The 57,671-nt window shown below is 70.1% G+C and carries 39 protein-coding genes, 1 tRNA gene and 4 pseudogenes (1 of these 44 running past the window's edge); 30 read left to right on the top strand and 14 right to left on the bottom strand.

The genetic code is table 11. The features are described from left to right. Both ACH4EB_RS35320 and ACH4EB_RS35315 read right to left on the bottom strand, forming a co-directional pair. Positions 1-114, bottom strand: partial view of a class I SAM-dependent methyltransferase gene (locus ACH4EB_RS35320; RefSeq protein WP_398352442.1) — the 5' portion only. 558 nt of this gene lie to the left of the window's left edge; 114 of the gene's 672 nt are visible here — the first part of the coding sequence; the start codon lies at positions 112-114; the stop codon falls past the left edge of the window. After that, positions 111-7,751 carry an SDR family NAD(P)-dependent oxidoreductase gene (locus ACH4EB_RS35315; RefSeq protein WP_398352441.1) on the bottom strand — a complete coding sequence of 2,547 codons (7,641 nt, stop codon included), beginning with the start codon at positions 7,749-7,751 and terminating at the stop codon, positions 111-113. Before ACH4EB_RS35315 ends, ACH4EB_RS35320 begins: the two co-directional genes overlap by 4 nt. Before the next feature lie 592 nt (positions 7,752-8,343). Here ACH4EB_RS35315 and ACH4EB_RS35310 point away from each other — a divergent pair. From ACH4EB_RS35310 to ACH4EB_RS35300, 3 genes and pseudogenes are all read left to right on the top strand, one after another. Continuing rightward, positions 8,344-9,714: a cytochrome P450 gene (locus ACH4EB_RS35310; protein WP_398352440.1), complete on the top strand. Its 1,371-nt coding sequence runs from the start codon at positions 8,344-8,346 to the stop codon at positions 9,712-9,714. A 60-nt stretch (positions 9,715-9,774) separates the two neighbouring features. Beyond that, positions 9,775-10,092: an AraC family ligand binding domain-containing protein gene (locus ACH4EB_RS35305; RefSeq protein WP_398352439.1), complete on the top strand. Its 318-nt coding sequence runs from the start codon at positions 9,775-9,777 to the stop codon at positions 10,090-10,092. A gap of 118 nt (positions 10,093-10,210) precedes the next feature. Continuing rightward, positions 10,211-11,071: pseudogene (locus tag ACH4EB_RS35300) on the top strand (FAD-dependent monooxygenase); the annotation flags it as partial. Positions 11,072-11,201: 130 nt separating this feature from the next. Here the strand turns inward: ACH4EB_RS35300 and ACH4EB_RS35295 are convergent. Beyond that, complete coding sequence (locus tag ACH4EB_RS35295; protein ID WP_398352437.1) at positions 11,202-12,251, bottom strand: Ig-like domain-containing protein; 1,050 nt, start codon at positions 12,249-12,251, stop codon at positions 11,202-11,204. Between ACH4EB_RS35295 and ACH4EB_RS35290 the strand changes: the two genes are divergently transcribed. Continuing rightward, positions 12,241-12,366: a hypothetical protein gene (locus ACH4EB_RS35290; RefSeq protein ID WP_398352436.1), complete on the top strand. Its 126-nt coding sequence runs from the start codon at positions 12,241-12,243 to the stop codon at positions 12,364-12,366. The genes ACH4EB_RS35295 and ACH4EB_RS35290 overlap by 11 nt on opposite strands. A gap of 558 nt (positions 12,367-12,924) precedes the next feature. Here the strand turns inward: ACH4EB_RS35290 and ACH4EB_RS35285 are convergent. Beyond that, complete coding sequence (locus ACH4EB_RS35285; protein ID WP_398352435.1) at positions 12,925-14,199, bottom strand: acyltransferase family protein; 1,275 nt, start codon at positions 14,197-14,199, stop codon at positions 12,925-12,927. 138 nt (positions 14,200-14,337) lie between these two features. Here ACH4EB_RS35285 and ACH4EB_RS35280 point away from each other — a divergent pair, with 138 nt between their 5' ends. Both ACH4EB_RS35280 and ACH4EB_RS35275 read left to right on the top strand, forming a co-directional pair. Next, positions 14,338-15,024 (top strand): response regulator transcription factor, encoded by a 687-nt coding sequence (locus tag ACH4EB_RS35280; protein ID WP_398352434.1) that lies wholly within the window; start codon positions 14,338-14,340, stop codon positions 15,022-15,024. Beyond that, positions 15,017-16,492, top strand: coding sequence for a sensor histidine kinase (locus tag ACH4EB_RS35275; RefSeq protein WP_398352432.1), 1,476 nt, complete (start codon positions 15,017-15,019; stop codon positions 16,490-16,492). The genes ACH4EB_RS35280 and ACH4EB_RS35275 overlap by 8 nt, the downstream gene beginning before the upstream one ends. A gap of 157 nt (positions 16,493-16,649) precedes the next feature. On the opposite strand, the pseudogene ACH4EB_RS35270 reads toward ACH4EB_RS35275, so the two are convergent. Next, positions 16,650-17,501, bottom strand: a pseudogene (locus ACH4EB_RS35270) (helix-turn-helix transcriptional regulator); the annotation flags it as partial. Positions 17,502-17,710: 209 nt separating this feature from the next. On the opposite strand from ACH4EB_RS35270, the pseudogene ACH4EB_RS35265 reads away from it, so the two are divergent. From ACH4EB_RS35265 to ACH4EB_RS35255, 3 genes and pseudogenes are all read left to right on the top strand, one after another. After that, a pseudogene (locus ACH4EB_RS35265) lies at positions 17,711-18,067 on the top strand (type 1 glutamine amidotransferase domain-containing protein); the annotation flags it as partial. A gap of 46 nt (positions 18,068-18,113) precedes the next feature. Further along, the gene (locus ACH4EB_RS35260) at positions 18,114-18,419 is read left to right on the top strand and encodes a hypothetical protein (protein ID WP_398352444.1); all 306 of its coding nucleotides are present in this window, start codon (positions 18,114-18,116) and stop codon (positions 18,417-18,419) included. Between the two features lie 270 nt (positions 18,420-18,689). Further along, the gene (locus tag ACH4EB_RS35255) at positions 18,690-21,266 is read left to right on the top strand and encodes a BTAD domain-containing putative transcriptional regulator (RefSeq protein WP_398352430.1); all 2,577 of its coding nucleotides are present in this window, start codon (positions 18,690-18,692) and stop codon (positions 21,264-21,266) included. Between the two features lie 168 nt (positions 21,267-21,434). Here ACH4EB_RS35255 and ACH4EB_RS35250 read toward each other — a convergent pair whose 3' ends face one another. Further along, complete coding sequence (locus ACH4EB_RS35250) at positions 21,435-22,772, bottom strand: MFS transporter (protein ID WP_398352429.1); 1,338 nt, start codon at positions 22,770-22,772, stop codon at positions 21,435-21,437. A 260-nt stretch (positions 22,773-23,032) separates the two neighbouring features. Here ACH4EB_RS35250 and ACH4EB_RS35245 point away from each other — a divergent pair, with 260 nt between their 5' ends. From ACH4EB_RS35245 to ACH4EB_RS35235, 3 genes are all read left to right on the top strand, one after another. Then, positions 23,033-23,455 carry a DUF6027 family protein gene (locus tag ACH4EB_RS35245; protein WP_398352428.1) on the top strand — a complete coding sequence of 141 codons (423 nt, stop codon included), beginning with the start codon at positions 23,033-23,035 and terminating at the stop codon, positions 23,453-23,455. A gap of 158 nt (positions 23,456-23,613) precedes the next feature. Beyond that, positions 23,614-24,630, top strand: a complete 1,017-nt coding sequence (locus ACH4EB_RS35240) for a dimethylarginine dimethylaminohydrolase family protein (RefSeq protein WP_398352427.1) — start codon at positions 23,614-23,616, stop codon at positions 24,628-24,630. After that, positions 24,627-26,051, top strand: coding sequence for an FAD/NAD(P)-binding protein (locus ACH4EB_RS35235; protein WP_398352425.1), 1,425 nt, complete (start codon positions 24,627-24,629; stop codon positions 26,049-26,051). The genes ACH4EB_RS35240 and ACH4EB_RS35235 overlap by 4 nt, the downstream gene beginning before the upstream one ends. On the opposite strand, the gene ACH4EB_RS35230 is transcribed toward ACH4EB_RS35235, so the two are convergent. Continuing rightward, entirely contained in the window at positions 26,021-27,193 is a 1,173-nt protein-coding gene (locus ACH4EB_RS35230) for a sulfatase (RefSeq protein WP_398352424.1), read from the bottom strand. The genes ACH4EB_RS35235 and ACH4EB_RS35230 overlap by 31 nt on opposite strands. A 291-nt stretch (positions 27,194-27,484) precedes the next feature. Between ACH4EB_RS35230 and ACH4EB_RS35225 the strand changes: the two genes are divergently transcribed. The 13 genes from ACH4EB_RS35225 (at position 27,485) to ACH4EB_RS35165 (ending at position 42,394) form a co-directional block, all read left to right on the top strand. Next, positions 27,485-28,339, top strand: a complete 855-nt coding sequence (locus tag ACH4EB_RS35225; protein ID WP_398352422.1) for a streptomycin biosynthesis protein — start codon at positions 27,485-27,487, stop codon at positions 28,337-28,339. Between the two features lie 31 nt (positions 28,340-28,370). Then, positions 28,371-30,047 carry a B12-binding domain-containing radical SAM protein gene (locus ACH4EB_RS35220; protein ID WP_398352420.1) on the top strand — a complete coding sequence of 559 codons (1,677 nt, stop codon included), beginning with the start codon at positions 28,371-28,373 and terminating at the stop codon, positions 30,045-30,047. Further along, entirely contained in the window at positions 30,044-31,123 is a 1,080-nt protein-coding gene (locus tag ACH4EB_RS35215; protein WP_398352418.1) for a sulfotransferase family protein, read from the top strand. Before ACH4EB_RS35220 ends, ACH4EB_RS35215 begins: the two co-directional genes overlap by 4 nt. Positions 31,124-31,203: 80 nt before the next feature. Then, a complete protein-coding gene (locus ACH4EB_RS35210; RefSeq protein WP_398352417.1) occupies positions 31,204-31,998 on the top strand; it encodes a class I SAM-dependent methyltransferase in 795 nt (264 codons plus the stop codon). Beyond that, positions 31,982-32,455 carry a ferritin family protein gene (locus ACH4EB_RS35205; RefSeq protein WP_398352416.1) on the top strand — a complete coding sequence of 158 codons (474 nt, stop codon included), beginning with the start codon at positions 31,982-31,984 and terminating at the stop codon, positions 32,453-32,455. The genes ACH4EB_RS35210 and ACH4EB_RS35205 overlap by 17 nt, the downstream gene beginning before the upstream one ends. Beyond that, positions 32,445-34,415: a methyltransferase domain-containing protein gene (locus tag ACH4EB_RS35200; RefSeq protein ID WP_398352415.1), complete on the top strand. Its 1,971-nt coding sequence runs from the start codon at positions 32,445-32,447 to the stop codon at positions 34,413-34,415. The genes ACH4EB_RS35205 and ACH4EB_RS35200 overlap by 11 nt, the downstream gene beginning before the upstream one ends. A gap of 7 nt (positions 34,416-34,422) precedes the next feature. After that, entirely contained in the window at positions 34,423-35,769 is a 1,347-nt protein-coding gene (locus tag ACH4EB_RS35195; RefSeq protein WP_398352414.1) for a sulfotransferase, read from the top strand. Next, positions 35,760-36,422 carry an adenine phosphoribosyltransferase gene (locus ACH4EB_RS35190; protein WP_398352413.1) on the top strand — a complete coding sequence of 221 codons (663 nt, stop codon included), beginning with the start codon at positions 35,760-35,762 and terminating at the stop codon, positions 36,420-36,422. Before ACH4EB_RS35195 ends, ACH4EB_RS35190 begins: the two co-directional genes overlap by 10 nt. A 12-nt stretch (positions 36,423-36,434) precedes the next feature. After that, positions 36,435-37,403, top strand: coding sequence for a sulfate adenylyltransferase subunit CysD (gene cysD / locus ACH4EB_RS35185; protein WP_398352412.1), 969 nt, complete (start codon positions 36,435-36,437; stop codon positions 37,401-37,403). Positions 37,404-37,578: 175 nt separating this feature from the next. Next, positions 37,579-38,451, top strand: coding sequence for an aminoglycoside phosphotransferase family protein (locus tag ACH4EB_RS35180; RefSeq protein ID WP_398352410.1), 873 nt, complete (start codon positions 37,579-37,581; stop codon positions 38,449-38,451). Positions 38,452-38,826: 375 nt separating this feature from the next. Next, on the top strand, positions 38,827-40,119 hold the full coding sequence (locus tag ACH4EB_RS35175) for a B12-binding domain-containing radical SAM protein (protein ID WP_398352409.1): 1,293 nt from the start codon (positions 38,827-38,829) through the stop codon (positions 40,117-40,119). After that, positions 40,116-40,805 (top strand): HAD family hydrolase, encoded by a 690-nt coding sequence (locus tag ACH4EB_RS35170; RefSeq protein ID WP_398352407.1) that lies wholly within the window; start codon positions 40,116-40,118, stop codon positions 40,803-40,805. Before ACH4EB_RS35175 ends, ACH4EB_RS35170 begins: the two co-directional genes overlap by 4 nt. 164 nt (positions 40,806-40,969) lie before the next feature. Then, positions 40,970-42,394 (top strand): sulfatase-like hydrolase/transferase, encoded by a 1,425-nt coding sequence (locus ACH4EB_RS35165; RefSeq protein WP_398352406.1) that lies wholly within the window; start codon positions 40,970-40,972, stop codon positions 42,392-42,394. A 317-nt stretch (positions 42,395-42,711) separates the two neighbouring features. Here the strand turns inward: ACH4EB_RS35165 and ACH4EB_RS35160 are convergent, their stop codons facing one another. The 3 genes from ACH4EB_RS35160 to ACH4EB_RS35150 all read right to left on the bottom strand — a co-directional run bounded on the left by ACH4EB_RS35160 (position 42,712) and on the right by ACH4EB_RS35150 (position 47,321). After that, on the bottom strand, positions 42,712-43,953 hold the full coding sequence (locus ACH4EB_RS35160) for a cation:proton antiporter (RefSeq protein ID WP_398352405.1): 1,242 nt from the start codon (positions 43,951-43,953) through the stop codon (positions 42,712-42,714). 456 nt (positions 43,954-44,409) lie between these two features. Then, positions 44,410-46,323, bottom strand: a complete 1,914-nt coding sequence (locus ACH4EB_RS35155; protein ID WP_398352403.1) for a hypothetical protein — start codon at positions 46,321-46,323, stop codon at positions 44,410-44,412. A 275-nt stretch (positions 46,324-46,598) separates the two neighbouring features. Then, on the bottom strand, positions 46,599-47,321 hold the full coding sequence (locus ACH4EB_RS35150; protein WP_398352402.1) for a TetR/AcrR family transcriptional regulator: 723 nt from the start codon (positions 47,319-47,321) through the stop codon (positions 46,599-46,601). 132 nt (positions 47,322-47,453) lie between these two features. Here ACH4EB_RS35150 and ACH4EB_RS35145 point away from each other — a divergent pair, with 132 nt between their 5' ends. Next, positions 47,454-48,575 (top strand): FAD-dependent oxidoreductase, encoded by a 1,122-nt coding sequence (locus tag ACH4EB_RS35145; RefSeq protein WP_398352401.1) that lies wholly within the window; start codon positions 47,454-47,456, stop codon positions 48,573-48,575. 229 nt (positions 48,576-48,804) lie between these two features. On the opposite strand, the gene ACH4EB_RS35140 is transcribed toward ACH4EB_RS35145, so the two are convergent. Next, a complete protein-coding gene (locus tag ACH4EB_RS35140; RefSeq protein WP_398352400.1) occupies positions 48,805-49,683 on the bottom strand; it encodes a DUF4231 domain-containing protein in 879 nt (292 codons plus the stop codon). 129 nt (positions 49,684-49,812) lie between these two features. Here ACH4EB_RS35140 and ACH4EB_RS35135 point away from each other — a divergent pair, with 129 nt between their 5' ends. From ACH4EB_RS35135 to ACH4EB_RS35125, 3 genes are all read left to right on the top strand, one after another. After that, on the top strand, positions 49,813-51,195 hold the full coding sequence (locus ACH4EB_RS35135) for a hypothetical protein (protein ID WP_398352398.1): 1,383 nt from the start codon (positions 49,813-49,815) through the stop codon (positions 51,193-51,195). A gap of 517 nt (positions 51,196-51,712) precedes the next feature. Continuing rightward, positions 51,713-51,786: transfer RNA gene (locus tag ACH4EB_RS35130), tRNA-Met, on the top strand. 501 nt (positions 51,787-52,287) lie between these two features. After that, positions 52,288-53,712, top strand: coding sequence for an FAD-dependent oxidoreductase (locus ACH4EB_RS35125; protein WP_398352397.1), 1,425 nt, complete (start codon positions 52,288-52,290; stop codon positions 53,710-53,712). Here the strand turns inward: ACH4EB_RS35125 and ACH4EB_RS35120 are convergent. Then, positions 53,670-54,374 (bottom strand): hypothetical protein, encoded by a 705-nt coding sequence (locus ACH4EB_RS35120; protein ID WP_398352396.1) that lies wholly within the window; start codon positions 54,372-54,374, stop codon positions 53,670-53,672. The two genes, ACH4EB_RS35125 and ACH4EB_RS35120, sit on opposite strands and share 43 nt — an antisense overlap. Positions 54,375-54,754: 380 nt before the next feature. On the opposite strand from ACH4EB_RS35120, the gene ACH4EB_RS35115 reads away from it, so the two are divergent. Beyond that, positions 54,755-56,170 (top strand): DEAD/DEAH box helicase, encoded by a 1,416-nt coding sequence (locus ACH4EB_RS35115; protein WP_398352395.1) that lies wholly within the window; start codon positions 54,755-54,757, stop codon positions 56,168-56,170. Positions 56,171-56,182: 12 nt separating this feature from the next. Here ACH4EB_RS35115 and ACH4EB_RS35110 read toward each other — a convergent pair whose 3' ends face one another. Together ACH4EB_RS35110 and ACH4EB_RS35105 are read right to left on the bottom strand one after the other, a co-directional pair. Continuing rightward, on the bottom strand, positions 56,183-56,374 hold the full coding sequence (locus tag ACH4EB_RS35110; RefSeq protein ID WP_398352393.1) for a hypothetical protein: 192 nt from the start codon (positions 56,372-56,374) through the stop codon (positions 56,183-56,185). A gap of 535 nt (positions 56,375-56,909) precedes the next feature. After that, positions 56,910-57,671, bottom strand: a pseudogene (locus tag ACH4EB_RS35105) (IS5 family transposase); the annotation flags it as partial.

Raw genomic sequence — 57,671 nt, 5'->3', positions numbered from 1 at the left:
GAAGCGGTAGTTGATGCCGAACACCAGCGGGTCGTAACCACGCAGGGTCAGCGGGGAGTAGGGCGCCTGGCCCGCGTGGACGGCGCGTGCGTCGGGTGTGCCGGGGCCGGTCACGGGGTTCGCCCGGAGAGGCCGGAGGCGCCGGGCGGGGTGGCCGTCGGAGGCGCTTCCGGCGCGCTGCCGTTCCCGGCCGGGTGACCGATCCTGGCCAGTGCCCGGTGTGCCAGGGTGGCGATGTCACCGGCGTTGGTGATCTCCAGGGTGGAGAAGTCGCAGCCGATACGGTGCCGGATGGCCTGGGCCACTTCGGTGGCCATCAGCGAGTCGACGCCGAGCTGATCCAGCGGCCGGTCCGCGGCCAGGTGCTGTGGTGCGTGATGGAGAACCTTGGCCAGCACCTCGGACAGGGTTTCGACGGCCAGTGCGTGCGCCGGTCCGGCCTCGGCGTCCAACAGGCGCTGCCGCAGTTCGTCCGCCGAGCCGGTCGGCTCGCTGTCGGCTGCGGGCAGTACCGCCGCGAAGCGGGGCGTGTCCACCGCCGGCAGGAGCTGCCGTACCCGTCCCCAGTCGGAGCGGTCGACGAACACCACGTCGGTGCCCCGGCACAGGTGCTCGTTCAGGGCGCCGAGCGCCTCCTCCACGGTGATCGGGAGCCAGCCGCGAGCCTTCATCGCACCCGTCAGGTCCTCCCGGGCGACGTACCCCGCGTCGCTGACCGGCCCGTAGGCCAAGGCGAGGGAGGGCTCCCCGGCGCGGCGCCGGGCGCGGGTCAGGGCTTCCAGGAAGAGGTTCGCGGCCGCGTAGTTGGCTTGCTGGAGGTTGCCGACGGTACCGGCGCCGGAGGAGTAGACGGCGAAGAAGTCCAGCCCGTGGCCGCGGGTGGCCGCGTCCAGGAGCATGGCTCCCAGCATCTTGGGGGCCAGAACCCGCTGTATTTGCTCGTCCGAGAGGCTTTCCAGGGGGTTGTCGTCCAACACCATGGCGGCGTGCACGACGCCGCGCAGCGGATGCCCGCTCGCTTCGATCGAGGCCAGCAGGCGACGGACGGTCGACGGGTCGGTGATGTCGGCGGGGGAGTCGTGCACTTGTGCCCCCAGCGCTTCCAGCGTGGCTCGCAGGTCCGGGGCCCCGGGGGTCCGCGCGCCGCGGCGCCCCGCGAGCACCAGGTGGCGGGCGCCTCGCCGGGCCAGTTCCACGGCGGTGGCTGCGCCGAGGCCGCCCAGCCCACCGGTGATCAGGTAGGTGCCGTGGGTATCGAGCCGTGGCGTCCGCACGGGCCGGTCGAGGGGCGGCGGGGCGTGGAAGGAGACCACGGCTTTGCCCAGGTGCTTGGAGCGGCGCATCGTCTCGAAGGCTTCCTGGACCCGGTCGGCCGGCCAGACCTGGTGGGGCAAGGGCCGGTAGGTGCCGTCGGTGACACGCGAGGCCATCCGCGTGAAGGCGGCCCGTACCGAGGGCAACTGTTCGGTCAGGAGCTGGTGGACGTCCACTCCGAAGTACGCCAGGTTGTTGCGGAACGGGCGAAGCAGCAGCGGTGTGTTCCCGTAGATGTCACGTTTGCCCAGTTCCACGAACCGCCCGCCGGGACGCAGTTGCTCCAGGCTGCGGGAGATCGCCTCGCCCGCAATGGAGTTGAGCACCACGTCGACGCCGCGCCCACCGGTCAGTTCCGCGATCCGGTCGGCGAAACGCAGACTCCTGGAATCCAGGACGTGCTGCGCGCCCAGCAGCCGCAGCAGGTCCCGCTTGGCGGGCGTCCCCGCGGTCGCGATGACGGTGGCGCCCTGGTGGTGTGCGTATTGCAGGGCGGCCAGGCCGACACCGCCCGCGGCCCCGTGGATCAGCACGGTCTCCTGTGGGGCGAGCCGTGCCAGGTGCTCCAGACTGTGCTGCACGGTGAGGAAGACCACCGGAAGGGTGGCGGCCTCGGTGAAGCTCATGTGGTCGGGGATCGGGCCGGTCTGGTCCGCGCGGGCCACCACGTGCGTGGCCAGGCAGTGTGAAGCGATGGCGTACACCCGGTCGCCCGGTGCGAAACCGGTGTCCGGCGAACCGACGGCGGTCACCTCGCCGGCGCACTCCAGGCCCAGGGCGATGCCGTCCGGCGTGACGGCCTCGCCTCCGGGCGGGTAGATGCCGATCGTCATCATCACGTCGCGGTAGTTCAGTGCCGCGGCCCGCACGGCGATGGACACCTCTCCGGGGCCGGGCCGAGGCGCCGGGCCGGGCTCCCACGAGAGCCGGTGATGCCGGTGGGGGACGTCCACGCGCAGGACGCGCGGAGCGGTGGCGGGATCGGCGCCGGGCGACGCCGGGGCGGGGGCGACGAGACGTGCGGCGAACCGGCCGCCGGGGGTGAGCAGCAGTTCGTCCTCGTCGTCGGGGGACAGCAGCTCCCGTACGAGGCGCGCGGCGTCCGGTTCCGTCGCGTCGCCGTACTGCAGGGCTATCCGCCGGACGGTCAGGCGCGGCTGTTCGTTGGCCAGTGTGCGGGACGCTCCCCAGGCTATGGCGTCTCCGGGGGCTTGGGGCGTTTCCGGCGTCGCGAGCGCCCCGCTGGGCCTGGTGATCACGAAAAGGGTGGGGTCGGCGTGGGCGGGCAGTGCCGCGCAGGCCCGGGCCAGCTCACGCAGGACGCGTATGCGGTGTTCGGCCTGGTCCATGACGGCGCGGTGGTCGCCGGGTCCGGGCGGGGGCTGGTTCAGGAGCAGTACGAGGCCGGGCCGGTGGGCGTGGGGCGGCACGAGCGCGGGCCACCGCGAGGCCGCCTCCCCGGGCTCGGCCGTGTCGACCGGGCTGTCGGTGGCCCCGGTGAGGACCTGTACCAGGTGCCGGGCCGGCTCGGCCTGCGGGCACTCGGCGACGACCAGCCAGTGGTCGTTGTGACCGGTTTCGAATGGCTGTGTCAGGGGGGCGGTACGGCACGGGCGCCGGGCCAGCAGCAGGGAGTGGTTGCCGGCTGCCGAGGGATCGTCCTCGTCGGCGTCGTCGTTGAGACGTGTGACGTCGAGGAAGCCGCTCTCCCGCAGCAGCGGCGGCCATGCCCGGGCAGGCAGGAGCGGGGAGGCGGTGCGGCGGTGGGTGTCGGTGAACGTCCAGAAGCTGTCCAGGAGTCCGAAGCACAGGGCCAGCGACTCGGCATCGTGGATCTCGATGGCCATCAACTGCCCGTCGTCGGCCAGGAGCCGGTGCAGCCGTGCCAGGGTCGTGTGCAGGTCGGCGGTGGCGTGCAGCACGTTCGTGGCGATCACCAGATCGAAGCTGCCGTCGTCGAAGCCCTGCTCGGCGGGGTCCTGATTGAGGTCCAGGGTCTGGTAGTGGATGAAGTCGTACTCCGAGAAGCGGGCCTGGGCTCGCGCGAAGAAGGCGGGAGAGATGTCGGTGAAGACGTACCGGGTGCGCTCGGCGGGCAGCAGGGGCATGAGCCGTGCGGCCGTGGCGCCCGTTCCCGCCCCCACCTCCAGCACCCGCAGGGCCCGGTCGGCCGGCCAGGCGGCGGCCAGGGCCGCCACCACCGCGGCAGCACGCCGGTGATCGGTGTGCAGGGCGGGGTAGTGGCTGTAGAAGTGCTCGACGAGGTGCTGGTCGGCTTCGCCGAAGAGCAGGTCGATCGCGTCGTGCGCACCGGTCAGCACCTGGGGCAGGTGCAGGCCACAGCGAGCGAAGAGCGTCGCTGACATCGCCTGGCCGGGGAAGCGGTCGAGGGTGCGGCGCAGCAATTCCGCAGGGCGTGGTGCGCCGGTCAGCCGCCAGGTGGTCCGGCCGCTGTCGCCCGCCGCCCGTTCGGCCAGGTGCCACCGTTCGGCCAGGCTGAGCAGCAGCTCGCTCAGCGCGGTGTATGTGGCCGACATGCCGGCGTTCACCAGGTCCGCCGAGGTGAACGAGGTCCCCGTCGGCACGAGCCGGGCGAGGGCCTGGGCGGCGAAGTGCGCGCTGAACTCCTCGAAAGCGGCGGTGAAACCGTCCGCGGTTCGTTCCGCCCGCCCGTCGCCGCTCCCGGTCCCGTATGCGGGCAGTCCGGCGGAGGCTGTCACCCTTCGCAGGTCCTCGGGGGCGGGCAGGGGGCTCGGGCCGTGGACGGGGCCGGGCCGTGGCCGGGCCCGCAGCGCCGGTACGAGGTGCCGGGGCGGCCGGGCGGCGGCACCGGCGTAGCGGCGCAGCCGGCATCCGGTCAGTTCCAGTGACACGACTCCGTCAAGGCCGGTCACGGTGATGTCCCAGCTCGCTTCGTGGCGGCCCCGCTCCCGGCTGCGGACGTGGACCAGTCCTTGGGTGGCGGGCCGGCGCCACATCCGCACCCGGTCGATTCCGACCGGGAGAAAGGCGGCGCCGCCCTCCTCCAGGGCCGCCAGGAGGGGTGCTCCGGCCTGCAAGGCGCCGTCCAGTACGGCGGGATGGGCCTGGTACTCGTCGGAGGGCAGGTCGCAACGGTAAGCGGCCAGTACCTCGTCGGTGCCGAGGTGGAGTTCGGACAAGACCTGGAACGCGGGCCCGTAGGGCAGTCCGGAGCGGGCGGCCCGTGCGTAGTGCTCGGCGGACGTCCACTGGCCGCATGCCCGTTCGCGTACCGCGTCGACCGGGGCGGAGGGCGGCGCGGGGACCAGCAGCGGGCGGACGCGCCCCCGGGCGTGCGTCAGCCAGGGCGCCCGTACGTCCGCCTGGCCGGTGACGCGCACCACCTGGTCGTCCTCGGAGAACGAGGTCAGCACCCGGACACCGGGGCCCGCCCCGTCCCGGTCGAGGACCAGGGCGCGGGCGATGTCCAGACAGTCGATCTCCACCGGCGCGGCGAAGAGACGCTGTCCGACCGCCAGCATCACTTCCACGTACGCGGCGGCCGGCAGCACGGCCTCCGCACCGATGCGATGGTCCTCCAGCCAGGGCAGCCGAGAAGCGTCCAGGCTGCCTTTCCACACCGGTTCCGGTTCGGTCAGCCGTACGCCCAGCAAGGGGTGGGTGTCGTCCTGGGACGTGCCGGTGTCCGCGCCGGTCCGGCTCCACCAGCGGCTCTCCCCCCGCCAGCGCTCTTCGTGCTGCCATGCGTAGGCGGGCAGGTCCGTCACCGCTCCGGGGCGCGGGAAGAAGGCGTCCCACTGTGCGCGGGCGCCCGCTGCCAAGGCATGGGCCGCCGCGGTGCGCAGCGCTTCGGGCCCGTCGCCGTCCCTGGTGCACGTGGCCGCGACGGCTGCCACGGAGCCGGAACCGGCCGTCAGCCGCCGCAGGTACCCGGTGAGGACAGGATGCGGCCCCACTTCCAGGAAGATGTCGCAGCCCTCGGCGCGCAGGGCCGTGACAGCGTCGGCGAACAGCACCGGCCTGCGGACATTGCGCCACCAGTACGCCGCGTCCAGTTCCCCGTCCGCCACCAGCGCGCCGGTGACGGTCGAGGCCATGGGAACGGCAGGCAGGGCAGGGCGCAGAAAGGCCAGCGCCGCCCGCATGGGCTGTTCGACCGCGTCCATGCCCTTGCTGTGAAACGCGTGGTCGATGTCCAGCAGCCGGAAGAACCCGCCGCGTCCGCCGACGGCCTCACCCAAGTCCCGGAGGGCTTCGGGACTGCCTGTCACGGTCACGTCCCGGTCGCTGTTGATACCGGCGATCTCCAGAGCCCCGCCGTATCCGGCCAGCTCCGTGTGGGCCGTTTCGGCGGACATGCCGACCGCCGCCATCCGGCCCTTGCCGGCGGTGGGTGCCTGCGCCTGGCTGCGGACCAGGACCACTTCCGCTGCCTCCCGCAGGGTCAGCGCGCCGGCCGTGCAGGCGGCGGCCGTCTCTCCCACGCTGTGCCCGACCACCGCGGCGGGCCGTATGCCGTAGGTCTCCAGTACCGCCACGAGCCCCAACTGGAGCGCGAACAGCAAGGGTTGCGCCACATCGGTCGACGACAGCCGCCAGGTGTCGGGCGCGGCAGACATCGCGGCCCGCACCGACCAGCCCAGCCGGGGCGCGAGGACGGCGTCCACCTCGTTCACCACCCGCGCGAAGGCGGGTTCGGTGGTGAGCAGGTCCGCTCCCATGCCGGCCCACTGCGAACCGTTCCCGGAGAAGACGAAGGCGACCTGCCCGTTCGGCGTGCGCTGCTCCACGGCACCGCCGGGCAGGGGTTCTTCACTCCGGGCGACGGCGCGCAAGGTGGCCGCGGCCCGGCCGGCCGTGGGCGCGAGGACGGCGGCACAGTACGGATGGTGGCCTCTGCGCAGGCACGTCGTATGGGCGACGTCGTAGAAGGCGGCGGCCGCGTCGGTACGGTCGGCGATGCCGTCCGGAGTGTCCGCGGTGCCCGGCTGCTCCGTGGCGCCGGTCTCCTCGATGCGGGTCGCGAGCCGCTCTGCCATGGCGCGCAACGCGGCCGGGCTACGACCGGAGACCAGCACCGGCAGCGCCGGCGGGAGCCCGTCCGGTGGGGCGGCGGCCCGGCCGTCGGCCGGCCGTGACTGTGGCGCCGGCGGTGCGGCAAGGACCACGTGGGCGTTGGCGCCTCCGAAGCCGAAGGAGTTGACTCCCACGACCGAGCGCTCGGTCACGTTCAACGGCGTCAGCCGGAGCGCGGGCTGCAACTTCAGGTGCCCGAAGTCGATGTCGGGGCTGAGCGGCTCGGCGTGCAGGGTCGGCGGAACGGACCGTTCGCGCAGGACCAGGAGGGACTTGAGCAGACCCGCCATACCGGATGCGGCTTCCAGGTGCCCCATGTTGGTCTTGACCGAGCCGATGGGCAAGGCATCGCCGGTACGCCGCCGAGCACTGAGTGCCCGGCCGATGGCCCGGCACTCGGCCGGGTCACCCACCGGGGTGCCGGTGCCGTGCGCCTCCAGGTAGACCAGGTCGTCCGGGGTGATGCCCGCCGCCGCGTAGACCTGGTGCAGCAGTGCCTCCTGCGCGCCGGAGTTGGGCACCGCGAGCCCCGGTGTCGTGCCGTCGTTGTTGGTCCCGCTGCTCCGGATGACGGCGTGTACCCGGTCGTGGTCGGCCAGTGCGTCGCTCAGGCGCTTCAGTACGACCAGGCCACCGCCTTCCGCCCGGACGTACCCGTCGGCGTTCGCGGAGAAGGTCCGGCACCGGTCCGTGGGCGAGAGCATCGAGGCGGCCGCGAAGCCGGCGTACACGTACGGGCTGATCAGGATGTTGATGCCGCCCGCCAGGGCCACCCGGCTGCGCCCGTGGCGTACCTGCTCGCACGCTTCGTGCACGGAGGTGAGCGCGGAGGAGCACGCCGTGTCGATGGCCTGGCTCGGTCCGCGCAGGTCGAACAGATGCGAGATGCGGTTGGCGGTGTTCGCCGCCGCGCTGCCGGCGATGGCGTACGGGCTGTTGTCCTCGGGCTGGCAGGTCTGCAAGTCGATGTAGTCATGACTGGAAACCCCGACGTGGACGGAGGTGTCGGAGCCGGCCAGCGCGGCGGGCGCGATGCCCGCGTCGTCGAGCGCCTCGACGGCCATTTCGAGCAGGAGGCGCTGTTGGGGGTCCAGCCACTCGGCTTCGCGCGGTGAGATGTGCGTGAAGAACGACGTGTCGAACCCACGGATACGGTCGAGGAAGCCCCCGGCCGCCGTGTAGCTCTTCCCGGGATGCCGCCCGTCGGCCACGAACCACCGGGTGTCGAAGCGGTCGTCGGGGACATCGGTGATCAGGTCCCGCCCCGCGGCGAGGGCGTCCCACAGCCCGTTCAGGGTGGCGATGCCGCCGGGGAAACGGCAGGCGACTCCGACGATGGCTACGGGCTCGCTGTCATGACCATGACTATCAACTGACACTGGCTGTCCCTTCGGGAAGCGAGCGGCGTGTGCGGCGGGTGGCGGTTCTCGGCCGGCCACCGCCTTCGGTGCGCGGGGCGCGGAGCCCGACGTCGTACGACGATCGCGCTCATCCGGTCGGCAAGCTGTGAATCGGCAAGCTGTGGAAGTGTCCCCAAGGACGTCGTGAGCGGCGGGCACCCGATGAGAACTCGCGTGCCGTGAGAAATCCATGGCCTAGACCTGGATAGCATGGCCGAGATTGAGAGCAGCCGCGTAAATCGGCCAACCCCGTCAGCAGCGCCGCGCGCTGCGGAACCTGTCCGGCTCGATCACCGTCCGGCCGTACGGCCTCGCAAGACGCCCTCCCACGGAACTGATCCATTCATCCGGGGCTCCTCGACGGAGTTTCGGCGGAAACAGCAACGTGCCTGGCCGGGAGCGGGGCGTTCGGTATCGGAAAAGGGCTCGATCCTTGCCGTTGACAGGCCACTTCAGCCGCTGCACAGTGGCGGAACCTCATCGGCCCCGGCTTCCATCAGGGCCCGACGGCCGGACGACAGCACCGGTACAGGCACCTTGAGACGCGGTGAACCCTTGAGAAGGTGACCTCATGCGAACCGCCGCCCACCGGCACGGGATTCTCACCGCCGGCGGCGCCCTGCCGCTGGTCGGACACTCGGGACGGCTGCTGAGGGACCCCCTCGGCTTTCTCGCGGAGTGCCGCAGGACCGGAGACCTCGTGAGAATTCACGTCGGGCCGAAACGAGCCGTCCTGGTATGCCGTACCGATCTCGCCCGCGCCGTGCTCGTCGAGCAAGCGCAGCACTTCGAAAAGGGCGGCATCATATTCGAGCACCTGCGGCCGATCTCCGGTAACGGCCTGTTCACGGTGGACCGGGCGAACCACCTGCACGACCGCCGCCTCATACAACCGGTATTCACCCGGCCGGCGATCGCCCGCTACGTTCCGGTGATGAGCGAGGAGGCACACCGGCTGAGCGCGGCCTTCCGCCATCGCGCCACCGTCGACGTCAAAGCCGAGACCCGGATGGCCACCATCCGCATTCTCATCCGATCCATCTTCCCCACCGCGCGGCCGGAGCAGGTCAAACGCTTCCTGACGCTCCTCGACATCGTGTTCGCAGGGGTCTACGCGCGGATCGCGGTGCCGATAGCCGCCGCACACCGGCTTCCGCTCCCGCACAACCGCCGGTTCCAGCAGGCGCTCGCCCTGGCCTGGGCCACCGCCGGGGACATCGTCGCTGAGGCCCGGGCCGGCAGCGGCCGGTCGGCGGACGCCACCGGCTTCCTGCCGGCCTTCATGCGCGCACGCCCCGGCGGCAGCGGGCCAGGCTTCACCGACGCCCAACTGCGTGACCAGGTCATGTCCTTGCTCCTGGCCGGAGCGGAGAACGCCGCCACCGTTGTCGCACTGGCCTGTCACCACCTCGCGCACGCTCCTCGTCATGAACGCCTGTTGCACGCCGAGGTGGACGAGGTGCTCACCGGCGAGGCCATCGGCGCCGAGGACGTGGGCCGACTGCCTCGTACGACACGGATCGTCACCGAGATCCTGCGGATGTACCCACCCGTGTGGGCCCTCGACCGCAGGGCCCAGCAAGCCGTCTCCCTCGGCGCATACCGTCTGCCGGCCGGCACCGATGTGGTGATCAGCCCCTACCTCTTCCACCACGACCCGGCGCTCTTCCCCGACCCGGAACGCTTCGATCCGGACCGCTGGGACCGCGAAGACATGCCCGAAACGGCTCGGGACGCGTTCCTCCCCTTCGGCGCCGGCAGCCGCAAATGCCTGGGCGACAACTTCGGCATGGCCGAGGCGACGGTATTGCTGGCCACCCTCGCCCGCTCGTGGCGTCTGCGCCCGGCACCGGCATCCCGAGTACGGGTCTTGGCGCACGCGCCCCTGACCGTGAAGAGCCTGCAGATGACCGCGGACCCACGCGTGGGGCAGGAGCCCTGACTTGTGGCGCTGACCCGCCGGGGCCTCGCAGCCCGCGGTCCCTCGGCAGACTGACGATCGATGCCGGAAACCCGCCGGCCTTCTCCACCGCCTTCAACTACCCAGGCGATGACGTCTGATGGAGCGGGCTGGCGTCCGCACGGACATCACGTCGCCTTTCACTCCCACCCCCAGGGCCAGTTGGTGTACGCGGCCGCCGGCGCTCTGGCCGCCACGACCGAACGCGGGACCTGGGTCGCCCCGGCCAACCGGGTCACGTGGACGCCACCCGGCTTCGCCCACTCGCACCGCTTCTACGGCAGGACCAACGTCCGCCGATCGCCGTCCCGATCGGCCCGTGCGACGAACTCGTGGCGCACCCGAGCGTGTTCGCGGTAAGTCCCTTGCTGCGCGAGGCCCTCCTGGCTCTGACTGAACGACGGGATTTCCGCCCCGGCGCCTACGAGCGGCTGCTCGCGGTGATGATCGACGAACTCACCGGGGCCCCGAACAGTCCCTGCGCCTGCCCGAGCCGCGCGACGGCCGGCTGCGCACCGTCACCGATCTTCTGCACGCGGCACCTGGCCGGAGCGCGACCCTGGTCCTGGAAAAGCGCAGCCGGGAATACGTCGAGCAGCGGCAACGGGCCGGAGCCATCGACAGCCGTGGAGTGCGCATGTTCCGCGAGTGGGGGCTCGAAGAGGTGCTGGAGGGCGACCCCGTCCGAGAGGCCGGGAACGGCTTCTGGCTCGACGGAAAAGAGCTTCCGATGGAATTCGACGAGGACGACCTCCGGGGCAGCAGCATTTTCTGCCCTCAGCAGGTTCTCGTCCGGAATCTCACGGACGTCTTCCTGCGCGACGGCGGCGACCTTCGCTTCGAGGCCGGCAACGTCTCCCTGGAGAACATCGGCGGCGAGCGCCCCCGCGTGCGGTATCGGGACACCGCCGGCTCGACGCGGGTCGTCAACTGCGACTTCCTCGCCGGCTGCGACGGCTACCGTGGCGTCAGCAGGACGTCCGTCCCCGCGGACGCGCTCACGCGCTACTCCCATGAGTACGGATATTCCTGGCTCAGTATCCTGGCCGAGGCGCCGGCGAAGCCCCTGGGCATGGCGATTCCCCCCCCGCGGCTCTGCCGGAATGGTCCCTCGCGGTCCGAACGCCAGCCGCCTCTACCTCCAGTGCCCGGTCGACGACCCCCTTCGCAGTGGCCGGACGAGCGCATCTGGAGGGAGATGGAAGCCCGTTTCTGCACCCCCGTGCCGACCGGCCGGATCATCGACAAGCGGATCGTGCCTCTCCGGTGCGTGGTGTACAGCCCCATGAGACACGGCCGCCTGTATCTGCTCGGCGACGCGGCACACATCGTCCCTCCGATGAGCGCGAAGGGCCCCGATCTCGCCCTCTATGACGCCGAGGTCTTGGTGCGTGCGATCATCGGTTACGGTGCTTCACTCTTCGAGGCCGAACCGCTCACCGGGTCCCGGCGTCGGCGGTGCGCTGTGCCTATCCGGCTCGGTGGAGGGCGGATTTGGCCTGCCATTGCTCGAAAGGCAGGTTCCATTCGCCGAATCCATTACCGGCGGCAACGGTCTCTTTGCCACCGCTCACCTCGAAGAGGTCGCCGACCTGGACCTGGTCGTAGAACCATGTGGCGTCCTTGGCCGTCAGTCCGATGCAGCCGTGGCTCTTGTTGGCCTTGCCGATGTAGCTTTCGGCCCAGTCCGCCTGGTGGGCATAGGTTCCAGACGTCGTCAGCCGCATGGCACGGGGCACGATGAGGTCGTAGGCCGCGCCCAGGCCGACGGTCCGGGAATTCATGCGTATGGTTCCCTCCTTGGCCATGAGCGTCATCTTCCCGTTCCAGGTGGCGTGTTCCGGGGAGCCGCCGCTGATCGGGACGGTTTTCGTCGGCTTGCCGTCCCGGACCAGAGTGAGCCGGTGATTGTCCAGGTCGACCTTGGCTATCCGGCTGTGGCCGATGGTGAAGGAGGTGGTGTACGAGCGGGTGAGGTAACGGCCGCCGCCGGTGTCGACGCCGTTGAGGTCGGCGGTCAAGGTGACCTTGGTCCCGGGCTTCCAGTAGTCCTTGGGGCGCCAGTCGACCCGCTGTTGTCCGGTGGTGGTATCGGTGACCCACCCCCAGGAGCCCACGGTGTGGTTGTCGGTGGTGACGTTCAGCCGGCGCTCGACGGCGGCCTTGTCCTTGACCGGGTGGTCGAAGGCGAGCGAAAGGGGCTGGCCCACCCCGACCGTCCTGCCGTCCAGCGGCAGCACGGTGACCTTGCTCGTCTTTTCCGGGGCGAGTGTTCGGAAGCTGGTGCGCTGCTCGGTGGGCCTGCCGTCCCGGCCCTTGACCTTGACCGTGAGGCCGTAGGTGGTGCTGACGGCCAGAGGGTGCTCGGGTGTGAACCGGTCCTGGCGTACGGTGCCGGCCACCGGCTTGCCGTCCGGACCGGTCACCTCCACCGTGTCCAGGGTCCCGCCCTCGACGCGGATCACGACCGGATCCGCGGGCTTGACGTTCCGGGCGTGGTCCGCCGGAGTGACGGACACCTTCGGCACCGATGACGCGGCGGTGCCGGACCGCTGCTCGTCCTCCCCGCCGCACGCGGTGAGCAGCAGCGCGGCCGTACTGATCAGGACCAGCGCGGCGGTCTGGCTCCGGTGACGCCGACGATCGCTACGAGTCGCGCCAGGGGTGGTCTGCTGCCGGGCAGGGGGATCCGTGCGGCATCGTGGACCGGACCTTGGGTCACGGATGGACTCTGCGAGGAGTGCGGCGGGCAGAGGACGTTTCATGGGGCTCTCCGCGAAGTGGAACGAGAATGTGATGGCGGGGCGTTGGGGAGGCGGGGACGGCAAGCTCGCCCCGAGGGGTCGGCGGCGGATGCCTGACCGCATGGCGTGACAGACCGGCTGGGCCTTTCGGCAGATGCCTGGGCCCGGGCGGGCCGACAGCCCTTCACCGAACGTGGGCTTCTCCTGCCGCTGCATCACGCACTTCCTGAACCGGATGCCCGGCACCAGGCGGCCGGCGGACCGCGCACAGCATGCACAAAACAGCCTGAAGGGTGCCTGAAGACGCTAAAGGCTTCTTAAGGTTCCAATCCGCCGGACCTGCCGCTGTGGATGGCAGGGGCGTTTTGGCGGTGGCGGAGGGGCGCCCAGAACGACCGTCGCCACCCTCGCTTTCGCTTGCCACGAGAGGGGTCGGCGAAAAACTCCGTCATGATTCTCCACCCGCGCTTGCTGCTTTCGCTGCGGACGCGCAGGGGAGCTGAGGGTGCTTTCCGTGCGCCTTCTGCCGGCTCAGGGGAGGGTTTGCGCGCCGACTCTGTGGCAGATGGCTGGCCCACCAGCGCTGAGCGGGTTCCTCCACCCAGGTATACAGGGCCCCAGCGATCGCGAGCGCGAGGACAGCGGTGCCGAGAAGGAAGATCGCGGCTTCGTCGCTGTCATGCATGCGATGAGGCCAGTGCAGCCGGATGTACTGATTGACCGCTTGGTGTACGAGGTAGAAGGCGTACGACCAGGCGCCCAGCACGACCAGGGGTTTCCGGGTGAGGACACGACACCGTCCGGCCTGCTCACCCTGGACGCAGGCCGCGATCAGCAGCATCGACAGGATGGCCACGGTGGGGCGGAGCGAGTAGTCCATCTGAGGACGCAACGCGGTGGGTATCCACTCTCCGCCGCGGGTGTACGCGACGGTGTAGACGCACAGGAGCAGCACAGCCACGACCGGGCGAATCGGTATCCGATGCCCGCGCTGGAGAGCCAGAGCACACGTCATTCCGAGGAAGAACTGGGGCAGGTGGACCAGGGGGTGGCGCATGACCCAGGATGCGCAGCCGGCCGACAACCACTGGTCGGAGCCCCATTGCACAGCGCACATGCCCACCAGGCCGAGAGCGCTGAGCAGCACCAGAGACCGGGTCCGCAGCCCCCGGACCCGCCGAATGGCCAAAGGGAACAGGGCGTAGAAAAGGACTTCCACGCTGAGTGTCCAGGTGACTGGATTGCCCGGCAGCACCGGGGTGACGTGAGGGAACCAGGTCTGGACGAGGAAGAGTGACGTCAGCGTGCTGAACCAATCGGTCTGCTCGGTGCCGACGCGGTAGAAGACCCAGATCACCAGGGCGCCGGCGACAAGGTGTGCCGGCCAGATACGGCCTATCCGTCGCCAATAGTGTTCCCTGAGACTTCTCCCGCTCCGGTGGCTCCAGGTGAGGAGAAATCCGGAGAGGACGAAGAAAAACGTGACGCCATTTCCTCCCATCGTGGAATACGGGAAGAGTGCTGGAATGTGCCACACGCCCCCGCCGGCGCTCAGGCCATTGAAATGATGGGTGAAGACGGCGAACGCCGCGAAAAAGCGCAGGCTGGTGAGCGAGTCGATACGCTGGAACGCATCACCCGCAAGGTTTGCTGCCGCACTGCTCGTCCCTTTGCTGTCACGGACCGGCGTGGCCTGGCCCGTGGGCTTCTCTTGCCGCTGCATCGCGCACTTCCTGAACCGGGTGTCCGGCACCGAGCGGCCGGCGGACCGCGCAGCATGCACAAAACAGTCTTAATGAGCACCAAAGACGCCAAAGATTTCTTAAGGTTCCAACCCGTCGAACCTGTCATCCTGGACGGCATGGACATCTTGGTGGTGGAGGACGATCCCCTGGTCAGCGCGGCGCTGCGGCGTGGCCTGGAAACAGAGGGCTACCGCGTCGAGCACGCCGACGACGGGCTCACCGGGCTGCGGCTCGCCCTCCGCCACCCCTACCAGGCCATCGTCCTCGACCTCATGCTCCCGGGTGTGGACGGCTACCGCCTCTGCGCCGAACTGCGCAAAGCCGGTGTGACCACCCCGGTCCTCATGCTCACCGCCAAGGACGGAGAGTACGACCAGGCCGACGGCCTCGACACCGGCGCCGACGACTACCTGACCAAGCCCTTCTCCTACGTCATCCTCCTGGCCCGGCTCCGCGCCCTCATCCGCCGCGGCGCCACCGGCCCGGACCCCGTGGTGCGCTGCGGCGACCTGTGGCTGGACACCGCCACACGCCGCTGCGGCCGCGGCGACGAGGAGGTGGCCCTGACGGCGAGAGAGTTCGCGATCCTCGCTTGCCTGGCCCGCGCCGACGGTGACGTGGTCTCCAAGCTCGCCATCCTCGACGAAGTCTGGGACATGAGCTACGAAGGCGGCACCGCGGTCGTCGAGGTCCATGTCAGCGCGCTGCGCCGGAAGATCGACACACCGTTCGCCAGACACAGCATCGAGACGGTACGCGGAGCCGGCTACCGGCTCATCGACGACGAGCAGCGCCGTGCTTAGCCGTCTGCCCACCCACGTACGCACCGCGGTCCTGGCCGGATTCGTGGCCCTGCTGCTCGCAGCCACCGGCGCCTGGTGGCTGCGCCAGCACCTGTACGACGCCCAGTACGAGAGCACCCTGGACAAGGCCCGCCTCCAGGCCCGCACCGTCGCCCGCAACCTCGCCCTGCCCGGCAACGCCCCGGGAATCGTCCCCGGCCAACTGGACTGGCCCTACGTCGTCCTCACACCCCGCGGCGGCATCGGCACCGGTGGCGGCGGTGCCGTCGATCTCGCCGGCCTGGAAGAACAGCTTCCGCCCGCGCCCGCCGACGCGCCCGAGGACTGGTCCACCACCCGTAGCGTCCACACCAGCGGCCTGGACACCGACCACGCCCCGGGCCGGCGTGACCCGGCCGCCCGCCACCTGACCCACCGCACCCTCACCGCGGTCGCCGCGGCCATCGACATCTCGCCCGGCGTTCCCACCATGTTCGGCACAGCCGGCGGCCGCTACACCGTCTACGTCCTGGCCCTGCCCGACACGGCGCAGACAGCCGTCGACGACCTGACCCCGCCCCTGCTGGCCGGCATCCCACTGGCCGCGCTGCTGGTCTCGGTCACCGCGTCCGTCGCCACCCGCCGAGCCCTGCGCCCCGTGGAAGCCATCCGCACCCAACTCGCAGACATCAGCGAGCAGAACCTGGACCGCCGAGTCCCCATCCCCCGCGCCAAGGACGAGATCTCCCGCCTGGCGAACACCACCAACGCCACCCTCGACCGCCTACAGCACGCCGTCGAGCAGCAACGACGCCTGGTCGCCGACGCCTCCCACGAACTGCGCAGCCCCCTCACCGCCCTGCGCTCACAACTGGAGATCTCCCTCGCCCGCCCCGACCGCACCAACTGGCCCCGGGCGACCAGCGACGCACTCACCGCCACCCACCGCCTGCAAGCCCTCACCGAAGACCTGCTCTTCCTCACCCGCCCCCGCACCGAGCCACCGGCGCCCGCCCTGGTCGACCTGACCGCCCTGATCCGGGAACTGACCGACGAAGCCCGCCGTACCCGGCCCGACGGCCCCGCCACCACCGCCCACATGCCCCCTTCCGCGCCCGTCCGCGGCAACGCCCTCCACCTCCAGCGGCTCCTGCGCAACCTCCTCGACAACGCCCTGCGTCACGCCCGTACCGCCGTCACCATCACGGTCTCGCGCGATGACGTCACCACCACCGTCGCCGTGCACAACGACGGGTCGCCCATCGCCCCGGACGACCGGGAGCGCATCTTCGACCGTTTCACCCGCCTCGACGAAGCCCGCAGCCGCGACGTCGGCGGCACCGGCCTGGGCCTGGCCATCGCCCGGGACATCGCCCAACGCCACCACGGCACCCTTCACGCCACCACCCCACCCACTCCCGGAGCCACCTTCCTCCTCCAGCTCCCGACACCGCCGGCCCCACCACCAGCCTCCGCCCCACAGTCCTGACCGCCGGCACAGCCCAGCACCTGTCCCTGGCTGCCCGAGTGGAGACGGAGCAGCACCGTGCGGCCGGCGGTCGGTGGCCCACCGCCGGTTTGCGACCCGATCCAGAGCCGGGGGAGCGGCCAGGCCGGCTGCGGGGCTCGTGCTCAGGGGCGCGGTGGGGTTCTCGGGGCGTGAGTGTCCAGGAGGCGAGGAGGTCGAGGGCCTGCCGGGACGCCGATGCGGGTTCGGTGGTGTAGAGGAACAGCGTGGTCTCGGTGTCGCCCGGCGGCGTGAGGGTTTCGTACGCCACGGTGAGTTCGCCGACGAGAGGGTGCGGCAGCCTCTTGGAGCCGTGCGTACGCTGGTGGACGCGGTGCTGCCGCCACCAGCGCTCGAACTCCTCGCTGCGCTCCCTCAGTTCGGCGACGAGTTTCTGAGTGGCCTGGTCGCCGGGCGCGCGGCCGACGTCCAGGCGGAGGTTCTCCACCGCCGCACGGGCCTGGACCTCCCAGTCGACGAACAGCGCGCGTGCGTCCGGGGCGAGGAGGAGCCAGCGGGCGTAGTTGCGCTCGGCCGGGGGCAGGGCGTCGAAATCGGTGAACAGCGCCTTGGCCGTACGGGTCGAGCCCAGGACGTCGGTACGGCGGCCCAGCACCAGGGCGGGTGTGCCCTCCAGCGAATCCAGCAGTTGAGGGAGGCCGGAGCGCAGACGCTGCACGGCGGGCGGGCGGCGCCGCGTGGGAGCGGCGGCGGTGCCGATGAGGTCTTGGAGATGGGCCAGTCCCGCGGCGTCGAGTTCCAGGGCCTGGCCGAGTGCCTCGACGACCGCGGGCGAGGGGATGATGCGGCGGCCCTGTTCGCGGCGGGCGTAGTAGTCGGCGGAGACACCGGCCAGCCGTGCCACCTCCTCACGCCGCAGCCCCGGCACCCGGCGTACGCGGCCGTCGGGCGGCAGCCCCGCTCGTACCGGGTCGCACTGGGCGCGGGCCTGTCTGAGGAGGTCGGCCAGTTCGCGGTTGTGGGAGGTCATGGAAACCAGTGTGGCCGGCGCGCCGTACACGGGACCGCCGTAGCTGGGACTGGCAGTCCTGGGGCGCCCGGACCGAGACCGGAGAGGGCTGCTGATGGCGGCTCTCGGCCGATGGGGGCGGGCCACGGTGGAGTGAGCGCCGGCTCCGTCCGATCCGGTGGTCCCGGTCCTGAAGCGATCGGCCGACAGCGAGAAGCGAGGAAGAACTCATGGGCCGGATTCTGATCGTCATGTCCGCAGCCGATGTCTGGGAGCGCACCGACGGATCCCGGTACCCGACGGGTTACTGGGCCGAGGACCTGGCCGCCCCGCACGAGGCGTTCGTCCGCGCCGGACACACCGTCGACTTCGCTTCCCCCGGCGGCGTGCTCCAGCCGCTGGACCAGCACAGCGCCGACCCCGAGAGCGCCGGTGCGGACTGCGCCCGCCATGTGGCCCACGCCCAGAAGGCACTCAGCGACTTCGGGCGGCTGCTGAAGCTGAACGAGGTCTGCGTCGATGCCTACGACGCTGTCGTGCTGCCCGGAGGCCATGGCCCCGTCGTCGACCTCTTCCAGGACGGCGACCTCGTTCGGCTCCTGGTCGACGCCGACCGGACGGGGAAGATCATCGGTGCCGTCTGCCGCCGGGGAACTCGGCCCGGCCGCTCTGCTGAGCGCCGTCGACGAACAGGGTACGTGGGTCTTCGCCGGCCGCAGGATGGCCGCTTTCACCGACGAGGAGGAGGTGATGTTCGGCACCGGCGACAACGCTCCGTGGCTCCTGGCCGGCCGGCTGCGCGAGAAGGGCGCCCGGCACGAGCAGGGTGCCCCCTACCAGGCATTCACCGTTCAGGACGCCAACCTCTTCACCGGCCAGAACCCAGCCTCCAGCGCCCCCGTGGCCGACGCCATCAACGCCACTCCGGCAGCAGACTGACAACGGTCCCGGTCGCCGCCCCCGCAGGCGGCGGCCGGACGAGCACCCCACCTCCACTCACGGTACCGGGCCGTGCACGGGTCTCCTTCCCGGTCTCGGCCGTGCGTGTTCCGGTGGGAGAGGGCGAGCCGCGCCCGGCGGATGCGGGCGCGGCTGGATCCGGTCGGTTTGGATCTCCTGTTCTGGTCGGGCAAACACTTGCGCATTACCTTTAACTTTTCTTGGTGACGATGTGCTCCCCCCTCCGGTACCGACACCACAGGACGGGTCATGGCGGATGACTTGCGGTTCCATGTTCTCGGGCCCCTCCGTGCCTACCGGGGCGGTGTGGGGGTGCCGGTGGGGCCGCCCCAGCAACAAGCGGTTCTGGTGGGGCTCCTGCTGAGTGGTGGGAAGGCCGTGCCGATGAGTCGGCTGGTCGAAGCGGTGTGGGGTTTTCAGCCACCGAAACGGGCCGTGACGACGATCCGTACCTATGTCTGGCGGCTGCGGAAGCTTCTGGAGCCGCAGGGGGCGGTGAAGCCGTGTGTGCTGCAGTCGGCCGGGGACGGCTACCGGCTGGCCATGGCCTCTGCCGCGCTGGACGCCGGAAGTGCCCAGTCCCTGATGAAGCGGGCTGTCGAACAGCGCAGGGCGGGCCGCATACAGGAGGCCGGGCGGCTGCTGTCGGCGTCCCTGGACCTGTGGCGAGGGGAGCCGCTGAGCGGTGTACCGGGCCCGTACGCCGCGCGGCAGCGGGCGCGGCTGGACGAGTTGCGGATCGCCACGCTGGAAGAGCACTACGACGTGGCGCTGGAATCCGGGCGCGACCGGCTCGTCGTACCGGAGCTGACCGATCTGGTGGGTGCCTATCCGTTGAACGAGCGGTTTCGATGTCTGCTCATGCGGGCGTTGTACGGTGTGGGGCGCCAGACCGAGGCCCTGGACATCTACCAGGACATGAGAAGACTCCTGTTGGAAGAGCAGGGGATCGATCCCGGCCCCGAGCTGACCGCGCTGCACCAGCGCATCCTCAGCGGTGTTCCCCCCACGGAGCTGCTGCACGGTGCCCCGGAGGAAAGGCAGGGCCGCCGGGCAGACCTCATGGTCCCTGTCGGGGCGAAGGAAATCCGTGTGCCGCCGCCCGATCAACTCCCCCTCCCGGACACGGGGTTCGTCGGCCGGAAGGCCGAGGTGTCCCGCCTGTGTGCGGCGCTGACGGACCCGGCGCGGGCCGCGCCGGCCGTCGTGGGGATCTCGGGGGTGGCGGGCGTGGGCAAGACCGCACTGGCCTTGCAGGTGGCCCATCAGGTGAAGTACGCCTTTCCGGACGGCCAGTTGTTCGCCGATCTCCGGGGTGCCGCCGAGGTGCCCGCCGACCCGTCCGGTGTCCTGGCGGGCTTCCTGCGGGCCATGGGGGTGCCACAACAGCACGTACCCGAGCGCCGGCACGAACGCTGCGACCTCTTCCGTTCGCTGCTGGACGAACGGCGGGTCCTGCTGGTGCTGGACAACGCGTGCGACGCGGACCAGCTCCGGGACCTGATGCCCGGGAGCGCCCGGTGTGGCGTCATCATCAGCGCGCGGCCGAGCCTGCTGCCCGGCCTTCCCTTGTCGGCCCGGGTGTGCCTGGACAGGCTCAGCCCTGACGAGGCCGTCGCTCTGCTGGAGAAGAGGCTGGGGCCCGGCCGGACAGCCACGGAACTGGTGGCCGCGCGGCGGCTGGCCGAGGCGTGCGACCGGCTCCCCCTTCCCCTGCGCGTCGCGGCCGGGCGGCTCGCCGCCCACCCCGAGTGGAGCATCAAGGTACTGGTGGCTTCGCTGACCCGGGACCGTGGCCGCACGGCCGGCACCTCCGCGCTCGCCGCGCCGGTCGGTCACGGCCACCGGCACCCGATGCCCGATCAGGTCGCGGCGCTGGGCCGGCTGACGGCCACGGGCGTCCCGGACTTCACCGTGCGCAGCGCCGCGGCCGTGCTGACGGTGGACGAACCAACGGCGGAGCGCGTCCTGGAGGCTCTCAGGGAAGGCTCGCTCCTGGGATCGTCCGGGCCCGGACGGTATCGGGTACGGTACGTGGCCCGCTCCGTCGCCCACGCGCGGTTCGGTCAGCACGACCGCGCCGAGACGGACCACGCCCTGCGGGGGTTGCTGGAACACCTGCTGGCCACCGCGTGCAACGCGTTCGCACGGGCAGTGCCCGGCGACCCCGTGCAGGACGCCTTTCCGGTGGGCGCCACCGCGGGTCTGTCCTTTCCCGACTTTCGTCAGGCGCGGGAGTGGGTCCGTAGTGAGGTGCCGACGATATCCGGTGCGGCTCTGCAGGCGGCGCGCCGCCCTGCGGGGGCGGAGGAGGATCTGTTGCCGCGTGCGGTGGATCTGCTCATCGCCGTGAATCCGTTCGCCGGGGCGGTCGGTGACGAGCGTTTGAAGGCCGCGGTGCCGCCATTGGTGCGCGCGGCCGCGAAACGGAACGAGCCGCGCACGCTGGGGCGGGCCCAGTTCCTGTATGCGGTCACCGCGTTCCAGACGGGGTGGCTGGGTGAGGCGCAGAAGTACGCGGGTTTGGCGGTCAGCTCCGCTCGGCAGGGGCAGGATCTGTTCATCGCGCGGCAGGCGCTGCACGGACTCGGCATGGTCGCACGCGCCCAGCGGCGTTTTGACGAGGCCGTGACGCATTACGAGAAAGCCGCGGCCATGGCCAAGAGGCTGGGGCACCTTTCGGGGGAGGCGACGTCCGCCATCAACGCGGCGCTGTGCCGGGCCTTGGCCGGGTGGGAAGACGATGTACCGCCTGCCGGAGGCCGGGCTCCGGAGCGATGGCAAGCCGTGGACAATTTTCCCGGGCACGCCTGCGGGTTGTGCTGATGGGCGAGGCGTAACAGGAGGGGGCGTACGTCCCGTCCGGTCGGGCGGCCGGTGCCGTCAAGGCTGCCCTTTCGCCGGAAGCGCGGGTGAGCCGGGAGAACGGAAAGGGTCCGTGGACGGGCCGTCGTTTCCGGGACGCCGCCGCACAACGCGGGCTGGATTCTGCCGTCATGTCGAGGGCCTTCGGCCCCGTATCCCGGGTCCGGTCCCCGGCCGAGAACCGGCAACCGCGATGGATGCGAGAGCCAAACAGCCGAGCATGATGAGTATGCCGGGAAAGGTGACCTGCTCCGATCCGGCGAGGGCCGTGGCCACGAGCGGGCTGAAGCTGGCGATCGTCGCGCCGGCCTGGTAGGTCACTGCCATTGCCGAATAGCGTTGCTGGACGGGAAACATCTCGACCAGGAAGGCGGCGAAAGCGCCGTACACCGCGGCATGGCCGGCGCCCATGGCCAGGACGAAGGTCATGATGACCAGCCACGGCTCTCCCGAAGCCAGCCAGTGGGGCGCCGGAACCGCCAGGAGGGCGCAGACGGCGTATCCGGACAGAATGACCGGGCGACGGCCCCACCGGTCGGACAGGGCCCCGCACAACGGCAGCATCAGAGCCTCGGCCAGCGCGCCGGCCGCGAGGCCCAGCAGCAAGACCGAGCGGGTGGTGTGCTGCTGCCCGGCGGAGGCCGCGGTGAAGAGCTGGACCGTGAAGGTGCTGACGATCACGGCGAGGCCGAGTGCGGCCGAGGCGCCGCGCAACACCTTGCCGGGAGTGTGCCGCAGCACCTCGCGGACCGGCAGGGCCGACACGGCCGCCGTCCGCTTCGCCCGCACGTACTCCGGGGACTCCGCCACCTTCCGCCGTACGACCACGCCCAGTACCACCAGGACGATCGAGGCGAGGAAGGGCAGACGCCAGCCCCAGGCATGGAGCTGACGCTCCGGCATCGCGAGGACCAGCTCGATCACGGCGGTGCTGCCCAGCAGCCCCAGCGGGAACCCGGCCGCGGGGAAGGCGGTCCACAGGCCTCTGCGCCCCGGCGGGGCGTACTCCGCGCTCATGAGTACGGCTCCTCCCCACTCGCCGCCGATGCCGATGCCTTGCAGGATTCGCAGGGTGACCAGCATCGCGGGTGCGAGGATTCCGGCCTGCTCGTAGGTCGGCAGCACACCGACCAGGAAGGTGGCGAGGCCCATGACGAGGAGAGTCAGCGCGAGCATGTTCTTGCGGCCGACCCGGTCTCCGAAGTGCCCGATGATCACGCCGCCCAGTGGCCGGGCCACGAATCCGGCGGCATAGGTCGCGAACGTGGCCAGCATGGTCGCCGTCGTGGAACTGCCGGGGAAGAACAAGGGCCCGATGATCAGCACGGAGGCCGTTGAGTACAGATAGAAGTCGTACCATTCGATGGCGCTTCCGATGGTGCTCGCCAGGAGAACCTGCCTGGTCGTGGAGCCGCTTCTTCTGGCGACTACGGACTTCGGCGCTGCGGTGGCCGGCGAAGCATTCAAGGGGACTCCTTCCGGGAATGCGATGGCGTGGGTGCGATCGATGGCCGGAAAGCCAGGGCGGGGAGAAACCCGGGGCAGAGAGGATCCCGGGGTCGGCTGGTGAGCCTGCCCGCTCATTCGGACCGTGGGGCTGGCGCGGCGTGTGTCACCGGTTTTACTCCGGTTTCCTGCCGACTGTCCAGAGAGCCCGGGGCGCCCTTGCCGACGGTCGGCCGGGCGTGGCTTAATCCTGGAAATGCCCACGAACTCCGGAGAGTTGCGTGAACGCTGATCCAGAAACGCCTGACGTCTGGACCCTGGACGACGGTTCGGAAGCCATATGTCTGCGCCGCTGGAAAGGCGCCTGGGACCCGGACGACCGGCATGCGAACTTCAAGTCGGACGTGGTCGCCTACGGGTTGCTCGACCCTTTGGTGACCGTGCGCGGCATGTCCCGCAACCTGGACATTCCCGTCGGTGCCATAGCGAGGTACGTACTGGCCAAATGGGCCACGGGAGGAAGCGGCGGCCTACTGGAGATCGGGCCGGTGATGGTGCCCCGACTGTGGGAGCCGATCGCGGCGGCGGAAGAGAAGGACGACGATGCCGCGCGACTCCGGGCGTACCATCAACTCCGCCAGATGATTTCGTGGTTGAAGGTCCCGCTGGACGATCCCACGGTTTATCCGCCGCAACGCGACTGAGGCAGCGGCTCCGGATCAATTCGGGCTGCCGCGCCGTTCGGCGGTACGGAACCGGCAGTACGGAACCGGCAGTACGGAATCGAAAGCTGTAGGTCCGGAGGAGCCCGGGCGCCGGGACCCCTCGCGTTTTCCGGGCCGCCGAAGGTGGGAGGGGCCGAGTGGAACGGACCGGTCGATACGGTGGCACGCTCGCGCCGTGCCACGCCGCGCCGAGCGACCTGGGCGGTGACGGCTGGGTGCCGCGCACCGCCGCGCATCACGAGGAAGTGGCGGCGGGAACGGTGTGGCGCCGGTGCGGTTACCGCTCGGAGGTGGCCCCGCTGCGGGAGGTGGTGCTCGCCCGTCCGCCGGACAGCCTGGAGGGGGCCGGTGACGCCCCCCGCGGCCACCTGATGTCCGCCAGGGTCGACCTGGGCCGGATACGGGAGCAGGCGGACGCGGTGGCCGAGGCGTACCTCCGGCACGGAGTGACCGTCCACATCGTCCGGCCCCCGGCGGACGCGGGACCCAACGTGATCTTCATGAGGGACCTCTTTCTCGCGACGCCCCAGGGCGTGGTGCTCGGCCGCCCCGCGTCCGCGCAGCGGGCGGGCGAGGAGCGGTTCGCGGCCGCCGCCCTGGCCGCCCTCGGCGTCCCCCTGCTCAGAGCCCCGGCCGGCACGGCCACCTTCGAGGGCGCGGACGCCCTGTGGCTGGGGGCTGACACGGTCGTGGTGGGCTGCGGCTTCCGCACCAACCCGGAGGGCGCGGCGGTCGTCGGCGAGGAACTGCGCCGCCAAGGAGTCGAGACCGCTGTCGTACCGCTCGGGCCCGGGGTGCAGCACCTCCTCGGGTCCCTGGTCTTCGTGGACCGCCTGCGGGTGCTGCTGCGCACGGCCGCGGCCACCGCGGAGTTGCGCGCCCTGCTGCACGAGCACGGATACGAGGTGATCGAACTGCCCGCGGAGGACGAGGTGGTGAGGAGGCGGGCCATGAACCTGGTCACGCTCGCGCCGGGGGTCGTGCTGATGCCCGCCGGCTGTCCGGACACCCGGCGGCGCCTGGAGGCGGCCGGCCTGCACGTGGACACCGTGGAGGTCGGGGAGTACGTGAAGGCCGCGGGGGCGCTCGGCTGTCTCACCGGCGTGCTGCTGCGGGACGACGCCGGCGCGCCGGCCGCCGGGAGGAAGCCGTGAACCACGACGCGGTCACGGTGGCCGTCATCGGGGGAGGGGCCAGCGGCATCCTGGCCTGCGTCCACCTGCTGGAGGCGAGCGCGGCGTCGCGCCGTCCGGTGCGGATCTCGCTGATCGAGCCGTCCGAAGAACTGGGCCGGGGCACGGCCTACGCGTCCAGTGACCCCCGGCACCTGATGAACACGCCGGTGGAGCGTTCCGCCGCCCGGGCCCACGATCCCGGACACCTCGTCGCCTGGCTGCGGCGCCGGGACCCGGACGCGTCCCCCGGCCACTACCTGCCGCGTGGTACGTACGGCGCCTACCTGGCCGACACGCTGCGCGAGACCCGGGAGCGCACGGCGGCGACCGGGCAGCTCTGCCATGTGCGACGCCGGGCGCGCAGGGTGCTCGCCGGCCTCCCGCGACCGGTGGTGGCGCTGTCCGACGGCCGGTGCACGGCGGCGGACCGGGTCGTGTTCGCCATGGGGAACACGGCGACCTGGTGCGATCCGTTCGCCTCGGCGCAGGTGGGGCCGCGGTATGTGCGCTCGCCTTGGCACAGCGGCGTTCCGGCGGTGGCGGACCACTCCTCGGTGTTGCTGCTGGGCAACGGACTGACCGCGGTGGACATCGGGCTCAGCCTGCTCGGCGGCTCGGTGGGCGTACGGGTCGACGCCGTGTCCCGGCACGGACTGCTGCCCAGGCCCCACGGCGCCGGATGCTCACACGGCGGACACCCGAACGTCGTGGGCGCGCTGCTGGCGGACGACCGGCTCACCCTGGCGCGGCTCGTGGGCACGGTCCGCTCCGAGATGCGCAGCAGCCCGGAATGCTGGCGCGAGATCATCGACGCGCTGCGCCCCTGCGCCGGCGAGTTGTGGGGCCGGCTCGACGCCGACGACCAGCGGGACTTCCTGGGCCGCTTCGGTACGTACTGGGATGTCCACCGCCATCGGCTGCCGCCCGACACCGCCCGGCGACTCGGACGCGCGCTGGGCTCAGGCCGCCTGAAAACCCGCAAAGGACGAGCGGCCTATTTGCGCGCCTGCCCGCGCGGGGTCATCGCCGGGCTCGACATCGGTGCCGGGGCAGTGCCCGCGCGCTACGACTGGGTGATCAACTGCACCGGCTTCGGACGGGACATCACCGGCTCGACCGACCCGCTGCTGACCTGGTTGCTGCGGGACGGGCTGGCCGTCCCCGACTCCCTGCGGCTGGGCCTGGCCACGGACCGCCACGGGCGGCTGCTCGACCGCGCGGGACGGCCCCACCCGGCCCTGCTGACCATCGGCCCGCTGCGGCGGGGCTCGCAATGGGAGACCACCGCCATCGCGGAGATCCGCGCCCAGGCCGCTCAGCTCGCGGACGACATCCTGCGCGTACCCTCACCCGACCCGGCGGTCCTCCTTCACCAGGGCGGGCGCGCCCCGTCGTCCTGACCGGAGGACAGGGTCCGGCCGTGCAGCTCGTGCGGGTCGGCGGCCAGATCGTACTGTTCGACCCGGTCGCCGCCGATGTGCCAGATGACCTTCTGACGGCTGTCGCCCTCGCACAGACGGACCGACGCCAGCGGCAGCAGATCGGGGTAGCGGCCGTCCGACCGCCGCTCCTCCGGGTGGTACGTCTCGGAGTAGGCGGGCCGGGCCGCGGGCGTCTGCTCGCCGAAGAACTCGGTGAGTGAGCGGCCGTCGGGGCCGTCCTTGTACGGGTCCTGGCCCAGCAGCTCCAGGACGGTGGGAGCGATGTCCACCAGCCGGACCTGCTGGGTGATCTCGCGGCCCCGGGGCACCCTCGGCCCGCCGACGATGAGCGGGACGTGCTGCGTCGTGTCGAACAGCAGACATCCGTGGCCCTCCTCGTAGGCGTGGCCGAGGTCGCCGGAGTGGTCGTTGGGGTACCAGCCGGCCAGGTCTTCCCCGTGGTCGGAGAAGCACACGACCAGCAGGTCGTCGAGCGGGTGCCCGGCCTGCTCCAGCCGCCGGAACAGCAGGTGCAGATAGTGATCGCTGTACGCCACCTCGCCCTCGTAGGGATTGGCGGCCCGCGGGCAGAAGTCCTCCGGGGGCTCGTACGGCCAGTGGGCGTCGAAGAAGTGCGCGAACAGGAAGAAGGGGCCCTCCTGGCGCTCCACCCAGGCCGCGGCGCGATCCGCCACCAACGGGGCGCGCTTGAGCGCCAGGCCGCGCAGCTTGACGTCGTTGACGGTGAGGGGGTCGCTGCCGTCGGGCAGTCGTGGGATCTCGTCGTCGTAGTGGTCGAATCCGCGGTCCATGCCGTACCACCGGTTGAGCCCCGGGCAGGACACCACCGCGCCGGTGGCATACCCCGCTGCCTGCAGCCGTTCCGCCAACGTCGTCGTGTCGGGCCGTAGTTGCTCGCGCAGCAAGTGGCGGATGCCGTGCCGGACCGGCTGCAGACCGGTGAACACACTGGCATGGCTGATGGGCGTCAGGGGAGCGGACGAGATGGCCTGCCGGAACGTCGTACCCCGGCGGCGCAGCGATTCGATTCCGGGCATCTTCCCGGAATAGGCGACGTCCGCCCGAACGGTGTCGAGGGAAATGAGCACGAGACTCGTCACGTGGTGCGTCCTTCCGCTTGCCGCGTAGATCCGCTGTTGATCGGCTATTGACTGAACGTGCATAGACTGGTGGGCGGCCTTGGAGGAGTACTTCTGAGGAGGTCGCTGTTGCAAGATCTTGGGAAAGTGCGTGAAGCCGGGCCGACCGAAGTCTCCTTGCACCTGGTGTCATTGAGGGAACTGCGCAGCTCGACTGATTCTCCCCGTTCCGGAGGGCTCAACCGTGAGCACGTGGAACTTCTGCTCGCCTCCGGAGCGAGTCTTCCCCCCATTCTCGTCCACCGTCCCACCATGCGTGTTCTGGATGGTATGCACCGGTTGCAAGTAGCGGTCCAGCGTGGCGACCGGACCATCCGCTGCAGGTTCTTCGACGGCTCGGAGGCGGATGCCTTCGTGCTGGCGGTGGAGAGCAATGTGCGGCACGGACTGCCCCTGTCGCTGGAGGAACGCACCGCGGCGGCGACACGGATAGTGCGGTCACACCCCCATCTCTCCGACCGTGCCGTGGCCCGGGTCAGCGGCCTGTCTCCCAAGACCGTGGCGGCCGTCCGACGGCGTTCAAGTGAGGAAATTCCTCACTCGAACACCCGCGTCGGCCATGACGGCAGGGCGCGGCCACTGGACATGTCGGAGTTGCGGAAGACGGCCGCCCAGGTGATGACGGACCACCCTGGCATGCCTTTGCGAGAAGTGGCCACAACGGTCGGGATATCCCTGGGCACGGCACACGATGTGCGTGAACGTCTGCGTTCAGGCCGGGACCCGGTGCCGGTGCGCTATCGTGAGGACTCCGCTCCGGCGAGCAAGCGAAAGAACGCGGCCGGGCGCCCCACGCGGCAGTTGGGGGACCGGAAGCCGGCGGGGAAGACCACCAGCGTGCAGACCATTCAGGATCTGGCGGAGCTGCATCGCACCCTCAAGAAAGACCCTTCGATCCGTTTCACCGAAATGGGTCGGACGCTCTTACGCTTGTTCGACGCGCAGGAGCTGCTCATGGAGGCGGGTGGCCATCTCGTGGACGGTGTTCCGCCACACTGGGCGGAAATGGTGGCCGAACTCGCCGACGGCTGTGCGGATTCCTGGCGTGAATTCGCCGACCAAGTACGCCGCATCGTGGTGTCGGACGATCGGCAGGCCAGCGGATAAGGACACATCACCTGGCAACTAGGGAGTACTCATGGCACAGAAATCTTTGGCGCTGGAGTTGTACTCGAATGCCGACGAGGCCGTCGACGGGCGCTACCTGCGGCAGATGCGTGAGCAGGACAGCGAGCCGGTGCCCACGGATCCCTCCCTCCCGAGCTTCACCCTGGTTGTCGGCCCGTCACCGTTCAGCATGCCGCGGGGCTGGGAGTTCTTCCTGACCTCTCCGTACGAGGGCGCCTCCTACATCTCGACGGTGCTCCACAACGCCGGGTTCCCGGTGCGGATCGTCGACGTGCGGTACGCGCTGAACCCGCTCAAGACCGCTTTTGACCAGATCGTCGGCCAGACCGACGTCCTGGGTGTGTGCACCTTCGAGGACAACTTCCCGTTCTGCCGGGAACTGATGCAGATGGTCCGCGACGCGGAACCGGACGTCCCCATCATCTGCGGCGGATCCCTGGTGACCTCGGTGCCGCATGTGTTCATGGAGAGCACGGCGTGCGACGTCGCCGTGATCAGTGAGGGCGAGATCACGATCCTCGAACTCATGGAGAGCTTCGCCGCCGGCAAGTGGGAGCAGGACCTGCCCACCATCCGTGGCATCTGCTACCGCACCTCCCAGGGGGAGCCCAAGCGCACCCGGGCCCGCGGCCAGATGATGGACCTGGACTCGCTGCCCAGGATGCGGCTGGACCTGTGGCCCCAGTACCACAGCCCCATGGGGATGCAGCCGCAGGTCATCTCCTCGTACAGCCGCGGCTGCAAGATGGACTGCTCCTTCTGCTACCGCACGACGCCCCAGGTCAGGGCCAAGTCGCCGGAGAAGATGGACCGGGACATGGCCTGGCTGAAAGAGCAGTACGGTGTCGACTTCTGCTTCTTCGTCGACCTGACGTTCAGTTCCCACCGTCGGCAGACGATCGAGATCTGCGATGCCATCAAGGACCACGACATACGCTGGACGTGCCTGACCCGGTGCGCCGACATGGACAAGCCGCGTATCACCGCCATGCGGGACTCCGGCTGCGACATCATCCTCTACGGAGTGGAGTCGCTGGGAACGGACGTGCTCAGGGAGGCCCGCAAGGGCAGCAGCGAGAACCTCACCGTGCGGGCGATGCGGACCACCTTCGAGAACGATGTGCGGTTCGGTTCCCTCCTCATCGTCGGTCTCCCGAACGAGAACGAGGAGTCGCTCAACCACATGGTCCAGTTCGCCGAGACGTACAACCATGTGACCCGCGTCAAGTACCTGTCGGCCATGCCCGGAACCACGGTCTACAAGCAAGCCATCGGCTCCGGACTGATCCGCTCCGAGATCGACCACCTCAACTGGCTGTCGATCGAACAGGCCCTGCACGAAGACGAGTTCCTGAACATCAGCGGGCTGTCCGAAGGCGCCTGCCGCGACGCCTACCAGCGCATCTACGATGCCTACCAGCCCGGGCCCGTCATGGACTTCAAGCATTACCCGGAGAACTTCTGGTACTTCCACCCGCAGCCGCACGACGGCCTGGAACGCTCGACGTCCTACGCCGGAACCGGGTGGCGCGAGAAGTGGAGCTCGGCGGCCGGCGCGCTCGCTCCCGGCTCCGGACGCTTCACCCTCGACCAGTGCGCCTCCCCCGAGGTCGCCGCGCTCGGCAGCCGCCTGGTGCCGAGCGGGGCCGAGATGATGCGCCGCGCGGCGGACCTCGGTGGCGCATGAAGGCGACGCCGGGGCCGGAGAGCCCGATCTTCATCATCGGCACCGAACGGTCCGGGTCGAACCTGCTGCGACTGATGCTGGACGCGCATTCCCGCCTCTGCGTCCCGCATCCGCCGCACTTCATGCGCTACCTCGCGACGCCCGCCGGCTCCTACGGCGACCTGACCGTCCGGGCCAATCGCCGGGCGGCCGCCGAGGACGCCGTGGGGCTCCTGCGACGGCACATCCACCCCTGGCAGCACCCGATCGACCCCCAGCGCGTGGTGGAGGAGGCCGCCCCCTCGCTGTTCGGAGTGGTGGCCGCCGTGTACGACCAGTACCGCGAGGCCGAAGGCGCCGCGCGCTGGGGCTGCAAGAGCACCTTCATGGTGGACCACGTGGACGAGGCGCTGGCCCACTTCCCCGAAGCGCGCTTCATCTGGCTGGTCAGGGACCCCTGCGACGTCGGTTCCTCGGCCAAGCGGTCCATCTTCGGCTACAGCCACCCGTACCGCATGGCCCACCTGTGGCGGAGGCAGCAGGAGCAGGCCCGGGCAGCCCTGGCCAGGTGGGGCCCGGAGACGGTACACCTGCTGCACTACGAGGACCTCGTCTCGCGCCCGCGGGAGGAGATCGAACGGCTCTGCTCCTTCCTGGCCGAGGAATTCGAGCCGGCCATGCTGGAACACCACCGTTCGCCGGCCGCACGCCGGACGGCCGGGTGGGCCGAATCATGGCGCAACGCCGGGACGCCGGTCACGACGGAACGGATCGGCGCGCACCAGGCCGGCCTGACCCGGGGCGAGCGCCTGTTGGTGGACAAGGTGACGGGGCCGCTCAAGAGGGATCTCGGCTACCCGGTCGATCCGCAGGCGCACGCCTGCCCCGCCCCCTCCCCGGTGGAGGTGGCCGTGCGGTCGGCGGCGCTGCGGCTGCGAGTGGAGTTCCGGTCGCTCAAGCAGGACCGCAACTACTCCCTGCGGCTCGGCCGAGACGTGTACGTGAGGTGGTTGCGGCTCAGGGCGCACGCCCGGGTGCACCTCCGGCGCCGGCGCCCCATGGCCCCGTCGGTCGCAGCACGGCGCAGTACCGCCTGAAAGCCACCCGGCCGGCCCCGAACGCGGGCGCCGCCCGCGGGTGCCGACGGAACCGGAGAACGCGAAAGGGAGGCTCTTCCTTGCCGATCACGCGAGATGACGTGACCGACCACTTCAGAATGCGTGCCGCCACCTATGACCGGTCCAGTTCCTGGTGCACCGACCGGGAACTGGGCGGGATCGTCCTCGACCTCGGCTCCCCGGCACCCGACGACCGGGTTCTGGACGTCGCCTGCGGTACCGGTCTTGTCTCCCGCCTCTTCTCCGGGCGGGTGGCCGAGGTGGTCGGCTTGGACCTCACCGCGGAGATGGCGGAGCAGGCCGCACCGTTCCTGGACGAACTGGTGGTGGCACCGGCCGAGAAACTGCCCTTCGGCGACGGCGAGTTCGACCTCGTGGTGTGCCGACAGGGCATGCAGTTCATGGACCTCCCCGACGCCGTCGAGGAGATGGTGCGTGTCGTACGTCCCGGCGGCCGCGTCGTCCTGGTGAACCTGTGCGCCTACGGACCGGACGACCGGGACACGTACTTCGAGATCCTCCGGCTGCGCAACCCGGTCCGCCGCCACTTCTTCCTGCCGGAGGAGCCGGCGGAACACCTCCGTGCGGCGGGCTGCGACCCGGTGCGCATCCGCCGCCACATCTCCGCCGAGGACGTGGACGTCTGGTCCGACAACGGCGCCATCGGCGACGACCGCCGGGAGGCGATCCGGGCCGCCTACCGGGGCGCCACCGAGGAATTCAGGTCCCTGCACGCGGTCCGGGAGGCGGATGGCCGGATCGTCGACCACATGCTGTTCGTCGTGGCGGCGGGGACCAAGCCGGCCGTATCGGGCGGCGGAGCCGGTGAGGAGCCACATGACACAGCCAAGTGAGAGTCTGGCGGCCGAACTGCGCGCGGTGTTCGCCGCCGAGGCCACCACCGCGCTGCGCTACGCGTACTTCGCGCAGATAGCCGAAACGGAAGGCCACACCCAGGTCGCGGAGCTGTTCACCGACCTGGCCGACAGCATCACCTGCGCCGCGCACGGCCACCTCGACGTACTGCGCGACGCCCCCCACACCACAGGGTTCCGGGATGTGGGGGACACACCGCTGAACCTGGCCTCGTCCGTGACGGCTGCCCTGGCGCAGTCCGGGGAGGCCTACCCCCGCCTGACCGCCGCCGCACTCGACGAAGGCGGCGCGGACCTGGCCAGTTGGCTCACCACGCTCACGGCGCTGAAGAAGAGGCACACGGCCCGACTCGACGCCGCGCTCCAGGAGATGGCCCGCCAATCGGACGGCCCCGCCGGTGACCCCGCACTCACTGGAGCCCGCCATGAGCGATGATTCGCGGGCGGCCGCGGCCGCCACCTATGACGCATCGGCGATCACGGTGTTCTCCGGGCTGGAGGCGGTACGCCGCAACCCCTCCATGTACATCGGCTCCACCGGCCACGACGGCCTGCACCACCTGGTCCTCGAACTGCTCGACAACGCCGTCGACGAGCACGAGGCGGGCCATGCCCGCGAGCTGTCGGTCACCCTGCACACGGACGGCTCGTGCACGGTGGAGGACGACGGGCGGGGGATCCCGGTGGACCTCCACCCGGACACCGGCCGCCCGGCCTGCGAGGTCGTCCTCACCACCCTCCACGCGGGCGGCAAATTCGGCGGCACGGCCTACAGTCGTTCGGCCGGGCTGCACGGCGTCGGTGTCTCCTGCGTCAACGCCCTGGCCGCATGGCTCCGGGTGGACGTCCGGCGGTACGGGGTGCACCACTGCCAGGAGTACGCCTGCGGCGAACCGCTGATGGAGCTGGCGGCGGTCGGGACGGCGGACACCAGCGGCACCCGCATCTCGTTCCGGCCGGACCCGCAGATCTTCGACACCTGCGCGTTCTCCGAGCGCACCCTGACCGAGCGGCTGCAGGAGATCGCCTTTCTGCACCCCGGACTCACGGTCGCGCTGACCGACCAGCGGACCGGCACCCGGGCCCGGTTCTCGTTCGCGGAGGGGGTACGCGGCTTCCTCGCCCACCTCAACCGGGGGGTCACAGTGGTCCACCCCGAGCCGATCGTGGTCGACGCCGACGGGGACCACAGCGCTCTGGAGCTGGCCTTCCAGTGGACGGAAGGGTACACGGAAGAGATCCGCAGCTTCGTCAACGGAGTCCGCACCGACCAGGGCGGCGCCCACGTCGACGCGGTCCGCTCGGCGCTGGCCCAAGCCATCAACCGCTATGCCTCCGCGCGCGGCATGCTGGACGCGCACCTCGGGGAGCGCATCACCACCGTCGACGTTCTCGAAGGGCTCACCGCCGTCGTCTCCTTGCGCATGGACGACCCGCGATTCGACGGACAGACCAAGAAGCGGCTCCAGAACCCCGAGGTGGGCCAGGTCGTCCAAGAGGCCGTCGACCGCGAGTTCAGCCGCCGGATGGAGAAGGACGAGGAACTGGGACGGCGGATCGTGGCCCGGGTGCTGGATGCCACCCGCGCCCGGCTCGCCGCCCGGCTGGCCGGCCGTACCGCCCGTGTGCAGCGGCGCGAGATCGACATCGACTACAAGGCGTACCAGCGGCAGTTCGGTATCCGGTCCCGCAACTGGCACGAGTCCTGCGCCTGGCTGACCGACGACGACCTGCTCGCCCGGCACGCCGCACTGTGCGAGGTCCCTGCCGACGCCCGGATGCTCGACGTGTGCTGCGGCAGCGGTGTGGTGGGAGCCTCCTTCAAGGACCGCGTCGGGGAGACGGTCGGACTGGACATCACCCCCGAGATGGTCACCCTCGCATCCACCCGGCTCGACCACGTGGACCAGGGCACGGTCTACGACCTGCCCTATCCGGACGACTCCTTCGACCTGGTCGTCACCCGGGAGGTGCTGCACCTGCTCCCGCAGCCCGAGCGCCCGGTTTCGGAGATCTTCCGCGTGCTGCGGCCCGGCGGGCAGTTCATCGTGGGGCAGATCGTCCCGTACGGGGACGAGGACGCCTTCTGGATGTACCGCGTCTTCAAGAAGAAACAACCGCTGCTGCATCAGATGTTCCGCGAGCGGGATTTCCGTTCGCTGCTCCTCGGCGCCGGCTTCCAGGACGTCCGGATGACCGAGTACCTGCTGTGGGAGTCCATCGACCAGTGGATCGACACCCACGAGACCACGCCGGCCCATCGCCGTGAGATCCAGCGCCTGTTCTACGAAGCGCCGCGTGAGGTGCGAGACGCTCACCCGTTCGAGGTGCAGGCCGACGGCTCCATCAACGACCAGTGGCGCTGGTGCGTCTACTCGCTGCGGAAACCGCGGTGATGGCCGGATGACCACGCACCCCGTCGGTGCGCCGCAGGGGCTCGGTACGCTGCACCAACGCCTGGACGCGCTGCGGCCCCTGCGCGGCCCCGCCGTGCCGGACTTCCCCGACAGGGTCGGCGAGGTCGTGGTGCTCGCGTGCAGTTCCCGCGGCGGCTCCAGCATGGTGGCCGAACTGCTGCGGCACTCCGACGCACTGCTGCACTTCCAGGCGGAGACCAACCCTTTTCTCCGCCTGGCCGGACTCGGCCACCCGGAGAGCCGGGCCGGCTCCGACGCGCTGGGTTCCGAGCACGTGGCCGCGCTGGAGCCCTGGGCACGCTCGGTACTGGCCGAGGAGATGGCGCGGGACGCGGGAAGCGCGGCCCGGGAGCGCGACGAGAACCAGCTCTGCGCCGACCTGGCCTGGCGGCTGATCGTGCAGTGGCCGGAACTGCCGCTGGAGCCCCTGGAACTCGTCGGGACGATCCGCCGCGTGTGGCGCGCACACCCGCACCGCCGGCCGGACGTGCCGGGCGAATCCGATGAGATCCGGTGCCTGCTGGGCGTGCTGGAGGAACTCTCCGGGCGGGGCCTGCCGGTCGACCCACGGTATTACGACCTGCCGGAAGAAGCCCTGCGCAGGTATCCCTCCACGGACACCGGTCCAGGGGCGCCGGGGGGCTTCCTCGTGGAGGAGCCGCCGTTCGTCGTGGCACGCCCCTGGCGCCGGGCGGACATCGCCGACCTGCACGACAAGCCCCTGGTCATCAAGACACCGAGCAACGCGTATCGCCTGAATTTCCTGCGGTCGCTCTTCCCCCACGCGCGGTTTCGCATTCTGCATCTGACCCGCAATCCGGCCGCGGCCGTCAACGGCCTCTACGACGGGTGGCGGTATCACGGCTTTCACGCCCACCGGATGGAGAAGCCACTGGACATCGCCGGGTACGTCGAGCAGAACGAGGACAACCGGTGGTGGTGGAAATTCGACCTCCCGCCCGGTTGGGAGGAGTACACCGGGGCGCGACTGGCCGATGTCTGCGCGTTCCAATGGCGCAGTGCCCACGAGGCGGTGCTCGGCCATCTCGGCGACGCTTCGACCGACAGCATGACCATGCGGTTCGAGGACCTGACCACGGACCCGGCCGGCCGGATCGCCGCCTTCGAGAAGCTGAGCGCATGGCTCGGTATCCCGTTGGCAGGTGACTTCCGGCGGGCGGTGCACCACGGCATCCGGCCGGTCGTGGCGACCGCACGTCCGCGCGGGTGGCGCTGGAAGGAGCGTGCGGCGGTGATCGAGCCGGCCATCGACCGGAAAACCGCGGAGGTCGCCGAACGCCTCGGCTACGGGGACAGGTCGCAATGGAGATGAGACCGCCGCCACGGGCCGGCCACGGCGGAATCGACTCCTTTGCGGGCGGCGGCGATCAGGGGCGTCTTCCGGGCGGCGCCCGGGAGTGCCTTCCCGGCGGCGGCCAGGGCGGGGCGTTGCCCCTGGACAAGTGGCTGGCAGGCTATATCCGCGATGTGCGGGACCATCCGTATCCCGGGGTGCTGTTCAAGGACTACGCCGCTTTACTGGCCGAGCCGGCAGCATTCACAGCGCTCGTGGACGCGCTGGCCGACGTGTGCGACCGCCGCGGCGCCACCAGGGTCGTCGGCCTTGAGGCCCGCGGTTTCCTGCTCGGCGCACCGGTGGCCGTACGGTGCGGGCTGGGATTCACGGCCATACGCAAGCGCGGCAAGCTGCCGGGCAAAACCCTCCGCCGGGTGTACGAACTGGAATACGGAACGGACGAATTCGAGCTCCAATGTGATGTCCTGGGACCGAAGGACAGGGTGGTCGTGGTCGACGACGTGCTGGCGACGGGCGGCACCGCGCTGGCGGCCGCGTCCTTGGTCGCCGAGGCGGGGGCCACTGTCGTCGGCGTGGCCTTCATGCTGGAGCTGAGGGCGCTGTCGGGGCGCCGGCGGCTGGCGCGCGACCTCGACGGGGTGTCCGTGGACGCCGTCATCAACGCGTAGGGGACGGAGCCGATGCGGGCAGCGGACGAAGAAAGGGCTTTCCCGGCCACCGGGGCGGCCGGGCCGGGCAGTGGCCGCCCTCCGGCCCGTGCCCTGGCGTACCTCGACGTGCTGGAATCCGAGTCGGTGCACATTCTCCGCGAGGTGGCCGGCGAATTCGAGCGGCCGGTCATCCTCTTTTCCGGGGGCAAGGACTCGATCGTGGTGCTGCATCTGGCGCTGAAGGCCTTCGCGCCGGCTCGCTTGCCCTTCGTGCTGTTGCACGTGGACACCGGCCACAATTTCCCGGAGGTCCTCGCCCACCGGGACCGCACCGTGGCCGTGCACAGGCTTCGCCTGCGGGTCGCCTCGGTACAGCGCTACCTCGACGACGGGCGGTTGCGTGAGCGCCCGGACGGCACGCGCAACCCGCTGCAGACGGTGCCGCTGCTGGACGCCATCGCGGCGGGCCGGCACGACGCGGTGCTCGGCGGCGCCCGGCGGGACGAGGAGAAGGCCCGCGCCAAGGAACGGGTGTTCTCGCTGCGGGACGAGTTCGGCGCCTGGGACCCCCGCAGGCAACGGCCGGAACTCTGGCAGATGTACAACGGGCGGCACGCGCCCGGCGAGCATGTGCGCGTCTTCCCGCTCTCCAACTGGACCGAGCTGGACGTGTGGCACTACATCGCCCGGGAGAAGATCGAGCTGCCGGACCTCTACTTCGCCCACGAACGCACGGTGTTCCGCCGCGACGGCATGTGGCTGTCACCGGGGGAGTGGGGCCGGCCGAAGGACGGAGAGCCCGTGGAACGGCGTACGGTGCGGTTCCGGACCGTCGGCGACATGTCGTGCACCGGGGCGGTGGACTCCGACGCGGGGACGGTCGAGCAGGTCATCGCCGAGATCGCGGCGTCCCGGCTGACCGAGCGGGGTGCCACCCGGGCGGATGACCGGCTGTCGGAGGCCGCGATGGAGGACCGCAAGCGTGAGGGCTACTTCTGAGGTGGCGACAGGAACCTCTCAGGGGGAATCGGAGGCGGTGAGTGGTTTCGCCAAAGTGTCCGATAAAAGGAGTTCCGGTGGCGCATCGGCGATCGCCGGACAAAAGGGTGGCGCAAATGCGGCCGACCAGGAGAATCATTGAACGCGGCAGATGCGAAAATGCTAATGTGTGCCGATGCATTTGCACGACGATGAGATCACGCGAATCGAGCGAGCGCTGGGGCGGGCGGTGAAGTCGGCGAAACGAATCCAGGGGCGGGGCTACACCAACAATCGCCGTTGGATCGTCCGCCTGGCCGACGACCGGACCGCGTTCGTCAAGCACGCCGACGATGCCATCACCGCCGAGTGGCTGCGCAGGGAGTACGAAGTCTACGACGGCCTCCGGCTCGACGTGGTGCCACGCGTACTCGGGTGGCACGACGACGGGGAGCTTCCGGTACTCGTCCTGGAGGACCTCTCCGACGGTGACTGGAGCCCGCCGTGGTCGAAGGAGAAGATCGACGGGGTGCTCGCGACCTTGCGGACGGTCGCCGGTCACCCGGCACCCTCCGGGCTGCCGACGGCCCGCTCCACGCACATGGGCGAGGACAACTGGCCGGAGGTGGCGGCCGATCCGGGGCCGTTCCTGTCCCTGGGGTTGTGCTCCGCCGCCTGGCTGGACCGCGCGCTCCCCGCTCTGCTCGAAGCGGCGCAGCCGGAGTGCCTGGACGGTGACAGCCTGCTGCACCTGGACGTCCGCAGCGACAACCTGTGCTTCCGCGAGGGGCGAGCGCTTCTGTTCGACTGGAACCACGCGGCGGTCGGCAATGCGCAGTTCGACGTCGCCTTCTGGCTGCCGAGCCTCCATCTGGAGGGCGGACCGGCTCCGGAAGAGGTGGCTTCCGTTCCTCCGGAACTGGCCGCGCTGGTGGCCGGCTTCTTCGCCGCACGGGCCGGTCTGCCGGTGATTCCGCAAGCGCCGATGGTGCGCGACATTCAGCGACGCCAGCTCGAAGTGGCCTTGCCCTGGGCCGCTCGGGCCCTGGGGCTGCCCGCGCCTGCCTGAATACCTGACCGGCATCGCCGAGGGGCCCGCAAAATCCTGTGCGGCCCCTCGGCGGAATAGGCGCCGACGGTCGGTGTGTATAACGCTTGACGGTCCGAGAGGCGCGTCGTTAGCCTGCTGTGAAATCGAGCAGGGAAGCACCCTCGGTGCGCGTGCAGGAAGTACGTGGCAATTCCCGTCGTACGACGGTCGTAGGCCTTCCCGTCTGCTCGCCCGTCGATCTGGCGAATTCTGTTCTTCAGCACCGCTGCCGCCGATTCCGGCTGGGCAGGCGTCCGGCAGGGCGTGGTCGGTGCGGTGACGACAGAGAGGGTAACCATGCGGGTTGTCATCATTTTTCCACACGTCGGGTACTGCACGGGATGGCGACCTCACTTGGCGACGGAAGTCAAGAATGGTTCCACGTACCACATCGCGCAGGCGCTGACGTACCTCTACAGCATCGCGCGGCACTACACGCCGGACGCCTGGGTCGTCGACTTCAACTTCGGTGGGTACGAGGAGAACATGCAGCGCGTTCTCGACCACCGTCCGGACGCGGTCCTGATTTCCTCGACGGTCAACTCGTACGACAGCACGCGCCAGATCGCCGTCGACATGGCCCGGCGCTCGCCCGCGAAACTCTTCGTCGGGGGGCCGGCGGTCAGCTCCAACCACTTCCTCCGGCCCGACCTGCTGAAGCTCGACGCCGACTGCGAGTTCGTGGTGACCAACCGGGACATCTTCGCGTGGGCGAAGCAGGTGTTCGGCCGGGCGGACGACTTGAAGTTCCGTACCTTCCGGCCGGACAACTCCTGGATCGGCGAGACGTACGCGCCCGAGGTACGGGAAATGATCCGCTACACGGTCATCACCAGCATCGGGTGCACGTACAAGTGCACGTTCTGCTTGAACCCCATGGTCTACCGGATCAATTACAAGGATCCGGACATCCTGCGTGACGAGGTCCGGTACCTCCAGACCGAGTACGGTGCCGACGCGGTGTCCGTGGCCGACCCCTTCTTCTTCATGCGGCAGCAGCATGCCGAGGAAATGATGGACGTCATGCTGGAGGCCGGCATGGCCTGGTCGCAGCAGACGTGCCTGGTGACGCTCACCGACGAGAACCTGGACCGCATGGCCGAGACGGGATGCCGCTCCGTTCTCGTCGGTATCGAGAACTTCACCAGCAAGGAGATCAACAAGCCGGTGGAGGTGGAGAGCTTCGAGGACCGCCTCCAGTACGCGGCCGCGCTGGGCATCTCCATCAAACCCAGTTTCATCTCGGGGCTGCTCGACATCGACTACGAGGCCGACCTCGCCCAGATCGAGTACATCCGCAGCATCATCAACCGAGGGCTGGTCCCCAACTACCACATTCAGTCGAACATCTACACGCCGTACATACCGGACGCGCGCGATCGCCTGCTGGACATACCGTTCCGGTTCTGGGGCGTGATGCCGGTGACGGCGCAAGACGAAGACCACTGGAAACGGAATCTCAACCTGTGCGACATGATCTACGAGTCGGTGTTCCCGGAGACGTCTCAGCGGTACCAGGAGGTGCGGGCCGAGTATCTGGACATCCTGAATCAGCAGGAGACGATGTGGCTGAGCCATCGCCCCGTTCCGCCGGTTCCGCCGGAGAAGCGCATTCACCTGCTGACCTCCGGCAAAGTCCGGGTGTGACGGCCCATATCGTCTGGGACTGGAACGGCACGCTCTTCGACGACCTCGACATCAGCGTCGCCGCGGCCAGCGCCGCCTGCCGGGTCGTCGGCGGCGGGGACATCACGCGCGAGGCCTATCGCAGAGCGTTCACCCGCCCGGTACGCAGCTTCTACACGCGGTTGCTGGAACGGACGTTCACGGACCTCCAGTGGAAGTCCATCGCCGAGTGCTATCACCGGACGTACCGGGACCTGCTGGACCGGGCCCGCCTGCGGGAAGGCGTGGCCGAGATCCTGGACACCCTGTCGGCCGCCGGCGTCACGCACTCCCTGCTGTCCATGGGAGAGCACGACGAGGTCGTCGCCCTGCTCGAACGAGAGGACCTCGTCTCCCGCTTCCTGGTCGCCGAGGGGATGACCCGGCAGCAGCGTACCGAGAGCAAACAGGCCGTTCTGGCACGGCACCTGGACGCCGTACGGGAGCGGTATCCGGCCGAGCTGACCATGGACCGGGTGCTGCTCATCGGTGACACCCTGGACGACAACGAAGCGGCCGTCGCGGTCGGTGCCTCGTGCGTCCTGCTCGCCGACGGCTCGTACGACCCGGATCTCGCGGCGGCCGTCGCGGTGCCCGTCGCCGCCAGCCTCAGCGCCGCGGCCGAACTCGGCCTGCGGGCGATCTCGGCCCGTCCCGACCCCGTATGACGATCGCCGCTGACAGTGCACGGCAGTCAGCCGGCGCCTGACGACAGCACCGCGGTCGTGGCCGGAGCCCCGTCCCGCCCCCTCCCAGGGGGCGGGACGCTCGGTATCACCGACAGCGCCGTGGCGAGTGGTCCGACCACGCCTGATCGAGAGGAATCACGCCCATGAGCGTCTCCCAGCCGTACGACCACGTCGTGTTCATATCCCTGGACTGCCTGCGCAGCGACGGCGTGGGGGCCAACCCGCACAAGCTGTGGCCCCTTCGGTACCCCGACCTGCGGGCCCCGGCCACGCCCGTACTGGACGACCTGGCGAACTCCGGCACCTTCTTCGGTAACGTCATCGCCTCCGCGCCGTACACCTCCGCCGCCCACGCCACGGTCTTCACCGGGCAGTACCCGGCACGCCACGGCCTGCATGCCTTCTATGAAGGCTTCCTGCGCAGCCCGTCGGTCTTCACACATGCCCGCCGAGCCGGCCGCCGGACCATCATGAAGGTCGATTTCCCCGTCATCCTCGGCGAGCAATTGGGATTCACGGCGGACATCGACACCTACCTCGTCGAGGAGGACCAGAAGTTCATCGACGCTGTGCTCGCCACGGAAACGTCCTTGTCGCTGGCCCACTTCGCCGGTATGCACATGCCGTACGGCTTCCACAACCTCCGCTTCGGCGGCTCGGCCTATCAGGAGAAAATCGCCTGGATGGAGAGCCTGCTGCCCGCGGAGGTCCCCCATCAGGTCGACGAACTGAACGAGACCTATCGCACGCCGGCGGACATGGCGCTGTTCCTGCGGTACAAGAGGGCCATCAACTACCTCTACGCCGCGGGCCAATACGACACCCTCTTCCAGATGTACCTGGACGGGATCGAGTTCTTCCTCAAGAGCCGTTTCGAGCCGTTCCTCACCCAACTCGTCGACCGGGTACGCCAAGCGGGCAAGACGCTGCTGCTGGTCCTGTTCGGAGACCACGGCCAGCAATTCGAAGACGACTCGTACGGCAACTTCAACTCGATGGAGGAAGGCGTCCTCCGCATACCGCTGATCATCGCGGGCGACGGCGTCGCCCAGGGGCGGCACCTCCGGCGCATCCGGTCCGCGGACATCGCGCCCACCGTCATGGAACTGGCCGGAATCGACGTTCCCTGGCGGGGGCTCTTCGACGGGGAGTCCCGCGCCGACGTGGTACGGGGAGCGACCGGTCTCACGGCGGACGCGCCGGCACTGGCCCAGGCGTACACCTCCGACGCACGGCAGTTCGTGCACTACCAGAAACGCCAGCGCGCCGGAGAGGACCCCGGGGCGCTGCCGCACGTACTCCTGGGCGAAACCGCGTATCTGGACCGCACCAGGCTCGTCCGACTGCACTACCGTTACACCGACCAGATGAGTCGCCTGGCTCCGGAGGAGCGGGTGTGGACGGAACGCTTCGACGACATGTCGGTTCCCCAGGTCCAGGCAGGTTCGCCCGATCCCCGACTGCTCGCCGTGCTGGACGACTACAACCGGGCCCTGCGGCCGAGCCGGAACAACACCCCGCCGGAGTCGGTACGACAGGGCCTGCGGAGTCTCGGGTATCCGCTCTGACGGGGTACCGTGCCGCCGCAAGGGCCCGTGGCCGGGCCACCGTTCGTCAGAAGCGGTATGCCTTCGGGGACCTCCGGGGATGCGCGGGGTCGGCGCGGCCAGGGCGGGCCCGCTGCCTGAGCAATGCACCGGTCAGCCACCTGCTGCGGAAGCCGGCCCGGCTCATCCACCGTCTGGGTGGGCCGGGCATCTTGGCGTAACGGTCCTTCGCCTTGAGTCTTGAGGCGTCTCACGGTCCGACGTCACCTTTCTCCAGGCCGAAGCCACCTCAGGCCGGATCCCGACACCGATGGCCGAGTACTCCTTCGCGGCTTCGGTCAATGTTCCTTCGCGCGCTCGCCGACCAGCGGGGCCGGCGCACTGTCCACCGCGGTCTTGACGAGTAGGGTCAACAGCGGCCCGGTCATGGCTGTTGTCGCGATCGCCATGATGACCATCACCGAATAGAAGGCGCGGTCGATGATGCCGGCCTCCAGAGCGACGGCGACGATCACGATTTCGGTGAGTCCACGCGTATTCATCAGCAGTGCCGCGGGCAGCGCCTCCGCATGTCCGATACCGGAGATCCGTGCTCCCAGATATGCCCCGCCGATTTTGGACAGCATCGCCGTGCAGAGGACCAGGGCGATGACGGCCACGGCGGACGCGCCGATCGCCGAGAGGTCGACATTCATGCCGGCCAGGACGAAGTACGGCGGCAGCATGAGCTGGCCGATCTGACGCATGCTGCGTGGCACCGACCCCCGCAGCTCCTCGATTTCCTTGCGCGGCATGATGGCGCCGAACGCCAGGGCACCGAAGATGAAGTGGATGCCGAGCCACTCCGTGACCGCGCACGACAGCATGAGCCCGAGAAACACAGCGGAGAGAAGCCCGGCACCCGTCCGGTTGCGCCGCAGGCTCGTAAGCACCGCCCGCTTCAGCAACGGCCGTGCGATGACCAGCACGACGAAGTAGAGCGGTAGCAGTACCACATGCACCTGACCCGTGCCCCCCGCGTAGGCCACCACTCCCGCGAGGCACACCCAGGCGGTCAGATCGCCGACGGCGGCCGCGCCGAGAGCGAGCACGCCGACCGGCCGACCGCTCAGCCCGCGGTCCGCGATGATTCTGACGAGCACCGGTAGCGCCGTCACGGACATGGCGAGGGCGACGAAGAGAACGAATGCCGTGTGGTTCGCGGGGGCGTACCGGTCGGCGAGAAGCAACGCCACGGCCGCACCCAGAGCGAGCGGACACAGAATCGAACCGATGAGCAATCCCAGTGACCCTCTCGACCGGCGGTACAGCATCGACAGGTCCAGTTCGTAACCGGCGGCGAACATGAAGGCCGCCAGGCCGATGTCGGCGACCGCGCTGAGCAGTGGCTTCACCTCGCCGGGCAGAATGACCGACACCAGCCCGGGGGAGAGGACCATGGGGCTGGCCAAGAGTCCCGCGCAGATCTCCCCCACAACAGGCGGCTGCCCGATGAGACGCGCCAGCCAGCCGAAGAGTTTCGCGCAGCCGAGGACGATGGCCAGGGCCAGGAAGAACTGCGTGAGGGGGGTTCCGCTCATAAAAGCGACTCCAGGTCCGTGACGGGCGCTTCGCGCAGTGTGCGAAAGGGGCCGTGCGGCGCGATCGGTCCGACGAAGGGGGAAGGGAGCATCGGGAGCCGTGGGCGGACGAGCATGCGACCTGAACGCTCACGATGGCCGGCAAACCGTCATCTGCGCGCTGTGCACGCACTCCACCGACCGCGCCTCATGAGAGGCGTGACGCTTCGTAGGAGTTCTTGAACCGTTATACGGTCATCATTGGATATGCGCCAGCGCCAGCAGAGGCCGCCCACCCCGAACCAGGTGAAATGCCGCACCATTCGCCCTCTTCGTCCTGCCGCCGATTGCGTTTCCCGCGAACTGGATTCATGAGGCCGATACACCTCACCGTTGGCCCATGTCAGCCGGAAAGACGCGGGCCGCACACGTCGGGGACAAGTGGCGTCGGTGTGAGGTTCCCTCAGCGAAACCACCTCACGGAACGCGGGCTTCGACCGTGGCGCTCCTGCCGGGGGCCACGGTCACGGTGACGTAGGAGCACGTAAGGCCGTGGACGGCCGTGCGCCGGGCAGGGCGGGGAACGCCGTTCACCGTGAGAGTGCTGAAGACGCCGGCGAAAAGCGCCTGCCAGGCGTAGGTGTGGGGCTGGCGGCTGGTGAGGGTGGACGCGGTTGCGCCGTCGTGTCGCAGGGTGAGCGTTCCGGCGCCGACAGGGATGCCCGCGACCTGGAGCCAGGCCATGCCGGACGGAAGCCCCGAGAGAGTGCTGACCGCGTGGCCGGGGGCGTCCGGCCGCAGACCGAGGAGTCCTTCGACGGTCTGGGAGAGGAGAGTGAAGGACACTTCGGGATAGTCCCCGTTGAGGCCTTGACGGGTGTTGACGTGCCGCTCGTCGCGCTGATCGTAGATGTCCCGCATCCACCTCCACGCCGCGTCGTTCCGGTGGTTGGCGAAGAAGGTGTCGGGCAGGTAGGTGAGCGCCTCGATGTTCGCGGGCCGGGTGCCGGGGGCGGCGGCCTGCTGATCGATGTAGGCGAGGTAGGCGTCGTTGCGCTCGCCGGGGTGGAGGATCCGCTTCATCGGCATGAACCAACTGTTCTCCCTGCCCCAGCCGGTCAGGGCGGTGCCGTCGGTGGAGTAGGCACGGATCATGGACGCGCCGCTGCCGCTGCCGCTCCAGGCGGAGTTGAAGTAGGCCCGGAGCTGGTCGGCCTCGGCGGTACACCGAATGGCATCGGCTGTGGCGCCGCGCCCTTCGGCGAGTTGGGCCACGGCACGGTGGGCCCGGTATTGGCAGGCAATCGCGTCACCGGCTTCGGCCAGTGGCTCGGTGCCCTGTTCGTTGTAGCTGGCCGACCCGGAGAAGATGCCCTCGCCGGTGCCCTCGGCCACGCCGTTGGGCCGGAGGCTGTCGTGCTGCTCGACGAATGCCCCAGTGGTGTGGAGGTAGAAGTCCCACATCCCTTGGTCCTGCACCCAGAACGGATCACCGCTCCAGCGGTGGGCCTGGTTGGCCTTCTCCACCAGCTCGAAGGGGGCCGGCACCTCTCGTACGAAGCTGTTCGGGTCGTTGTAGTCGATGCGCAGGTAGGTGCGGAGGTCGAAGTTGTAGGACCACACCGGGTAGTAGCCGTGCCGCGAGGTCGCCGAGACGGCGAAGGAGCGGAGCATCGCCTTGTTCTCGGCGTTCAGGCCGAGGATCTGCGCACCGGCGACCTGGTGGGCGAAGTCGCGGGCGTAGTAGCCGCTGCGATGGGCGTAACCGGCCCAGTAGCAGGGGCCGTAGCAGGCGCTTCCGGTGCCGCGGGGGTTGCGCTCGTCGACATTGAGGGGGCCGGTGGTACCGGGGAGGTGCACCCAGCTATTCGCCTTGTGCTTGGCCCAGTTGAAGATGTCGACGATCGTCGGGTCGGAGGAGGTGATCAGCGGGTCGGCGGGCGCGGACGGGGAGAGCATGACGTCGTCGATGTCGAGTCGGCCGTCGCCTGAGGTGAACGCGACCTCCAGACGGTCGCCCGCGCCGAGCTCGATCCGGCTGATGGTGTGGCGGGCGTAGAAGGGACGCTGCGGCACGGTGACCGACCGGGCGGCGGAGTCGTTCACCCGTACGCGGAAGTGGCCGTTCGGGCCTCCGGCGGCGATCCAGGCGGAAATGTCGTACGAGCCGGGGACGGCGGCCGTCACGCACTGGCTGATTCGTGCGCCTTCTCCCGCACTCAAGTAGCCGTGCAGGGAGCCGGTGTGCGGGTTTTCGGTGCCTGTCCCGCTGCCCCCTTCCGGTGTGAAGGACCACCCCCGGGCGCCGAGTTCGAAGTCGGGGTTGGCGAGGGCGAGTGCGGCCGCGCCCGTGTTGGCCTGGCCGGATGCCGACGGATCGGAGTGGGCCACAAGGACTCCCGTTCGCATGGTGGTGCCATGTCGGTAACACGCCGGTGGGGGAGCGGCGAGGCCGGGCAGGGCGGACAGGCCGGACAGGCCGGCCGGGGGAGTGAAGCTAGCGCAGACTGCCTCTTGAGCGCTTCGCTGTGTCCGTCCGTTCAGGAACCGCCCGCGCTGTCAAGACATGGGTGAGCCGGTTTCGTCCCCTCGGATCAGGCCGGCCGCGCCCAGCTTCCCGGCCGCGTGTGAGCCCGTCGCCCTCCAGGGGCCCCGTCACGGAATGGTCACTGGCGGCCCTCGGGGCCGGGTCGGCGGAGCTTGGTGATGCCGACGAGGACGAGGGTGATGCCGGTGAGGAACTGCTCGCGGTCGTCGTGCTCGCGCATCTGGTCGGCGATGGCGTGCATGAACGGGTAATCGTCGGGGTCGAGTTCCTTCCAGGCTGTCGATACCGCGTCGAAGACCTCTTCGCGGTCCGCGCCGGCCTCGATGCCCGAGGTGTCCCCGGCGATGCGGGCGTTCTGGCTGACGGCGCCGAGGAGGTAGTGCACCAGCGCCGAGGTCGCGTCGAACCAGGAAGCCCGCGGTACGCCCAAGGCGCCCACCTGTCGGCCGAGCCGTTCGAAGATTCCCACCGTTACCGGTCCGTGCGGGTTCCGGACGACCTGGAGGGTCAGCCGGGTGGCGAGCCACTGGTGTTCGGTGATCGCGTCGAACAAGGCGAGGGCGACGACGCGGATCTCCTCTTCGGGCGTGACCGGAGCCCGGGTGGGCTCGGCCGCCAGGGCGGCGGCGATCACGGTCTCCGTCGCCGCGTCCAGCAGCTCGTCCCGGTTGCCGACGTGGTAGTAGATCGCCCCCGCCCCGGTGGCCAGGCGCTCGGTCATCGCCCGTACCGTCAGCGCTCCCTCGCCGCCCATATCGAGCAGATCGACGGCGGCCTCGATGATCCGCTCCCGGGAGAGCACCTGGTTGCGCCGCTGTGTCCGGCGCGCTCGCGTTGCCATGGCTCCAGCGTGGCACTTTTAGTGCGGCCTACCAAATTGGTTCGGTGGACTAAGTTAGTTCACTGTTCTATGTTGGAGCGGCGTACCAAAGAGGTCGTGCGGCGGCCTCCCGCTCTGGAAGAAGGAGCCACCATGAACCCCGTCACGATCATCGGCGCCGGGCTCGGCGGACTCACGCTGGCCCGCGTCCTGGCGGTCCACGGCATCCCCGCCGAGGTCTACGAGGCCGAGGCGTCACCGCAGGCCAGGTCGCAAGGAGGGATGCTCGACATCCACGACTACAACGGGCAGCTCGCCCTCGAAGCGGCCGGCCTGATGGACGAGTTCCGCGCCATCATCCTGGAGGGCCGTCAGGCAACGCGGGCCCTGGGCCCGGACGGCACGGTCCTGTACGAGAAGGCCGACGACGGTACGGGCGGACGCCCCGAGGCACAGCGCGCGGACCTGCGGCGGATACTGCTCGACGCGCTCCCGGACGGCACCGTCCACTGGGGCCGTAAGGCCACCGGCGCCAGCAGCCTCGGCGGCGGCCGCCACGAGGTGGCTTTCGCCGACGGTGGCACCGTCACCACCGGCCTGCTGGTCGGTGCGGACGGCGCCTGGTCACGCATCCGCCCGCTGCTGTCGGAGTCGATACCCGAGTACGCCGGCACGTCGTTCGTCGAGACCTACCTGTTCGACGCGGACACACGGCACCCTGCCGCCGCGAAGGCGGTCGGCGGCGGCATGATGTTCGCCCCCGCTCCGGGCAAAGTGATCAACGCCCACCGTGAACGCGGCGACACCCTGCACGCCTACATCTCGCTCACCCGGCCGCTGGAATGGTTCGCCCCCATCGACTTCTCCGACCCGGCCGCGGCCGCCACCCGCATCGCCGCGGAGTTCGACGGCTGGGCGCCCGAACTCACCGCGCTGATCACCGACACCGACACCCCGCCGGTCCTGCGCCCGCACTACGCCCTGCCCGACGGGCACCGGTGGGAGCGGACCCCCGGGGTGAGCCTGGTCGGGGACGCCGCGCACCTGCTGGCCCCCAACGGTGAGGGAGCCAACTGGGCCATGTACGACGGCGCCGAACTCGGCAAGGCCCTCGCCGCCCACCACGGCAACACCGAGGCCGCTCTCGCCGCGTACGAGCAGGCCATGTTCACCCGCATGAGCCAGGCGGACGAGGAAACGGCCGAGCACCTCCAGGAGATGTTCGGCGACGCCATCCCGGAATACCTCCTCGCCCTGATGCCCGAAGCGCAGTAGCACCACTGAGCAGGCCGCTACCGGGCGCCTGCCCCCTTGAGGTGGCGAAACGACAAAGCCCCCGGCGGGGCCGCCCGTAGTGCCTCACGGTCCACGGCGACGCCGCCGGCGGCGGGGCGCGCACCTGGCCCGTACAGGGTGCGACATCTCGTCGCCCGCTGCCCGCCAGGTCGCCGTCCTACGGCGGGGCCGTTCCGCGCCAAGGGCCAGCAGCGGCCCCCGCGACGACCTACTCGCTGAGCCACTTCGCCATCCACCCCTCGTTCTGCGCGGAGATGACCCGTTCGCACTGGCCGACGAACGCGTCGTCGGTGCCGGCGTCGGCTTCCCCGGCGCGGCGGGCCGCCAGGCTTTCCAGCTCCATGGCCGTACGGGAGAATTCGACCTCCTGGTAGGCGTATCGGGCGGCCGCCGCGTGCGCGGTGACCGCGGCGGCCACGGTGGTGACCGTCGCGACCCACGCGGTGGCCCAGTCCGACCCGAAGGCGCCGGATATCGCGCCCAGTACCGCGGCGGTGGCGGCCAACACCAGTTCCGCCCGGCGAACCTGGGCGCTCCGTCGGCTCATGCGCGCGGCCCGGGGCCGGTAGTAGCCCTCGACCTGGCCGGTGACCCGCAGCTCCAGGTAGGACCCGACATCGGTGACGGCGGGCAGCGCGCGCCGGCGCGGGGTGAAGGGGGTGGTGCGGGCGACCAGGTCGGAGGCGTCCGTGATGACCCGCTCGGTGCGGTCCAGGAGTGTCTGAGGGGCGTCCGCGTCCCGGTAGGGGGCGACGCGGGCGAGATACGCGTAGATCTCGCTCTTGAGTTCCTCGCTGAGGGAGCGCAACCTGGTCCAGTCGCTGACCTGTTGGGGGCCCGCCCTTCTGGTGGCCAGCGGCACGAGCCCGACCGCGACGGCCGCCAGGAACGCGAGGACCTTCCCTGCCTCGTCGCTCCACGCCATGACCTGCGCGGCGGCGGTGCCCGCACACGCCCCCGTCACGCCCAGCACGAGGGCGACCGTCCTGGCCCGCCCGATCGCGCGTTTGGCCTGGTCGGCCGCCTGCGACCAGACGCTTTGACGGTCCCATACCCGCTGCGCGATTGATTCCTCTGAAGCCCCCACGGGCGAATCTTCCCAGCCCTACCGTGAGAAGGACAGCGCGCACCGACCGAATGGAGCGAGATGCCGGAATCACGCCACACTGAGCGTACGACGCTGTCCCGGTCGAGCCGTCCGCCCCGTCAGGCGGCCGTGATTGAGCAGTCTCCGCTGCGGGGGCGGCGGTTGGGCGCCCTGGGTTGGATCGCTCTGACGCTGGGCAGTGGGTGCCTGGGGATCCGCTTCGGGAATGCGACGGACTGGGGAGGCTGGGGGCTGCTGGCAGCCGGTGTGGCCCTGGTCGTAGCCGGGGTGTGGGGGGTACTGCGGGGGCGCCGGCATCTGACGCCCGTCCTGACCAGCCTCCAGGGCCTCCCCGCCGACGAGCGGATCGTGTTGTTCCTCCGGGCGTTCTCCGACGACACCGGGTTCTCCCGGGTGGCGGCGCTGCGGTGGTTCCTCCTGCTGTTCACGTCATTGCTGCCGACGCCCGCCCACCTGCGCACGGAGGAGGACCAAGTCGGCCGCGCGGTCGCGCCGTTCGGACGGATGGTCGCGCTCGGGCGCCCGTCCGACCGGCTGCCGCGGCTCGGCGCCGAGCGCAGTTACGCCTCGGACGAGACCTGGCGGGCCGAGGTGCTCGCCGCGCTCGATCGCGCCGCGCTCGTCCTGCTGGTGGCCGGGGCGGGACGGAGCCTTGCCTGGGAGGTCGATCAGGTGGTGGGACGCGACGACCCGACTCGCCTGGTCCTCGTCGTCAGCCGTGACCGGAACCAATACGCCCGGTTCCGGCAGGCGTTGGGCGGCCGTTTCCCCAACGGGCTGCCGGACCACCCGCCGGCGCGCATGCGACACCGCCTCCTGCGCGGGCGCTACGTCCGTGCCGCCATCTGGTTCGACGGTGACTGGACGCCGCACTGGGAGATGCTGGACGGCAGATTCCCGCTGATCGGCCTCGCGCGTCGCACGCAGAGGGCGCTGCCACGCGCACTGCGGACGGTCTACCGGCGGGCCGGTGTGCCGACGCGGGTCACGCCCACGACGCCGCGCCCGTGGGCGGTGAAGCTGAGCGTACCGCTGATCGCCGCGTTCTGGCTGATCCCCGTGGCGTTGCCCGTCCTCGCCGCCATCCTCGCCAAAGCCGTCGGCGCCGCCCTCACCGACGCCCTCGACGGCACTTCCGGCGCTTCCGCGGATGCCGTCACCGACGCTTCCGGCGACTCGTTCACCCTCGGCCACGACAACGCCTTCGACCTCTTGTCCACGGCCTGGCCGATGTGGTTGTGGGTGGCCGTGGTGGCCGCGTTCGGGTACCGGGTGTGGCGCGGCGGACCCTACGTCATCATGATGGCCCGCATCCAAGGCGTCTTCGTCCCCGTCTACCTGCTGGCATTCGTGGTGTCGACGCTTCCCGCCTACGCCAGGTCGGCCTTCATCGCCTTGATTCTGCTGGTACTGGTCGTCTTGAGCATGCCCGTGGCCGCCATGCTGCTCATCCGCCGCGACGTGCGCGACTGGGTCGACTCCCGTTTGTAGGAGGAGAGCCGCAAAGTCGCTCAAGGCCGTCGCGCGAACCGCCACTGCCTGCGGGGAAGAGTCCGCATGCCGCATGCCGAATGCCGTGTAGTCAGCGGCGATGAAGGCGTGGTTGCCGACCGGCAAGCTGGAGCGCTCCACCGACGGCACCCACGACCGTGGGTGTGGCGGTGTCCACGACCGTAAGCGAACCGGTGCCCACCTGATCACCCCGTCCGCCTGGGAGCCCGCGAACTGCCCAGCCCGCTCGGGGACCGCGGCGAAGCCGACCCTTGCGGGTGACCGACGCCAACGGGGCCGTGACGTGACCCGCAGCGATACCGCAGGTGGGGATCGGTGACCCCAGTGCCTGCCCGGCTACGGGCGGCTCGGCCGGCGGCACAGGCGCCCCGGCGTGCCGGCGGATGCGCTGCCGCCGCCCGGAGGTTTCGCTGGGTGGCAGAGGCTTGGCTGTGGGGCAGGCACGGGGGTGGTGGTCTGCGGGGCAGCGGTGATGGCGTACCGTTGGGTTCACCGACGCGGGGTGGAGCAGCTCGGTAGCTCGCTGGGCTCATAACCCAGAGGTCGCAGGTTCAAATCCTGTCCCCGCTACTGCTGAGGAAATGGGCCCGGATCCGGCTGGATCCGGGCCCCGCCGCGTTTCGGAAGCCGGGCCACCCGAAGGTGAGAGCCCCGAGCGACCCGACTGCTCACTGTCGAAAGGCGAATGGACCTGGTGGATCCGGCAGGGCAATCAGCGCCGGATCCGGAGGTTATGCGGTGGCGGTGGTGTCGCATATCCGGCCACGGGCCGTACGGGGCCCGGGCGCGGCCGTCGTTTGCGGGGCCGCAGGTCGCGCCGACTGTGGCATCCGGTCCCGGTGGCGACACCTCCTCGCCGACCAGGGCTGTGACCGTACAAGGCCAGAGGGTGTGGCGCGCTCAGTGTGGGGCGGACGGCGAGGGCGTAAATGAGGCGACAGGGGATGGATCACCCCGTAGTGTGACCCCTCCCCCCGTATCCCGGTGACGGCGTCGCCGTGTCTGCTCGCAAGAGGCGGCACGGCCTGGCTGCCCGGGCGGCGGAGCTGTGCCGAGAACGTGAGAGGAACCATGATCCACCCCCACTGGCCGGCGCTGCGCGAGGCTCTGTCCGGCCGTGTGGTGCTGCCGCAGGACGTCGACTACGACGTGGCGCGGGCGCTGCAGATCGCCGACTTCGACCGGGTCCGGCCGCAGGCGGTGGTCTACTGCGCGAGCGAGGACGACGTGCGGCAGGCGGTGGGCTTCGCCCGTGGGTACGGCCTTGAGGTGCACGTGCGGGGCGGCGGGCACAGTCTGGCGGGGTTCTCGACCGGCACCGGCATGGTGATCGACGTCACCGGCATCGCACACGTCGTCGTCGAGGACGGGCTCGTGCGTGTCGGCGCCGGGACACAGACCGTTGACCTGCACGATGCCCTGCGGGGCAGCGGCCTGACCCTGCCGTCGGGACTGTGCCCGACCGTCGGTGTGGCCGGCCTGACCCTGGGCGGCGGCGTCGGCCCGTGGACCCGCGCGTACGGGGTGACGAGCGACCGGCTGCGGGCCGCGCGGGTGGTGCTGGCCGACGGGCGCGTCGTCGCCTGCGACGAGCACCGCGAGAGCGAGCTGTTCTGGGCGCTGCGCGGGGCGGGCCCGGGCTTCTTCGGTGTGGTGACCGAGCTGACCTTCGACCCGGTGCCCGCCGGCGACATCACCACGTTTCTGCTGACGTGGCCGTGGGCCCAGGCGGCCCGGGTACTGGACGCCTGGCAGCGCTGGGCACCGCACGCCCCCGACGAGCTGGCCTCGTCACTGCGCATCGCCCTGGAGGACGCCGCGCCGGGGCAGGAGGCGGCGGTGTGCGTCAGCGGCACCTGGCTGGGCCCCACATCACCCCGGCTGCAGGCCGAGCTCGACCAGCTCGTCGCCCGCGTCGGCGCGGAACCCGCGAACAGCGTGGTGTTCACCAAATCGCACTGGGAAACCATGCTGTTCTTCTTCGGCTGCGAGGACCTCACGGTGGCCCAAGCGCACCGCGAAGGCACCGGCCCGCAGGCCGCGCTGCCCCGCGACGGCTTCGTCCTGACCCGTGGCCACTTCGTCACCGATCCCATCCCGCCCGAAGGCATCGCGGACCTTCTGGCCGCCTTCGACAGCCACCGGCAGACGGGCCGGCTCCGCAGCCTGGAGTTCGGCGCCATGGGCGGCGCCTGCAACCGCGTCGCCCCGGACGCCACCGCCTTCGTGCACCGCGACACCCTCTTCTTCGGCGGCTTCTCCGCCGAAGACACCGCCGATCTCGACGAGGACGCCCGGCATTCGGCCCAGCACTGGACGGACACCTGCCGCTCCACCCTGCGCCCGTACGCCTCCGCCCACAGCTACCAGAACTCCCCCGACACCCAGCTCACCAACTGGCGCACCGCCTACTACGGCGACAACCACCCCCGCCTGGCCCAAGCCCGCCAGACCTACGACCCCGACCGCTTCTTCCAGGGCGCGCGGAGCATCTGACCGGCAGCGATTCGACTCTGTGGTGGGGGGCGAGCCGCTGGATCAGTCGATCGTTGGACCGGTTGTGCCGTCGACCGATGCGCCGTGGATGCGGATCGAGCCGTTGCTCCCGGACCGGAAGCCGAAGCCAGCCGCACGGCGGTGCGGTACGTCGACTCCTTCACCGTCCAGCGCACCGGACCCGAACATTCCGGAACCCGACGCGCTCGGCGAAGCAGGGCTTCCGACCGCTCGGTTACCACTCGGTCGATGTCGTTACCGAGGACCTCGGCGAGGGCCATCGCGGAAGTGGTGTGGTCCTCGAACCAGTCCACCCACAGCGAGCAGGTGACGGCCTCGACGTTCCGATCCGCCTCCAACCGCTGACGGTAGCCGTCCCACAGCACGTCGGCCGGCAGAGGACCCTGCGCACCCCTGTGCGCGAACCGGATCTCGCACGTGACCCAGTAGTCGTCGAGGAGATCCAGCAGCCCGAAGGCCAACCGCACCTGGTCGGCTGCATCCAGGTCTTCGGCGAACACATCGTCGGCCCAGGACTGCGCCACCTGGTTGGCTGTGAGCAACATGTCCGGCTTGTCGTTGCTCACCCACCCGTCACGCACCTGACTGACGCCCTGATCAGCCAGCCAACGTCGCGCCGTCTGCACGGCTTGCACCTCCATACGGGAACTATGACGAGCCTCGCAAAATCGGACCGAAATGGCCTGGACGCGGGCAGGAGGGCGTCCTGCACCAGCCATAGGACATCGGCCCAGGCGCGACCGACCCAGGCGGAGCCTGCCGAGAAGGGCGGGAAGGCCGCCTTGTCGTCTCCGCAGGGGTGGAGGTCCGTCGTGCCGGAGCCCTCGGGTCGCAGTGGATCACCCGGCGGAGCCAAGGCGGAGCGGCACCGCTGAGGCCGGGCGCACTGTTACTTTGTGTTATCTTGCAATCTTTGAGCGGCTGTGGCGGCTGGTGATTCTGCCCGTACGGTTCCCGTGTTCGTCGGCTGCTCATTTCCTGCCGGGCTTCCTCGGTACGTTCCCCATGCGGAAGGCCCGCCATGACTCACCCGGACCACCTCGGCATCTCGCGCGGCGACCTCGCCCAGCCAGTGATCCTCGCCCCGACGGTATCCCCGGCCGCCTCCTTCGCTGAGCTGGAATTGCCGGCCGAGGTGCTGCGAACGCTTGCCGAGCGCGGTGTGCGTGAACCCTTCCCGATTCAGGCGGCCACGTTGCCCCACGCCCTCGCGGGACGCGATGTCCTGGGGCGCGGGCGCACGGGGTCGGGCAAAACCCTCGCCTTCGGCCTGCCGCTGCTGGCGCGTACGGCCGGGCGGCGCGCGGAGTCGAAGCAGCCCCTCGCCCTGATCCTGGTGCCTACCCGGGAACTGGCCCAACAGGTCACCGAAGCACTCGCGCCGTATGCCGACGCGCTCCGGCTGCGGATGGCCGCGGTGGTCGGCGGCATGTCGATCGGCCGGCAGGCCGCTGCGCTGCGCGACGGGACCGAGGTTGTCGTCGCCACCCCTGGCCGCCTGCACGACCTCATCGAGCGCAAGGCCTGTCGCCTGGGGCGGGTACGGATCACTGTCCTCGACGAGGCTGACCAGATGTGTGACATGGGCTTCCTGCCTCAGGTCACCGAGGTGCTCGACCAGGTGCAGCGCGATGGCCAGCGGATGCTGTTCTCCGCCACCCTGGACCGCGACGTCGACCACCTGGTCCGGACCTACCTCCGCGACCCCGCCGTCCACTCGGTCGATCCGTCCGCGGGCGCGGTTACGACCATGGAACACCATGTGCTGGTCGTCCACGGCCCCGACCGGTACGCGGTCGCCACGGAGATCGCCGCCCGCGACGGCCGCGTACTGCTCTTTCTGGACACCAAGCACGCGGTCGACCAGCTCACCCGGCACCTGCGGGGCAGCGGGGTGCGTGCCGCGGCCCTGCACAGCGGTAAGTCCCAGCCGCAGCGCACCCGGACCCTCGCGCAGTTCAAGGACGGCCAGATCACCGTCCTGGTGGCGACCAATGTCGCGGCCCGTGGCCTGCACATCGACGACCTCGACCTCGTGGTCAACGTCGACCCGCCCACCGACTCCAAGGACTATGTGCACCGCGCGGGCCGTACCGCCCGGGCCGGTGAGTCCGGCCGCGTCGTCACCTTGGTCCTCTCGGGCCAGCGCAGCGAGACGAGCCGTCTGATGGCCGAGGCCGGCATCAAGCCGACGACCACCAAGGTGCGCTCGGGCGAGGCGGAGCTGAGCCGAATCACCGGGGCGAAGGCCCCCTCCGGCACCCCGCTCGACGGTGGGCCCGCCGCAGGCCGGGCCAAGAACACCAATGCCCCCTTCCGAGGCCTGGGCACCAGTAAAGGCGCCTCCCGCGGCACCGGCGGCAAGTCTCGAAAGGCCAGCGAGGCCCGCAAGCTCGCCAAGGCCCGCAAGGCGGCCCGGGTGCGCCGGGGCGGCTGAGACCAGGGCCGACTATCGGGGTGAGGTTGCCGCGGTGGTGTGCTCCGGCGATGCGAGCATCCGGCGTCGATCCCGCCGTGTGCGCCCGCCGAGCGCGCTCATGGTGGTACTGGCCTGAGATGTGTCGATGATGACGCGCAGGTCAGCCTCACCGAACTTCTGCGGGACGAGGGAGCGGTTCACCGCCGCATCGGTCTCGGCCACGTAGATTCGGTCGCGGACCTGAGCGGGAAGCCGGATTTCCCGGCTGTCGGTGTCCAGTAGCTGAAGTCCCTGGACCCGAGCAACTTTCTGCCGCAAAGTGCTTGAGACCGAGGGCTCCGTGCATCCAACCGGGGAACAGCGACTGCCCCCACCGGGCGTCCGGCCGCCCGCTACCGCCGGGGAAGTGCCTGGCTGCTCAGCCCACCTCCGCTGGGCACTGGGCAGGCTGCGTGGCCGGCCGCGGGTGTCGACCGGCAGGTGGGAAACGAGCCGGCCAGGCGCGGCTCGATGAACTGTTCCGCCGCATCGAACAACACCGGATCGGAAGCAACGTGATCCGCACCGAGTATCCGCAGGAAGGAGCCGCGTCATGCGTCGTGGAAACAAAGCGGGGCTCACTCGGCACCTCGGTGCCAGGGCCACCATGGGCGCTGCTGCTCGCGTCAGGACGCTGCCGTCGACCTGGACGCCACGTTCCGGGGAGAAGCGGTGAACCGATGGCCCTAGACAACACACCCAGGGGCTCTCGTTTGGATCAGCGAGCGGACCAGAGGAAGATGCCGGCGATGTGCAGTCCGGCCAGGTACATGGTGGCGGTCTTCTCGTAGCGGGTGGCGATCCCGCGCCACTGCTTGAGCTTGTTGATGCAGCGTTCGACGGTGTTGCGCTGTTTGTGTGCCTCGCGGTTGAAGGCTGGTGGCCTGCCGCCTCGGCTGCTCCGCCGCAGCCGGTGGCCACGCTGGTCGGCCGGGGCCGGGATCACCGCCCGGATGCCGCGTTTGCGCAGGTGGTCACGGATCGCACGGGAGGAATACGCCTTGTCCGCCAGCACCACGTCCGGCCTCGTACGCGGGCGGCCACGCCGCCGGGGAACGCTCAAGCGGGCCATGACCGCCCCGAAGGCGGGTGCGTTTCCGGCCTGCCCGGCGGTGAGGACGAAGGCGAGGGGACGGCAGCGGCCGTCGGCGACGAGGTGGATCTTCGTGGTCAGTCCGCCGCGGGACCGGCCGATGGCGTGGCCGGCCGGCTCGCCGGCCGGGGCCCCTTTTTGCGGGCCCCCACCGCGTGCCGATGAGCCCGAACGATCGTGGAGTCCACCGAGACGGCCCAGGTCAGGTCCTCGTCGGCGTCGGCCTGGGCCATCAGCGCGGTAAACACCCGCTCCCATGTCCCGTCCACGGCCCACATCCGCAACCGGTTGCAGACACCTCTCCAGTTGCCGTACTTCTCCGGCAGGTGCACCCACTGCGTGCCGGTCTGGAACTTGAAGGCAATCGCGTCGATCACCACTCGGTGA

The organism is Streptomyces sp. NPDC018045 (assembly GCF_044327445.1).
Lineage (GTDB): Bacteria > Actinomycetota > Actinomycetes > Streptomycetales > Streptomycetaceae > Streptomyces.
Note: the sequence above shows the minus strand (reverse complement) of the source record. Positions and strands in the feature narration are given on the sequence as shown.

Coding starts and splice junctions, on each gene's coding strand:
- ACH4EB_RS35310 (WP_398352440.1), top strand. CDS start 8,344: ATGCGAACCGCCGCCCACCGGCACGGGATTCTCACCGCCGGCGGCGCC.
- ACH4EB_RS35305 (WP_398352439.1), top strand. CDS start 9,775: ATGCCGGAAACCCGCCGGCCTTCTCCACCGCCTTCAACTACCCAGGCG.
- ACH4EB_RS35285 (WP_398352435.1), bottom strand. CDS start 14,199: ATGCAGCGGCAAGAGAAGCCCACGGGCCAGGCCACGCCGGTCCGTGAC.
- ACH4EB_RS35280 (WP_398352434.1), top strand. CDS start 14,338: ATGGACATCTTGGTGGTGGAGGACGATCCCCTGGTCAGCGCGGCGCTG.
- ACH4EB_RS35255 (WP_398352430.1), top strand. CDS start 18,690: ATGGCGGATGACTTGCGGTTCCATGTTCTCGGGCCCCTCCGTGCCTAC.
- ACH4EB_RS35225 (WP_398352422.1), top strand. CDS start 27,485: ATGCGTGTTCTGGATGGTATGCACCGGTTGCAAGTAGCGGTCCAGCGT.
- ACH4EB_RS35220 (WP_398352420.1), top strand. CDS start 28,371: ATGGCACAGAAATCTTTGGCGCTGGAGTTGTACTCGAATGCCGACGAG.
- ACH4EB_RS35215 (WP_398352418.1), top strand. CDS start 30,044: ATGAAGGCGACGCCGGGGCCGGAGAGCCCGATCTTCATCATCGGCACC.
- ACH4EB_RS35205 (WP_398352416.1), top strand. CDS start 31,982: ATGACACAGCCAAGTGAGAGTCTGGCGGCCGAACTGCGCGCGGTGTTC.
- ACH4EB_RS35200 (WP_398352415.1), top strand. CDS start 32,445: ATGAGCGATGATTCGCGGGCGGCCGCGGCCGCCACCTATGACGCATCG.
- ACH4EB_RS35195 (WP_398352414.1), top strand. CDS start 34,423: ATGACCACGCACCCCGTCGGTGCGCCGCAGGGGCTCGGTACGCTGCAC.
- ACH4EB_RS35190 (WP_398352413.1), top strand. CDS start 35,760: ATGGAGATGAGACCGCCGCCACGGGCCGGCCACGGCGGAATCGACTCC.
- cysD (WP_398352412.1), top strand. CDS start 36,435: ATGCGGGCAGCGGACGAAGAAAGGGCTTTCCCGGCCACCGGGGCGGCC.
- ACH4EB_RS35180 (WP_398352410.1), top strand. CDS start 37,579: ATGCATTTGCACGACGATGAGATCACGCGAATCGAGCGAGCGCTGGGG.
- ACH4EB_RS35165 (WP_398352406.1), top strand. CDS start 40,970: ATGAGCGTCTCCCAGCCGTACGACCACGTCGTGTTCATATCCCTGGAC.
- ACH4EB_RS35160 (WP_398352405.1), bottom strand. CDS start 43,953: ATGAGCGGAACCCCCCTCACGCAGTTCTTCCTGGCCCTGGCCATCGTC.
- ACH4EB_RS35150 (WP_398352402.1), bottom strand. CDS start 47,321: ATGGCAACGCGAGCGCGCCGGACACAGCGGCGCAACCAGGTGCTCTCC.
- ACH4EB_RS35145 (WP_398352401.1), top strand. CDS start 47,454: ATGAACCCCGTCACGATCATCGGCGCCGGGCTCGGCGGACTCACGCTG.
- ACH4EB_RS35125 (WP_398352397.1), top strand. CDS start 52,288: ATGATCCACCCCCACTGGCCGGCGCTGCGCGAGGCTCTGTCCGGCCGT.
- ACH4EB_RS35120 (WP_398352396.1), bottom strand. CDS start 54,374: ATGGAGGTGCAAGCCGTGCAGACGGCGCGACGTTGGCTGGCTGATCAG.
- ACH4EB_RS35115 (WP_398352395.1), top strand. CDS start 54,755: ATGACTCACCCGGACCACCTCGGCATCTCGCGCGGCGACCTCGCCCAG.